Genomic DNA, 54,447 nt, shown 5'->3' on the forward strand with positions numbered 1-54,447 from the left:
AGCTGGACGAACTGGGACGACAGATGCTGGAGGAGCCAGCAGCCGTGTATAATCGGGTGGTGGATGCTGCCGATGAAACGGAGGTGCTGGTGCGCAGTGCGGTGTTTGGTCGGGAGGTGTTGCGGGCGTATGAGTCGACTTGCGCGGTGTCGGGGCTGCAGCTGCTGAGCACCACTGGGGCGGCGCCGCTGCTGGATGCCTGCCACATTGTGCCCTGGTCGGTGAGCCACGATGACACGATTGGGAATGGGTTGTCGCTGTGCCCGAACCTGCACCGTGCTTTCGACCGGCATCTGTTCTGGGTTGATGACGACTACAGGGTGCGGGTTGCGGAGGGCTTTGGTGAGCTAGGCGGGCACGACTACGGGGTGCAACGGTTCAATGGTAAGCAGCTGCGGCTGCCGAAGGTGCGGACGTGGTGGCCCAAGGTGGAGAACCTAGCGGCGCAACGCAAAACAAGTTAAAAAGAAGAGGCCCGGCCACTGATGAAACAGCGGCCGGGCCTCTTTATTGTGGGGAATGAAAGCTTTAAGCAGCTTCCAGCACGCGGTAGCTATCTAGGTAATCTTTCATGCGGGTAGCATGAGAAGGTAGGAAGCTAACCAGCTTGATGCTGTGACGCACCGCAGCAATGCCGTAGTGGTCGATGAGTTCGCCGAAGGAGGAATTCAGAAAAGAAGTGGCCATGGGGGTAGCCCCGTGCAACGATAGGCGCACTACTTGACCGCTGGCAATGGCGGGTGCCAGAGCAGTGTACAGTTTAGCGCCTTCGTCGTTGGTGGAGGTGCCGCCGACAAGGGCCATCAGGTCAAAGGTGGGGGCGTTGATATGCATGGTAGGGAGGTTAAAAACTGAATTCTTCGTCTTCTAGTTCCGCTTCTACGTCGGGCAAGGTGGTTGTGTTAAGCGTGACGACAACCAGCGAACCCGGAAATGGATGAGCGAGGGTTTGCGTGTGGCATTCCCCGGCAGCGTTTTGTTTAAGGGACGCGAAGTTAGACAAAAAGAACAAATGGCCACCTAAACTCCGCACGATAGTGGACAGATTATCAAGACCAAAGCCGCGGTTGCGAGGGGTAGATTGGGTGGTGACTCTTCGGCGCAAGGCCACGCGCAGGGCATTTTCATCGGTGAACCGCTCTTTGCCTTTGGCCGCCCAAAAATTGTTGATGGAGGTGGGAATGCCAATACCGAAATCGCAAACGGCAGTAACGAGCTGGTGCTTGTTGGGGTAGTACTGCGTGAGGCAGTAGCCGCGTACCGGAGATTGAGAGTGGTCGCAGATGTTGTTGAACAGCTCGGCCAGGCTAACGCTGAGGGAATCGAGGTTGCGCCCGGGCAGGTAGTTTTGGGCAAAGTAGCTGCTCGCATGATTGGCGTAATTGTCAATCATGGGGTGAGCAACTTGCCACAGACAAAGTGCGGTGGAAATGAGCGTGGGGGTGTAACTGCTCCGGTCGAAGCCGGGCTGCCAGTAGTCGTAAAGTCGGATGTTGCGCAGGTACTGGTCGACCATAGACTGCGCTGGATGCAGGTAGACGGGCAAGTGTCGCTGATGAAATTCCTCTACCAAACAAGCCAGCGTGACAATGTAGCCAGGTTCGAGAAAGCGACAGGGGCGCAAGTCAACAATAAGGCCAGTTGGAGGCTCCAGAAGACTTAAGGCCTGCCGTGCGTCTTGGATGGCCCGCGCGAAGGTTACGTAATGGCTGGTGAGAACCGGGGTAACGGTTAGAATATGTTCGGTAGGCATCAAGGCGGGAAAGGAGGGCTACAAAGCTACCGTCAGCGTGACTAAAGTCAGATTGGTACGGGGTCATGTTCACGAAGCGTGCAACAATGACACGATTGGCCTAGAAATATCTGAAGCATCGAGCAGTCTAATTACGGACAGCTACTTAGTTAACACAGGCTGGATTCCTACCGGTGAGCTATTCTGCCGATATTGCGACCCCCAAGTTGCTGAAACATTGAATTGCTATATAAAGCGCTTGTGGGTACATGCTCAGCTAAGTGCTTTAGGGATAAAACGTCAACATTTCGCTCCGGCAAATTGCACATCTCTACCATGGTCAACGAACAAAAAATAGAACGAGACTTAATCGAGGAGCTCACCGAACTCAAGTATATCCACCGTCCCGATATCCGCGATAAGGAGGCTCTGGAGCGCAACTTTCGTGAGAAGTTTCAAGAGCTGAACCGCGTGAAGCTTACGGATGCGGAGTTTAGCCGGCTGCGCGATGAAATCGTGAATCCGGACGTATTTGTGGCGTCAAAAATGCTGCGGGAGCGAAACGCCTTTACCCGCGAAGACGGCACACCGCTGTTCTACACCTTGGTCGACATCAAAGAATGGTGTAAGAACGACTTTGAGGTAGTGAACCAACTGCGCATGAGCACGGCCAGCAGTCACCACCGCTACGATGTCATCCTGCTCATCAATGGCTTGCCGATGGTGCAGCTGGAATTGAAGACGCTGGAAGTGACGCCGCGCCGCGCCATGCAGCAAATCATGGACTATAAGGCCGACCCCGGTAACGGTTATACCAACTCGCTGATGTGCTTCATTCAGCTGTTCATTGTCTCTAACCGGGCCGAAGTTCTTTACTTCTCCAACAACCGCGCTCAGCATTTCAACTTCTCAGCGGACGAGCAGTTTCTACCCGTTTATCAGTACGCAGACATTAACAATAAGAAGCCGAAAGGCTTGCACGATTTTGCCATTCAGTTTCTGAGTAAATGCACGCTGGCCCAAACCATCAGCAAGTATATGGTGCTGGTGGAAAGTGAGCAGCGCCTGCTGGTAATGCGCCCCTATCAGGTTTACGCGGTGAAGGCCATTGATGAATGCATTCGGGACAATCGGGGCAACGGCTACATCTGGCACACCACTGGCAGCGGCAAAACGCTCACTTCGTTCAAGGCCTCGACCCTGCTCAAGGACAACCGTGACATCGAGAAATGCCTGTTTGTGGTGGACCGCAAGGACCTAGACCGCCAGACGCGAGAGGAGTTCAACCGGTTTCAGGAGGGATGCGTGGAGGAAAACACCAACACCGGGGCGCTGGTGCGCCGGCTGTTATCCACTGACTACGCCGACAAGGTCATCGTAACGACCATTCAGAAGCTGGGCATTGCCCTCGACCCGACTCATAAAAAGGACTATAAGGGGCAACTGCAACCGCTCAGCGGCAAGCGGGTGGTGTTCATCTTCGACGAGTGCCACCGCTCACAGTTCGGCGAAAACCACCAGGCTATAAAGGAGTTTTTCCCGAAGGCTCAACTTTTCGGCTTCACCGGCACGCCCATTTTTGAAGAAAATGCCAGTTACACGCAGGTGGATGGGCAGGAAGGGTCATACAGGACCACCGAAGACATTTTTGAGAAGCGCCTGCACGCTTACACCATCACCCACGCCATTGAGGACAGGAACGTACTGCGTTTTCACGTCGACTATTTTAAGCCCGACGGTGAGGCAAAGGGCAAGCCCACCGGCCCCACACGCGGGGCTGTGGTGGAAGCAATTCTGAACAAGCATGATGCCGCCACGCATCAACGCCGCTTCAACGCGGTGCTGGCTACTCAGAGCATCAACGATGCCATTGCCTATTATGACCTGTTCAAGAAGGCGCAGAAGACTAAGGAAGCAGCAGACCCCGACTATCTGCGCCTGAATGTGGCTTGTGTGTTTTCGCCGCCCGCCGAGGGCAACAAGGACGTGCAGCAGCTGCAGGAAGACCTACTTCAGGAAAAGCAGGATAACCAGCAGGAACCAGAAGTCAAGAAAGAAGCCCTCAAAGCCATTATTGCCGACTACAACGAGCAATATGGTACCAACCACAGCATCGGCGAGTTCGACCAGTACTACCAGGACGTACAGCAGCGCATTAAGGCTCAGAAGTGGCCGGTGGCGGATTACCGACGCGAGGAGCGTATCGATATTGCCATCGTGGTGGACATGCTGCTTACCGGCTTCGACTCGAAGTACCTTAACACGCTGTACGTCGATAAGAACCTCAAGGCTCACGGCCTTATCCAAGCGTTTTCGCGCACTAACCGGGTGCTTAACGACACAAAACCTTACGGCAACGTGCTCGACTTCCGGCAGCAGCAGCCGGCCGTGGATGCAGCCATTGCTCTGTTTTCGGGGGTGGACAAGGATAAAGACCCCCGGAAAATCTGGCTGGTGGAGCCCGCGAATGTGGTGCTGAAGAACTACGAGGCCGCCGTGCAGAAGCTTACCGGCTTTATGGAGGGCCAGGGCCTGAGTGCCGCCCCCGAGGATGTGGCCAACCTGAAGGGCGACGCTGCTCGAGGGCAGTTTGTGGAGAAGTTTAAGGAGGTGCAGCGGCTCCGCACGCAACTCGAGCAATATACCGACCTGAGCGAGCCCGAACAGCAGCAGCTCGAAGCGCTGCTACCTGAAGACAATTTACGGGCCTATCGGGGCCAGTACCTGGAAACTGCTAAGCGGTTGCGCAAGCTGCAGGGCAAGGGCGGCACCGATGACCAGGGCGTGGAGCAGCTCGATTTTGAGTTCGTGCTCTTTGCCTCGGCCATTATTGACTATGACTATATCATGGGCCTAATGGCCGCCAGTACTACTGCGACGCCTAAGAAGCAGAAGATGACCCGCGAGCAGATTATTGCGCTGGTGGGTTCCAGCTCCAACCTCATGGACGAGGCCGATGACCTGGCGGACTACTTTGGTAACCTGCCCACCGACCGCGGCTTCACCGAGGAGGAAATACACAAGGGCTTCCAGGTGTTCAAGCAGCAGAAAGTAGCTGCTGAGCAAGCTGCCATTGCCGAAGCCCACGGGCTGCCGGCGACGGCCCTCACGGCCTTCGTGGATGGTACCCTACGGCGAATGATTTTCGACAGCGAAGCCCTGGGCGACCTTTTAGCTCCGCTGGACCTGGGCTGGAAGGCCCGCACTGTCAAAGAAACAGGGCTGCTAGCAGACCTCATTCCCCTATTGAAGAAATTGGCCCACGGCCGCGATATATCCGGCCTGAAAGCCTACGAGACGCATGAGTAACGAGACAATAAAAACGGCGGTCCCGAAACTGCGTTTTCCGGAGTTCCGAGATAAACCGGAATGGTCTATGCCAACATTGGGTGAAATAAGTGAACAAGTTGTCAAAAAAATTGGCGACTTATCACTACCTACCGTGAGTATAACTGCGGGAACCGGCTTTGTTCTTCAGTCGGAGAAATTTGGCCGAGACATATCTGGTGAACAATACAAAAGGTATACCCTTCTAAAAAAAGGCGAGTTTGCATATAATAAGGGGAATTCTAAAAGATTTCCGGAAGGGTGCATTTACCAATTGAAAGAATTTGAGCAGGCTGCCACCCCAAATGTCTTTTTTAGCTTTCGTTTTAAAAGGCACTTTTTCGCAGATTTTTATCAAGGGTATTTTGACAACAACTTTCACGGAAAGCAATTAAAAAAGCATATTACGAGTGGTGCTAGGAGTAATGGTCTGTTGAATATTAGTTCCAAGTCCTTTTTTAGCATTGTATTACCAACACCAAATGACATTGCTGAACAACGAAAAATAGCTGACTGTCTCTCGCTGCTAAATGACCTTGTGACCGCGCTAAGCGCCAAGTTGTTGGCCCTTCAAAAACATAAGCAGGGCCTAATGCAGGGGCTCTTTCCTGCTGAAGGAGAAACGGTGCCGAAACTGCGCTTTCCGGAATTTTATGAGGCGGGGGATTGGGATGTAAAACCGCTAGGCAAAGTGGCGAAGAACTTAGATAATAAAAGGGTGCCGATTACAGGGAGCGAAAGAACAAAAGGCAGTATTCCTTATTATGGCGCTTCGGGCATTATCGACTATGTGCAGGATTTCATTTTTGATGAAGAGCTGCTTTGCATTTCGGAAGATGGAGCCAATCTAATTGCAAGAACCTACCCGATTGCGTTTTCAATCACAGGCAAAACTTGGGTAAATAACCATGCCCATGTCATTCGTTTTGAAAAGCGCTTTACCCAAATCATTGTTGAAAACTACTTAAACGCCATCAGTCTTGAAGACTTTTTGACGGGAATGGCACAGCCAAAATTAAACAGGGCTAAACTGGACGTCATCCCGATTCCACTACCAAAAGATGAAGAAGAACAGAAAAAAATAGCCGACTGTCTTTCCTCTCTCAATGACCACATCACTGCGCAAAGCAAACAAATAGAAGCCCTCAAACTCCACAAAAAAGGGCTGATGCAAGTATTGTTTCCTACCTCTACCGAATCTAATTAATGAACACACCAGCAGGAGTGAGGCATTACCAAAGCCTTCGCAACGTAGCCATCAGGCTTCGCGACGACCTATCTAATGACGAAAAACAGATTTTATTGCTGTATGCCTACAATGGGACGGGTAAAACCCGCCTCTCGATGGAGTTTAAGCAGCGTGGTAAACGGGCGAATACTGACAAGCGTGACACGCTTTACTTTAATGCATTCACCGAGGACCTTTTCAGCTGGGATAATGACCTGCAGAATGATGCGGAAAGAGTTCTAAAAATAAATTCAGATTCCAACTTCTTTGCTGGGTTCAGCGAGTTGGCGTTAGAAGAAAAGATTTTCGGTTTTCTAGGCCGATATGCGGATTTCGACTTCAAGATTGACTACGAAAAGTGGACGATAAGCTTTAAAAAAGGCGAACAAGACAACATTAAAGTCTCGCGCGGAGAAGAAAACATCTTTATCTGGTGCATCTTTTTGGCTGTGTGCGAACTCTGCATTGATGGCGCAGAATCTTACAACTGGGTTAAGTACTTCTACATAGACGACCCTATCTCCTCATTAGATGAGAACAACGCAATTGCAGTGGCAAGTGACCTAGTTCAGCTTTTAAAAAGGGCAAAAGGAAGGATTAAGGCAGTTGTTTCATCACACCATACCCTCTTTTTTAATGTGATGTGCAACGAACTCCGAAGCATCGGGCACAAGCGTTACTTCCTGCACAAAAACGGTGAACTGGGATACACCCTACGCGGAACAGATGACACACCGCACTACCACCATGTTGCTTCGTTGAGCGAGCTAAAAGCCGCTATGGAATCGGGTGACATCAAGACTCACCACTTCAATACCTTACGCAGTATTTTGGAGAAGACTTCTTCCTTTTTCGGTTTCAATGAATTTGGCCAGTGTATTCACGGAATCGAAGATGAGGTGCTTTTCGAGCGAGCGTTGAATCTATTGAGCCACGGAAAACACTCGGTTTATCAGCCTGCCGCTATGGGTGATGACACAAAGGAGCTGTTCATAAGAATATTGACAGGGTTTTTGGAGAAATACAAGTTTGAACTACCTGAAATTCTGATTAAACGGGCTGCCGCACCACGGGCAGTCGTACCAGCACAAGTACAAGTATGAGTACCCAACAACAAAGCCAACAACTAGGTAGAATCCTCTGGGCTGTGGCCGACCAGCTGCGCGGCATGATGGACGCCGACGACTTCCGCGACTACATGCTGTCGCTCCTGTTCCTGCGCTACCTCTCCGCCAACTACGAGTCGGCCGCCCGCAAGGAGCTGGGTTCTGACTACCCCGACACGCCGGCCGATGTCATGCAAAAGCTGGGAGTGTTCACTCCCCTGGAAATCTGGTACGAAGAGAATGAACCTGATGTGTCGGCGTTTGAACAGCTCATGCGTCGCCGGGTGCATTACATTATTAAGCCTACGTACCTCTGGAATCACATTGCCGAGCTGGCTCGCACTCAGAACGAGGGTCTACTGCACATGCTCGATGACAGCTTCAAGTTCATCGAAAATGAATCCTTCGACAGCACCTTTCAGGGCCTCTTTTCCGAAATCAACCTTAACTCTGAAAAGCTAGGTCGCAGCTACGCCGAACGCAACGCCAAGCTCTGCACCATCATCCAGAAAATCTCCGACGGCATCATCGGTTTTTCGACCGACGCCGACACCCTGGGTGATGCTTATGAGTACCTTATCGGCCAGTTTGCGGCGGGCTCCGGCAAGAAGGCCGGGGAATTCTACACTCCTCAACCCATCTCCACCATCCTGTCCGACATTGTGGTGCTCGACGGTCAGAACCCGGCCGCCGGAAAGCGTAGTCGGTTGGAGAAGGTATTGGACATTTCCTGCGGCTCGGGCTCGCTGCTGCTCAACGTGCGCAAGCACATGGGCCCGAACGGCATTGGTAAGATTTACGGCCAGGAGCTGAACATTACCACCTACAACCTAGCGCGCATGAACATGCTGCTGCATGGGGTGAAGGATACTGAGTTTGACATTCATCACGGCGACTCCCTTAAAAACGACTGGGACATCCTCAATGAGATGAATCCGGCCAAAAAGATGGAGTTCGATGCCATCGTGGCCAATCCTCCCTTTTCGTACCGCTGGGAGCCCGGCGAGGCCATGGGCGAAGATTTTCGCTTCAAGAGCTACGGTCTTGCTCCTAAGTCCGCCGCCGACTTTGCCTTTCTGCTCCACGCCTTTCACTTCCTAAGCCCGGAGGGTACGATGGCCATTATTCTGCCCTACGGCGTGCTGTTCCGTGGCGGGTCGGAGGAGCGTATCCGTACCAAGCTTCTCCAGGACGGCAACATCGATACTGTTATCGGGCTGCCATCCAACTTATTCTACTCCACTGGTATTCCGGTCTGCATACTAGTACTGAAGAAATGCAAGAAGCCTGACGATGTACTGTTCATTAATGCTAGCGAGTTCTTTCAACCAGGCAAGCGGCAGAACTTCCTTCGTCAGAGCGATATTGACAAAATTGTAGACACCTACCGCGAGCGTCCTCAAGAACCAGTAACCCGTTATGCCCGGCGCGTGCCGATGGCCGAAATTGCGCACAACGGTTACAACTTGAATATCTCGCGCTATGTGAGCACGGCTACCTCGGAAGAGGAAATTGACCTGCAGGAAGTCCACGATAATCTGGCAGAAATTGGAAAGACGGCGGCCGATGCTGCTGCTCGGCACAATGCATTTCTGCAGGAGCTGGGGTTGCCACTGATTTAAGCGGACGGAAAACGCAGTCAGTGTCCAGGTTCGTTCTGTTGAAACGCATCACCGCTTCTCCTATTTGGAGAGACAGAGGCCAATGACAGCAATCTGTACGCTGACTGCGAAACCGCTTTAAGCTTTGAATCGAGTAGTTGATAACGGAACAAAAGGGCCTGAGGAATTGGCAATTGATAGGAGGTCACTGAAAACGCCGCGCCTCATAGAGCAAGCGGCTATTACTTCATCAGTGGCCCCATTGCGGTGCTTGGCTACATCAAATAGAACGGTGTCTGCTGTGGGAGTGCCGTCTTCGTACTCGGCAATGTTGTAGTATTCGCCGCGCCAGAGGAAAACGATGCAGTCGGCGTCCTGCTCGAGGCTGCCGGACTCGCGGAGGTCGCTGAGGAACGGGCGCTTCTCGCCGCCGCGCTTCTCCACGTCGCGGGAGAGTTGGGAGAGGGCGATGACGGGAGCGTTGAGCTCCTTGGCCAGTTCCTTGAGGCCGCGGCTGATGCTGCCTACTTCCTGCTCGCGGTTGCCTTTGGTGTCGCCGCGCATGAGCTGGATGTAGTCGACCAGGACCAGGCTGAGGGGGTGCTGGGCGTGGAGGCGGGCGCACTTGGCGCGCAGCTGCTGGATGCTCAGGCCTGGGGTATCGTCGATGTGCAGCTGGTGGCCGTGGGTTTGGAGGCGCTGGGCTTGATGGCGGATATGGGCGACTTGCTCGAGGCCGCCGGGGAGGTTGCCGCGGCGTAGGTCGGAATTGGAGTAGCCGGGGACTTCGCTGGTCACCATGCGCTGCATGAGTTGCAGGGTGGGCATTTCGAGGCTGAATATGGCAGTGTGGTGGTTGTGGTCGAGGGCGGCGGTGCGGGCGAAGTGAAGCAGGGCGGCGGTTTTGCCCATGGAGGGGCGGGCGGCGAGGATGATGAGGTCGCCGGGCTGCCAGCCACCGGTGAGGCCGTCGAGTTGGGCGAGGCCGGTGGGAATGCCGGTGAGGCCGTGTTGGCCAACGGCTTTGCTGAGCAGGTCGAATGTGGGCTCAAAGGCTGCGGCGGCGGTTTGGCCGGGCTTGGTTTCGAGGGTGCGGTGGAGGGTGGTGAGGTGAGTTTGGGCGGTGGCTAGTAGCTCCAGTGGGTCGCGGCTGTCATCGTAGGCGTAAGTGGCCAACTCGGTGCCGGCGCGGATAATGACGCGGCGGGCGTGCTGCTCCTGCAGGAGGCGGCAATGGGTTTCGAAGTGGGCGGCCGAGTTGATTTTGGAGGTGAGCTGGGCCACGAAGGCGGGACCGCCGATGCGCTGAAGGGTGCCGCGGTGGCGCAGCTGCTGCACGACGGTGAGCAGGTCGGCATGGTCGCCGAGCTGCACCAAGTCGCGGATGGCCAGGTAAACTTGCTGGTGGGCGGTCAGGTAGAATACTTCCTCGGTGGGCAGGGTGGCCAGCAAGGTGCGCTGGGCATCGGCTTCGAGCAGGGCGGCGCCGAGTACAGCGGCTTCCAGCTCCAGGGCCTGCGGCGGCAAGTGGCTGGACTTAGTTGGCGCGGTGGCGGGGAAGCGTTGTAATTGAGAGGACATGAGGGCTTAGCTCCAGCGGGTGGGGTCGGCGGGTTTGGGGGCAGTGCGGGCGCGGGCTGGGGTGGCTGAGTTGGTGCCAGCGATTTGGAATTGGGGACGGCGGCGCATCCAGCTGCGGAAAGCGGCTTGCCAGTCGGCCATGGGCGTTTTGCCGCTGACGCGCCAGCCGTTGCTTTGAAAGTGGTCGAAGAAGGCGGCGGCTTCGGTTTGGGCGTCGGCGCTGGCGGGGTGCTGCTCGGCGGCATAGGCCTGGACTTTGGCGAGAGTGGGCGGGGCATTGGGCCCTTTCTTCCGGGCATCAGCCGGTTTTTTAGTGGACTTCTCCTTTACAACTTTTTCAATGAGAGGAGCGGGTGCGGTGGCGTCAGCCACCTCTCTCTCTTTTATTGAAGTTGTAATTGAAGATGAAAATGAAGGGGTTGGAATTTGCTTATCCCCGGTGGTTGGCATTTGGTTGGGAGTTTGGTTAAGCAAACGTGGATTTCCGCCCTTTTTGCCGGCTGTGGTACGTACTTGACGTAGGTTTTCATCTTTCACCATGCGGCGGCAAAACAGCGCGCCGTCGGTGTTGCGGCGGCTGGCCACGCCGTAGGTTAGCAGGGTGGTTAGAATTTGGTTGGCCGTTTGGTTATCCAAACCGAGGCGGCGGGCAATGACGGCATCGGGCATGGGCTGGCCGTTGACGAGGAGCACGCCGCGCTCGTCGCTGTCGTGCATCATCAACAGCAGCTCGAACCAAGCGCCGCGTTGGGCGAGGTCGAGGGCCTGGACGCCCTGGTCCTTGTGCCAGTCGCCGGGGTAGAATTGGATGGCGGGGAGTTTCATGCCAGCGGCGGCGTGGGCACAAATGGGAGGATGGTGGTCGTGGTGGGCTGCTCGAAGAGGTCGAGTTGGCGGTAGTCGGTGCACTTGCCACGGAGGGCGGCTTCGACTTCGGTTAAGGCGGTGGCCAGGGTGGCTTCGAGGAGGCCAGTGTAGGGGTAGGTGGCCAGCTCGTCGTCGAAGGATTGGTAGGGCGTAGTGAGGTTGAGCACGCGGCCGCCGGTGAGCTCACGCTGGCCGATAAGTGTGACGCCGCTTTGGTGTCGGCCCATGGAGAAACCGGTGACGGTGAAGGACTCGAAGATGGCGGGGAGTTCCTCGGCTTCGTCGGGCCAGTAGTCGGACGTTTCGGTTAGCTGCTCGGTGAGCAGGCAGAGATGCGGGACCAAGCGGCTTAGGGCGTGGGTGAGGTCGGGGTGGACCTGCTCGGCGCAGGTGAGGGCGAAGGCGCGGGGTGGGGCGTCGTCGGTGCGCTGCTCGGTGAACTCGCAGGATAGGTGCTGGTCTTTGAGCTTGGCCCGCTGGATGGTGATGATGGAAGTGGTGGCTTCTGGGCTATTGGGGCCGACGATGGTCAACTGATTCATGGTGCAGGAGGATTAGGCCGGCTTGATGGTCGGCAGTGGCAGGAGGGTGGGCATGGGCTTAGCGGCCCTGGCGGTGGTACCGGCGGGGAAACTGCTCAATGACGGAGCGGTAGAACCCCCATTCCTTTTCGTTGCGACGGATGCCTTTGAGGCGACCCTCGCGGCGGGCGCGGCGCACGGCTTCGGGGGTGAGGCCAAGGGCAGCGGCGGCCTGAGGCACGGTCAGAATGTCGTCGGGCAGCGCAGCTGGGGTGGCAGCTTTGATTCTTTCGGCTTCCTGCTTGAGCTGTTCAACGTCGGCTACCAGGGCGCGCCATTCGGCTTCGGGGATGATGAGGGCAACTTGCATGGGAAAAGAATTAGAGGGTGAAACCATGCGGTGAATACATCCTCTATGCGGCCTGAGTGCCGTATTTTGGGCACTGGCCTACTGGCTGCGGGGAATGCGGCCCCGGATGCGCGGGGCAGGCACGGCAGCGGGCGGGGGCGCAGCGTCGGTGCGGTTGCGGCGCTGCCAGTCGTGGAGTTGCGAGAGTAGGATGCGGTCGCCGCGGCTGGACTCGCCGGCGACGTAGTGCATGCGGCGCGGGTGCGTGGTAGGGAGGCGCATGTAGTCGCGCAGGGTCTCGGGGTGCAGGTCGAGGTGGTCAGCGGCCCGGGGCACCGAGTAAGCCGGGTCGGGCGTGGGGGCGTGCTCGATTTGGCGGCGGGCTTCGGCAGCGCAGGCCTTCTCCAGGGACTCACGCACCCATGCGTGGTTGTCGGGCATGCGGACGGTGATGTGCAGGCCGTCGGGGGTGGTAGTGGTTAGCTCGGTCATGGTTGCGGGGGCATGTAGCGCTCGGGGAAGAAGCAGCTGCCCTTGTAGGGCACCGGGGCTACGCCGGATGCTTTGCGGTGGGCAATGATGTGCTGCAGCTGCGTGAGTACCTGGGCGGCAGTGTCGGTGTCGAGTTCGTAACGCCACAGCTCTATCCAGACGAACTCGCGGTGGGTCAGGTAGGGACTCTGGAGGACGATGCCCAATTCGTAGCGCTGGGTGGGCGTCGGACGGGGGTAGTCGGCGGTGAAGTCGTTTTGGGGGCAGGCCCGGATGGCGGCTTCCAAGGCCGCAGTAGCCGCGCGGGGCGCTTCGAGCAGGTAGGGAGCCGGTGGTAAGGGGCGATGGGGGTAGTCCTGACTAGCTTTAATGAGGAGCATCATAATCAAAGGGGGCGTAAGGTGAGGGGGCTACTGATTGAGGAGGTTGAGGTCGTGCTGCACAGCTTGGCTACCGGCCTCTTTGATGAGTCGCACGGCCTGGGCGACGGCGGGATGGGCGGGCTTGGCCTTCTGCAAGGCCTTAGAAACGGCCGCATGGGACATTTTCAGCGAGCGGGCGATGCTGGAAATTGCGCCGTGGGGAAGCAACGTTCGCAGGTCGGCCGGCGTAGGAATGGTTTCAAGTGGTTGCATTTTAGTTTTGTTCTGTTACCTTTGGGTACGGTGTCAATACTCAAATGTAGGTAATAGTTACCAAATGTTACAAAATGACTACACTGGAACGCAAAAAAATAAGCTCAGTTAGTCCTTTGCCGGAACTGAGCATGGCGGAACGGCTGAAGGTCGTGCGCCAGGCGCGGGGGCTGACGCAGCAGCAAATGGCTGATTTGCTGAACGTAGCAAGGCCTACTGTAGCTCAGTTGGAGGGCGGGCGGCACCAGCCAAGTAACGAGGTGCTGGAAACCATCGTGACAGAATTAAACATCAGCCGCAACTGGCTCTGGTTTAGCAGCGGCCCGATGGAGGACGAAGGTGCCCCCGGTGGGAATGTCATCCTGCTGGGCAAGCTTGCGCATGCCGAGTACATCGACTGCCCCTTTATTCCGGTGCCGGTTCGAGCGGGTTTTGTAGAGCTGATTGCTGCCGAAGGCGACTACGGCCAGTTTGAAACCATGCGGATTTACAAACCGAGCGCCGAGCTGCGCAAAGCCGGTACGCTGGTGTTCGAGATTGATGGGGATTCGATGGAGCCGCAGCTTCGCGCCGGCATGCTGGTGGCGGTGACGCCGATTCCCTTTGAGGATATTAAGTACACGGTGAGTGGGGTGTATGTGGCCACGTTTGGGCACCAACTCACGGTGAAGCGAATCAAAGACAACGACCTTATGACCAAGCGGCAGCTCGTGCTGCATTCTGACAACCCCAAAGCCGGCATGCTAACCGTGGCGGGGGAGGATATTCGCGGGTTGTGGAAGGTGGTGGATATTATTCGGGGTCGAGTAGAATAATTTCAGAGACCGGGGAGACCGGGGAGACCGGGACACAGACCGGGACACTATTCTTTGAATATGCGTTATTGGGCCATTTATGGCGATTTACGCGGTCTCAGGAGGGAGCGCCAAGCTTTAGAAAGTCCGCCCTTCAAGGCGGACTTTCTTCGTTTTACGGCCATTTGGGGCACATCGACTAGTTTGCATAAGCCGGCATAAGCCGGCATATCCGGCTAACTCAGGCATAGCAGGAAAGGAGTAGCTAGTGGAATGGATGGCTAGCGCGTGTTGGTCTGGGCGAATTTCACTATTGGGGTCTGGGGCAGTCTGCATGGGGCATTTCCGTATGGTTATTTTCCGGCCGTTTTACTATCTTCCGCTCTTTACCACCTTTCCTCCTTTTGCCCGCATGGCAACTCCTCCCCACCCCGCCCTGCCCAACGACGAATCCGCCCGGCTCCGGGCCCTGCGTTCCTTCGAGGTACTCGCCGCGCTGGCCGAGCCGGTATTCGAGGAATTTGTCGCGTTGGCCGCGCGCCTGTTTCAGGTGCCCATTTCGCTGCTCTCGGTAGTGGAGGAGACCGAGGTGCATTACCCGACCAATGTGGGCATGCCCGGCCATCGCCAGCAGCCGCGAGTGGAGGCGCTGTGCTCCACCGCCATTTCACTGGGTCATGCCGTGATTTATCACGATGTGATGCTGGAACATTACCCGGCTATTCCGGCCGAGGCGTTGCAAGCGGCTCAGAGAAACCATGTGCGCTTCTACGCCGGAGCGTTGCTGCTGCTGCCCGACCAGCGTCCGCTCGGTACGCTGTGCCTCATCAACCGTGAGCCCCGCCCCTTTACGCCCGATGAGCAGCGCATTCTGGAGCTACTCGCGGGTCTGGTTAGCAGCACTCTGGCCGTGCGCCACCTCTACCGCACCCGCCCCGATGGAGACCGAGGCCACTGGGCACATCTGAGCGGTGAACTGCAGGAAGAAATCGGCTCCCTCAATGCGCTCGTGCGCTACCTAAATGCCCGCAATGGCAGCGCAGTACCCGTGCCGGTGGCCTTTTTGGCCCAAGTGGAAGGCCGCATGCACGACCTGCAGCTGATGCTGGACACCCACCGACGCTGATACCGGACTAGGTGCGGCATCTGACGGCGCAGTTTACGACGCAAAAAAAATTCGCCTTTAAGCACCCTACTGCAACAAACAACGAACCACTGCCCCGGTTTGTGTTACCTCTCAACCAACGCCTGAAACGCCCCCTAAGCCCGGCGGCCAGACAGCTAGTTGCCTACCGACACGTCGGGCTTTATCCTGGATTATGATGAACGCAACCATCCGCAACGAGCAGAACCCGATGGCGGCAGAAATAGCCGAGTTTACCGCCCTGCTGCACCAGCAGGGGGTGCACGAGGCCCTTGGCTACCTGAACCGCCGTACACCCCACCGCTACACCGGTATCTACCGCTTCGATGAGGACATGCTGCGCAGCGAGGTGCTATTTGACCGGAAGATGGCCGACGTGCGGCAGGGCAACGACGCGCCGATGGCCGCCACGTACTGCTCCCTGGTGGGCCGTACTGAGGCACCGATAGAGATTCTGGACGCCACCCTGGACTTGCAGGCACTAGGTATCGAAACGCCGGTTATTTCTTACTGCGGTACGCTTATGCGCGACGGGCAGGGCCGACCCTTCGGAACGCTCTGCCACTATGATTTGCAGCGCTGCCAGGAGCGCACCAGCGACCAGCCCCTACTTGCCGCCGCCGCCCAGTTGCTATATGAGCGTATGTACCCGGAAACTGCGCAGTAGGTCTGGGCGCGCCCGGCGGGGTGGCCGTACCCGCTTACTAGTTAACAAGGTCGATCCTTTAGAAGAGACGTAGCCCAGCCACTCCCCTCGCACTATTTGAATTCGTTTGCGGCCACGGATGTAGTTACCCTTCCAGCGTCCGTTTACCTTTGCCTATGCCTGACTCCACTTCGGCTTCGGTCACGCCGATACCCGCGCCGGGTTTGCTGGCCGGCAGCGGCCAGATGGCCGCGCTGGTGACTGCCAAAGACTGGTCGGCCACTCCGCTGGGGCCCATTGAGCAGTGGCCGCAGAGTTTGCGCACCACAGTGAGCCTGTGCCTGGCCTCGAACTTTCCCATCAGCATTGCCTGGGGCCCCGGGCGGGTACAGATTTACAACGACGGCTACTGGCCCCTGTGCGGCGACAAGCACCCCACTTCCCTGGGCCAGGACTACAAGGAGTGCTGGGCCTCGGCCTGGGAGGGGCTGGGCGAAGCCTTCGAGCAAGCCTCGGCCGGGCAAACGCGCTTTCTGGAAAACCAACGCATGTTTCTTGACCGCTTCGGCTACCTGGAAGAAACGTTTTTCACTTTCTCCTTCAGCCCAATTCTCGACGAATCGGGCGGGGTGGGCGGTTTGTTTCACCCCGTCACGGAGCTCACCCAGCAAACCCTGGCCGAGCGGCGCCTCAACATTCTACGCACGGTGGCCGAGCGTACGGCGGGAGGAGACACCGAGCACGAAACGGCCATTCGGCTGCTGGAAACCTTTCGCGAATCTGCGGCAGATTTACCGTTCGTGGCGCTCTATTCGGCGGCGCCCGGGGGCGAACAGGCATTGCTGGAAGGTCAGGTGGGCCTGGACCAAGCCCCGGCGCTGATGCCCGCCGCCATTGACCTGGCCGCCGGTGCGCGCGCCTCTTGGCCCCTGGCCGAGGCTGCGCGCGTCGGCATCGTGCAGCGGGTAGAACAATTAGCTACCGACTTCGGCACCTTTACCAGCGGCCCCTACCCGGAGGCCCCGCACACGGCCCTGGTGTACCCGGTACAGCTGGGTGGGGCAGCGCAGCCGGCTTATTTTCTGGTGCTGGGCGTGAGTGCCCGCCGGGCACTGGATGCCGAATATGCGCTCTTTTTCGACCTGCTGGTGGGCGCCACTACCACGGCCCTGGCTAAGGCCCGCACCCTGGCTGAGGAGCGCCAGCGTGCCGAAGCGCTGGCTGCGCTAGACCGCGCCAGAACAGTTTTCTTCAGCAACATCAGCCACGAGTTTCGTACCCCGCTGACCCTGATGCTCGGCCCGCTGGAAGACGCCCTGACCGATGACGCTCACCCGCTACCCGCCTTCCAGCACGAGCGCCTGACGCTGGTGCAGCGCAACACCCTGCGCCTGCAGCGGCTGGTGAACAACCTGCTGGATTTCTCGCGCCTTGAGGCCGGCCGCCTGCAGGCCGATTTCGCGCCCCTCAACCTGGCGGCCTACACGGCCGAGCTGGCCGGCGTGTTTCGGGCGGCCCTGGAAAAAGCCGGTCTGACCCTGACGGTGGATTGCCCCCGGCTGAGCGCGCCCGTCTATGTGGACGCGGGCATGTGGGAAAAGGTCGTGTTCAACCTGCTGTCCAATGCCCTGAAGTTCACCTTTACGGGGGGCATCCGGGTGGGTGTAAGCGAGGAGGATGGGCAGGCCGTGCTGCGGGTGACGGACACCGGCGAGGGTATTTCGGCCACCGAGCTGCCCAAGCTGTTCACCCGCTTCTACCGGACCGAGGGCATGAAGTCCCGCTCCCACGAGGGGTCCGGCATCGGGTTAGCCTTCGTGCAGGAGCTGGTGCAGCTACACGGCGGGGAAATTACGGCCGAAAGCCAGGCAGGGCAGGGTAGCACGTTTACCGTGCGCCTACCGCTGGGCCAGGCCCACCTGCCGGCCGAGCGGGTGCGCACCGGCCGGCCGGAAGCCCCGCAACCGGGGCCCGGAACGGCGTTTGTGGCGGAGGCACAACTGTGGCTGGCCGAAACGCCCAAATTGCCGGCCGCCCCCGGCACCACGCCGGCGGCGGAACCGGCCGATGAGGCCGCGGCGACCATCCTGGTGGTCGACGACAACGCCGACATGCGCAGCTACGTGCAGCGCATTCTGGCCCGGCAGCCGCAGTGGACCGTGCACACGGCGGCCGACGGACTGCAGGCCCTGGACTCCGTGGCCCGGCAACGGCCCGATTTGGTTATTTCCGACGTGATGATGCCCCACCTCGACGGCTTCGGCCTGCTGCAGGCGCTGAAACAAAACCCCGACACAGCCCGGATTCCGGTGGTGTTGCTCTCGGCCCGGGCCGGCGAGGAGGCTACCGTAGAGGGCCTGGACCAGGGCGCCGACGACTACCTGGTAAAGCCCTTCGCGGCGCGGGAGCTGCTGGCCCGCGTGCGCACCCAGCTCGACATTACCCGCACCCGCCAGGACAACACCCGGTTGCAGGCCGCCGAGGAAGAGCTGCGCAAGTTTAAGGTGCTTAGCGACCACGCGTTCGATGCCTTTATCCTGATGCGCGCCGACGGCTCGTTTGCTTACCTCAACGAACTGGCCCGCCAGCGCTGGGGCTACACCGCCGCCGAAACCGCGCAGCTGCGGGTGCCCGACGTGGACCCCATCTACCAGGAAGAAAAGTACCGGCAGGCCTTTGCGCAGGCGCAGCTCGGGCCACTGCCAACCTTCGAAACCCTGCACCGCCGCAAAGATGGCAGCACCTACCCCGTAGAAATCAGCATGGGGGGCCTTACCCTCGATGGGCAGCCGCACATGTTCGCGGTAGCCCGCGACATCACGGCGCAAAAGGCCAGCACCCAGGCCCTGCACGAAAGCGAACAGCGTTTCCGGATTTTGGCCGATGTAGCTCCCAACATAGTGTGGGCAGTGAACCCGGACTCCAGCATCCGCTACATCAACCAAGCCTTCGTCGACTTTGTGGGCGTGACGCCAGCCCAGTACGAGGCCACCGGCTGGGGGCCTTACATGCACCCCGACGAGCTGGAAACGGCCCAACGCACCCTCACCGAGGCCATTGACTCGCGCACCCGCTACACGCTGGAGCACCGCATGCGTCGCCACGATGGGCAGTACCGCTGGCTGCTGGCCCAAGGCGCACCCAGCTACTTCCCCAACGGAGAGTTGTATGGCTACGTGGGCTCGGCCATCGACATTACGGAGCTGAAAGAAACCAACGAGCAGTTGGTGCGCACCAACCGCGACCTCGACAACTTTGTGTACACTGCTTCGCACGACCTCAAAGCCCCCATCAGTAACATTGAGGGGCTACTGCGGCTGCTCGAAGACCTGCTGCCCGCCGAGCTGCGCACCAACGATATACTGCTGCCCGTGCTGGCGCGCATGCAGGATGCGGTGGAGCGCTTCACCCGCACCATTGCCCACCTCACCGACGTGAGCAAGCTGCAACTCGAATTTGCCCACCCGGCGGCGCCCACGGAATTGCTCCCCCTCATCGAGGATGTGCGCCTGGATCTGCTGCCGCTGCTGGCCCAAAGCGGCGGCCGGTTGGAGGTAGACGTAGCGGAGTGCCCCACGCTGTTGCTGGCGGCCAAGAACCTGCGCAGCATGCTCTACAACCTGGTGAGCAACGGCCTCAAATACCACCACCCCGACCGACTGCCGGTAGTGCGCCTCAGTTGCCGCCGCGAAGGCGACTTTTGCGTGCTGCGGGTGCAGGACAATGGCCTGGGGCTGAGCGAGGGGCAGCAGGCCAAGCTGTTTGGGTTGTTTGAGCGTCTGCATACCCACGTGGAGGGCACGGGCGTCGGGCTATACATGGTCAAGAAGATGGTTGAAAACGCGGGCGGCACCATCTCGGTGCAGAGCCGGGAGGGCGAAGGCTCCACGTTCGCCATGTGGTTTCCGGTGCAGGGAATGTAACCACCGGCCTGCCGGACCGTACCATTATCTGGCCAGTTTCTCACGGCGGCCACCTTCCTGCCATGCCTCAACTCTCCAGCGTTTTGCTGGTGGACGACGACACGACCACCAACTTTCTGAACCAGATGCTCATCAAACGCCTGGGCGTGGTGGAGCACCTGCACATTGCCGAAAATGGCGCCGAAGCTCTGCAGACCCTGCAGCAGGCCTGCGAACCAGTAAGCGCCACCTGCCCCGACCTGATCTTGTTGGACATGAAGATGCCCGTTATGAACGGCATTGAGTTTCTGGAGGCTTACGCCCGGCTGCCCCGGCCCTGGCAGCAAGGCATCGTCATCGTGATGCTCACTACTTCCCTGCTGCCAAGCGACCTGGAACGGGTGCAACAACTGCCTGTGGCGGGAATCCTGAACAAACCCCTGACCAAAGAGAAGCTCCAGGCCCTGGTAGACGAGCATTTCGGAGCGACGCCGCTGGGCTAACCGGCCACCGCCGCCGTGCGGTATCGCCGTCACTGGCGGCGGCCGATCAACACTTGTAGTGGCCCACAGTTGTTTTAGGCGCGACTCCATCAACCTTTTGGCGGCCGAAACAGTACATCAGTCCAGTCCCGAATAGTCGGGCATCTCCCGTTTACCTCACCCCCCCGCTATGAGTTTCTTCCGTTTACCCTTCCTGGCAGCGCTGCTGGTGCTGCTCACCTTCTCGCTTAGCAGCTGCGACGCCATTGGCACTATCTTCAAAGCCGGCGCCTGGACGGCGCTGATTGGCATTTTTCTGCTGATATTGCTGTTTTGGTTTATCGTGCGCAAGATGCGCGGGTAGCCGACTGGTTTACTTCTGAACTCCTGCAACAGCAAAGGGCGGCCCCTCCAATTCTGAGGGGCGCCCTTTATCTTTTAGAAACGAAGCAGGCTACTTATTTGCCTTTGCGGTCGGGCATGGTACCCACCACATGGTCCCAAAGGGTGGTGCTCACGCCGAAGGCTACTTCCTCCTGGCGGTAGTGGTGCATGGCGTGGTGGTGCCACCAGAACTTAAGAAAGTTCTTGGGTGGAGCATACACATGGATGGCGTAGTGCACGAACAGGTAGAGCGCGTAGCCGAATACGAAACCGGCCAGCACCCCAAACCCTGCGTTGCCGAACGTGAAGCGGAAGATGAAGAACAGCAGCGAGGCCACGAACACCGTCAGGATTGGCGGCATGGCTAGGCGGGTTTTATCCTTGGGAAACTCGTGGTGCACCCCGTGCATGGTGTACTGGAACTTGGCCCGGGCGGGCGTATTGGCATCGAGATGGTACACGTAGCGGTGCATCAGGTACTCGGCCAGCGTGAAGAGCAGCCAGCCGCCCAGAAACAGCCCGAACGCCGATAGTCCGTTCAGTAGGCCCCGGCTCAGGCTATAATAGAGGCTTATGGCCGCTACCGAGAAGAAAATGGTGAGCGGGCCGGCAATGTGGGTGTGGGTGAGCCGCTCCAGCGTGGCATTCTCGAACAGCCGGGCCGAACCTTTATGCTTGGGCTTCACGGCGTCGGGGGTCTTAACCGGGGTTACCCGGGGGGCCGCGACTTCCGGAGCATCAGAAGTAGTATTCATACCAATACGGGATTGATGAAAGCGCAAAAATACATATCCCTGCGCAAATGGCAGGGTCGCCTTCTCAGGCGGTGGTGGAATAGCGCGCCACCAGTTGCCGGACCATGGCGGCCGAACAGACCGGAGCGGCACAGCACAGCGGAGCGCGGTCGTAGAACTGTTGGCGTACGGCTAAGGTTTCATGCAACCGCGTTTCCAGGGTTTGGGCGTCGGGCAAAGCGGCCAGCAAGGGGCGGGTGGCGGCCGACTTCAGCAGGCGGCGCACCAACTCGGGCACCGGCACCGAAAGGTAGAGCGTGAGGCCGGTTTCGAGCAGCACCTTTAGGTTGTGATGAAAGCAGGGCGTGCCGCCGCCGGTTGCCAGCACCAGCGCGGGGTACCGGGCCACCACATCGCGCAGCACGTCGGCCTCGCACTGGCGGAAATACTCCTCGCCTTCACGGGCAAACAGCTCGGATATGCTGCGCTGCTCCCGGCGCACTATTTCCTCATCCAGGTCCACGAACGGCACCTCGTACGCCAGGGCTAACGCCCGGCCCAGCGTGCTTTTGCCCGCGCCAGGCATGCCAATCAGGTATAGCTTCATAGCAAGGAAGGTGAAAGGGACGGAGGATACGCGAAAAGCGGTTGCGGTTGGGAAACGGAGGACGTGCTGGGTGCTGATTCTCAGGCGGCTTCGTCCGACCAACTTACCGAATCAGTTGGCATTACTCGCCTCAAGCTCCATCACCGCCTACCCCAGCTTCACCCGCGGGTCGAGCAAGGCGTAGAAAATATCGACCACGATGTTGACTAGCACAAACAGCGCGGCAATGAAAATGGTGGCACCCATCACGACCGGAAAATCGAGGTTCTCAACGGCCCGGAGCGTAACCGTGCCCAGGCCCTTCCAGTTGAAGATGTACTCGATAAAGAACGCGCCCGCCATGAGCGAGGCCAGCCAGCCCGAAACAGCCGTCACGACCGGGTTCAGGGCGTTTTTGAGGGCGTGTCCCACCACCACGCGGTAGCCCGAGAGGCCCTTAGCCCGGGCCGTGCGGATGTAGTCCTGGCTGAGCACGTCGAGCATGGAGGAGCGGGTGAGTTGCACGATGATGGCCAGCGGCCGCACGCCCAGGGCCAGAGCCGGCAGCAGCAGGTTTTTGAGCACCAGGTGGCGGCCCGTAAATGGGTCGGTTTCGTAGAGCTGGCCCGTGAGGTTAAGGCCGGTGTAGCGACTCCAGTAGAAGCCGAACGTAATGGCCACCAAAATGCCGGCCACGAACGAAGGCACCGAGATACCCAGAATCGACGTTGAAACCAGCGTGCGGTCGAGCCAGGTGTGAGCCTTTAATGCGGCCACAATGCCCAGCCCAATGCCCACCACCGTGGCTAGCAGCATGGCCGCCAGGGCCAGCCAGAGCGTGCCCGTAAAGTGGTCGAGCAGGATGCTGAGCACCTCTTTGTTGCTCTGGAACGAGCGGCGCAGGTAAGGCGCTTTGAGCACCACGGCTCGCCCGCCGCCTACCGGCAGCAACGCGAGGCCGCCGTAGCGGGCCAGGCCGGCCGAGTCGCGCGGGTGCAGGCCCAGCGGCGACACGTCATTCAGGTAGCCCAGCAGCTGGCCCGGCAGGGGCTGGTCGAGGCCCAGGTCAGCGGCAATGGCGGCGCGGGTGGCGGCATCGGAGCGCTGGCCAGCCAGCAGGGCCACCGGGTCGCCGGGCAGCACCTGAAACAGGAAAAACACCGTGCAGGCCACCCCCACCAGTACCAATGCCCCCTGCCACAACCGGCTGATGATGAATTGAAGCATTGAGTTTTAGTGGGTGTTTTTTGGCTAGATGAACGTGTCATGCTGAGCGCAGCCGGAGGCGAAGTCGAAGCATGATACGTTCTGTTTTCCTGACAGCTACATTACAGTTCTTCTTCCAGCTTGCTGAGGGCGGGGATGTCGTGGTAGTGGAATTTAGCTTTCACGACGCCATTCTGGAGCAGCACCAGGCCGGGGTTCGAGCGGATCATGGACTTGAGCACGGTGGCGTCGGCGAAGTAGTAGGGGCCAGCCAGGTTTACATCGTGGCGGAAAGCGTCGAACTCCTGGGGGCTGCTGCTGGTAATGATCAGGGGCTGAATCTGCTTGCGCGACTTGGCCGTGGCCGTCAGCAGCTCGTTGATTTCGCGGAACCGGTCGCGGTCAGTCACATTCACGTTCTGCACAATCAGCAGCAGCTTGTTGCCACTGAGCACCTCCTGGGTATGATCCTGGCCTTCGGCATCGAAAACAGCGAAGTCGGTGATGACGGGACGGCTGGTTTCGGGGTTGAGCACTTCCATGCTCTTGTACTTCCAGGTCGAGTCGGTGGGGTAGTCGGCGAAGATTTTGGTTTCGCCGTTGCGCTCCATTACGTACTGGTAGCGCGCCTGCTCGCGGGGCTTCATGAGCTGGCCGATGTCGTTGCCAACCTTGTAGGGCAGAAAATCGAAGTAGGGCAGATGCCCCAGCGCCCGCACCCCGATGCCAATGGCCACAGCCGAGGCAAACGTGATATACATCACGCCCACCGTGCCGCGGGCGAACACCCGGCGCAGGTAACGCTGGTTGAAGAACACCACGGCCCACAAGCCCAGCAGCACCATATCCTTGGCAAACGAAGTCCAGGGCGTGAGCTTGATGAAGTCGCCGAAGCACCCGCAGTCGGTTACCTTGTTGAAGGCGGCCGAGTAGAAGGTGAGAAACCCGAAGAACACGAGCAGCCCGAGCAGCACCCACAGCACCTGGCGTAGCATCCAGCGCAGTAACACGGCCACGCCCAACACCACTTCCAGGGAGCTCAGGAAAATACTCAGCGTGCGGGTGTGGGGCAGGAAAATGGTGAAGAACGAGCCGAAGTCGCGCGAGAAAACCTCGAAATATTCCTCCAGCTTGAGGGCCGTACCAATCGGGTCGTTGAGCTTCACGAGGCCCGAGAAGATGAACACCACGCCCAGCAGGAGCCAGCAGATTCGGGTGAATTGTTTCATGATGGGTTGTTGGGAGACTGAGTTACGATTCGGCACCTTCTACGCAAAGATGCGGCTTAGATCCGGCTTTACGTAGGGACGGGGCTCAGCTTCGCCGTTCAACTTCGCAGTTCCCCAAAATTCATCTTGATCAGCACAAATACGGCATAGTTGAGCATGTCGCGGTAGTTGGCCTCCACCCCCTCCGATACCTTGGTTAGGCCGCCGAGGTCCTCGATTTGCTTGGTGCGGTGGAGCTTCATGAGGATGATGTCGGTGATGCTTTCGATGCGCATCTGCCGCCAGGCTTCGCCATAGTCATGGTTTTTGGCGAACAGCAGCTGGCGGTTTTCCTCCACCTGCCCGTCGTAGGCGCGGGCCACGGCGGCGGGCTCCAGATCGAGGGGCGCCTCGGCGGGCAGGCGCAGCTGCATGAGGGCAATAACGCAGTAGTTGACGATGGCCACGAACTCCTCCTCCACCCCATCGGCCACGAGTTGGGTGCCCTTCTCCTGGATGCTGCGGATGCGCTGGGCCTTGATGTAGAGCTGGTCGGTGATGCTGGGCAGGCGCAGGATGCGCCAGGCCGTACCGTAGTCGTGGGTTTTGGCCAGAAACAGCGTCCGGCACCGGTCAATTACCCGGTCGTATTCATGCTGGGTTTGATTCTCCAAGTTTTTGCGGCTATTTTGTTGGAAACCGGGCGTTCTATCAGCGCAGTGTCATGCTTAGCGAAGTCGAAGCATGACACTGTTCTGGATGCCCTATTAACCCAATACCCATGCAAGATACGTGCTTTTCCCCGACGCAAACCTTGCGCTGCCCCGGCGGGCGGGTGCTCGATTTGCGCCGTCCGCGGGTGATGGGCATCCTCAACCTAACGCCCGACTCGTTCTATGCCGGCAGCCGCGTGGGCTCCGAAACCGAGCTACTGCGCCGGGCCGAAGTCATGCTCGAAGCCGGGGCCGCCGTGCTCGATCTGGGCGGCTACTCGTCGCGTCCCGGAGCCGAGGATATTTCCGTGGACGAGGAAAAACACCGCTTACTGCCCGCCCTCGAAGCCGTGCGCCGTGCATTTCCCGAAGCTTTTCTGTCGGTCGACACCTTCCGGGCCGAGGTAGCGGAACTGGCCGTGGCCGCCGGGGCCGACATCCTCAACGACATCAGCGGGGGCACGCTCGATACGGAAATGCTGCCCACCGCCGGCCGTCTGGGCGTGCCCTACGTACTCATGCACCTGCGCGGCACGCCCCAGACCATGACCCAGCACACCGACTACGAAGGCGACATCGTGCTGGAGCTGGTGCGCTACTTCCGCGACAAGCTGGCCGAGCTACGCCGCCACGGCGTCACCGACGTACTCCTCGACCCTGGTTTCGGGTTTGCCAAAACGCCGGCTCAGAGCCACGAGTTGCTGCGGCGGCTGCCCGAGCTGCACCTGCTGGGCTTACCAATTCTGGCCGGGCTTTCGCGCAAGAGCATGGTCTATAAGCCGCTGGGGCTACAGCCCGAGGCGGCGCTGGCCGGCACCATCACCCTCAATACCCTGGCCGTACTCGGCGGGGCCCGGCTGCTACGCGTACACGACGTGGCCGAAGCCGTACAAACTATCCAACTCGTATCGAACACTTACTCTCCGATTTCTCCGTGATTGGCTCCTTCTCCATCGGCTTCCTGCGCATTGGCTGGATCGACGTCGTGGACGTGCTGCTGGTCACGGCCCTGTTCTACCAGCTCTACAAGCTGCTGACGGGCAGCGTGGCGCTCAAGGTTTTTCTGGGCTTCATGTCGCTCTACCTGTTCTATCTGGTGGTGAAGGCCGCTGGCATGGAGCTGCTGACCAGCATTCTGGGCCAGTTTATGAGCGTGGGCGTGCTGGCCGGCATCATTCTGTTTCAGCAGGAAATCCGGCGGTTTCTACTCAATGTGGGCAAGGCCACCAGCTTCGGCAGCCGCCTGCGGGTATTCCCGTGGCGGCGCGAATCCGGGGCCGATCGTATGAACGTGACGCCCTTCATCGAGGCAGCCAAAAGCCTGGCCGGCAAGCAAACCGGGGCCCTGATTGCCTTCAGCCTGGCTTCCGACCTCAAGTTTTTCGCCGACTCGGGCGACCTGATTGATGCCGCCGTAAGCAAGCGCCTGCTCATGAGCATCTTCAACAAAACCAGCCCTTTGCACGACGGCGCCGTGATTATCGCCAATGGCCGCATCAAGGCCGCCCGTTGCATTCTGCCGGTGAGCGAAAACCCCGACGTGCCTGCCTCCATGGGCCTGCGCCACCGCGCCGCCATCGGCCTGACGGAGGTAACCGACGCCGTGGTGCTGGTAGTAAGCGAGGAAACGGGCCAGATTTCGGTGGTGCGCGGCGGCGAGGTATTTCGCAACCTAGCCCCCGCCGACCTGCGCACCCGCCTCAATGAACTGCTTTTCGATGGGGAAAGTAAGCCCACGGCTCCGGCGGCGGCCTCCTCGGCAGAAGTGGCCGCTTAGGGTGTAGGAAGTTGGCAGTTACCCTGCGGAGGTGCTTGCTGCAGCCAACGGTAAGCGGCTTCGGGGTCCGAAAAGGTATCCACCATGGGGCAATCCAGCGGGGCCAGCATCCGATGCACATCTGTACGCGCCTGCAGGTTATCGGGCAGTACCCAAGCCATGGCCACAATTCCGACATCGGCCAGATTATGCAGAAAATCCCGGTTCATCCAGCGGGTGAGTTCCGTCCAACCGTCTTCGTCCTGGGTGGCATCGTTGAGAATGCGGCTCACCTGAGTCAGGCAGACTTGGTCCAGAATTCTGAGGAAACATGCCTGAGATTCCTCTTCCGAATGCATCCCACGCCAAATCAGATGCAGCCAGCCGTTCTCGGCATCGTGGGCCATCGTCAAGCCGGGAGTTGTGAGAAGCGTTTTCATAGAGCAGAACAAGTAAGCCTATAATGACGGCACTACGGCGGAAATAATGAAGCTGTTTTTAGAAACTCGTTTCAAACGCACGAGAGCTTCGTGCTTCATCTGGCGGCCGCTTGATTTCCTGAACAGCTTAAATCATGAAAAAAGCTTGCCGGGAATTATCCGGCAAGCTTTCCTTTTAGCAGAAACTGAGCAATAGAGGCACTTACTTGATAACCTCCAGCTCCCGGCCTACCTCGATAAAGGCGGCAATGGCCTGGTCGAGTTGGTCGCGGGTGTGGGCCGCGCTCAACTGCACCCGGATGCGGGCCTGGCCTTTGGGCACGACGGGGAAATAGAAGCCAACTACATAAATGCCCTTTTCCAGCATTTTAGCAGCGAATTCCTGGCTCAGTTTGGCATCGTGGAGCATAACGGGCACAATCGGGTGCTCGCCGGGCTTGATGTCGAAGCCGGCCGCCGTCATCTGCTGGCGGAAATACTTGGTGTTTTCTTCGAGCTGGTCGCGCAGTTGGGTGCTTTCGGTGAGCAGCTCCAATACCCGCAGGCTGGCCCCCACAATGGCGGGCGCCAGCGTATTGCTGAACAGGTAAGGCCGGCTGCGCTGGCGCAGCATATCGATAATCTCCTGGCGGCCGGTGGTAAAGCCGCCCATGGCCCCGCCCAGGGCCTTGCCCAGCGTGCCGGTAATGATATCGACCCGACCCATTACGCCCCGCATTTCGTGGGTGCCACGGCCGGTTTTGCCCAAAAAGCCGGTGCTGTGGCACTCGTCCACCATCACCAGAGCCTCATATTTGTCGGCTAGGTCGCAGATTTTGTCGAGCTGGGCAATGGTGCCGTCCATCGAGAACGAGCCGTCCGTCACGATGATGCGGTGGCGGCTGCCCTTGGCCTGGGCATCCTGGAGCTGCTTTTCCAGGTCGGCCATGTCGTTATGGATGTAGCGGTAGCGCTGGGCCTTACACAAGCGCACGCCATCAATAATAGAAGCGTGGTTGAGCGAGTCGGAAATGATGGCATCCTGCTCGTTGAACAGGGGCTCGAATACGCCGCCGTTGGCGTCGAAGGCCGCCGCGTACAAAATCGTGTCTTCGGTACCCAGGAATTCGGCCAGCTTCTTTTCCAGCTCCTTGTGAATATCCTGAGTGCCGCAGATAAAGCGCACCGACGACAGGCCGTAGCCGTGCGAGTCGATGGCCTGCTTGGCGGCCTCAATCACGGCCGGGTGCGAGCTAAGGCCTAGGTAGTTGTTGGCGCAGAAGTTGAGCACGTCGCCGGCCTCGCGGGTCTCGATTTCGGCGCCCTGGGGCGAGGTGATCACGCGCTCCTGCTTGTAAAGGCCGGCGTCCTTTATTTCCTGGAGTTGCTGCTGAAGATCGGGCTGAAGGGTGGTGTACATAGAGTGGCTGCTTGAGTATGTGAATAAGTGAGCGGGAACGGCACAAAGGTACGGAAGGTGAATCGGGCAGGTGGCAGGAGGCGGCTCGCCATTCCTCACCGCGCCAAAAACGCCCGCACGCCCTCCCGGCCGCTGTCCAGGAGCTGCTGTTTCTGGGCTTCGGGTACGCGGCGTACTTTGGGCTGAAACCCGAGCGTGTTAATGCTGATAGTGCGGGCCCAATCGGTGGGGCGGGCGGGGTTAAGATTTTCGAGGGCCACCGTGTAAAGGGCTCCGATGTAGGAGCCGAAATCCTGAATGACGTAGGGTGCCAACTGCTGCCGGCCGCCGGGTTGGGCATCAAGGTCAATCTGCTCGGCCCGGTCGAGGCGAATGCCCAGCGTTTCGGGGTTGATAAAAGGGGCCGTGGCTGGCCGAGCTCCCGGGTACGGCGGCGGCGTGGTCAGGTAGCGTGGGTGGTCGAACAAATCGAGCGGGTAGTTGGCCAGCAAGCCCCCATCGACGAGCACTTCCACGGCCTGCTCTTTGGCCGGCTGGCGCACTACCTGGCCCGTGGTGGCATCGAGCAGCACGGCCCGGAAGTAAAGCGGAATACTCATGCTGATGCGCACGGCATCGGCCACGCGCAGGTTGGGGTGGGTTTCGTAGCTGAACACCTGGGCGCACTGCCGGGTGAGGTTGGTGCCGGTGGTGTACAGGTCGCGGTAGCGGGCGGGCTGCTGCTGAGCCAGCGCGTGCAACTGGCCCAGCGTCAGATCGGGCTGCTGGGTCTGGCGGCCCACCAGCTCGGCCAACAGGTTCGTGAAGGCGTCGCCCCGGTACCAGCCGTATTGTTTCAGCAGGCGGGTGCTGCCCCCAAAAAAAATAAGCCGGCCGTCGTTGAGGCGCTGAATGGGCAGCTCGTTGACGATGCAGATGATGTCGGCGGGGGCGTAGCCCACGGCCAGCAGCGCCGCCTGAATGGCCCCGGCCGAGGTGCCGCCCACCCGCCGCAGGTCGGCCAGCAGCCCCTGGCGCTCCAGTTCGGCCAAGGCCCCGCCGTAGGCAATGCCCCGGATGCCGCCGCCCTCCATCACGAGGTTGCAGTACCGGACGGGGGGTGCAATTGGCTGAGCCCGCGCGGTTACGGCCAGCCCAAGACTCAGCCCCATCAACACCAAGCGTACTTTTTGCCGCATTGCCCGTCGTTTAAAAATGCCCCATAAAACCGCCGCCAGCGCCGACACTAACAAGGTGCAAAATAGGGCATCTCCGCGTAGCGGATTCACGACCAACAGGCCGGAGATACAAAGACGCGAATTCGCAGCTGGCCCTCGGGCAAAACCGCACGAACGGCACGGACGATTAAACGCGGATATGCGTTTCTACAGTGGATTGAGGCTCTTGGCCATGAACCCGTTGAAACGTGCTGATAATCTGAAAGCTCGCCTCTCAGCCATCTACCAGCTGGCCTTGGGCAAAGCTGCGCAGCAGCTCCCAAAGCTCGGCGGGCGGGTGGGCGGCAAAGCCGGGAGTGGCAGCCAGGGACAGAAACCCGGTAGCTTGCTCCAGTGCCGCGGCCTCGACGGGCAGGTAGCCCATACGCCAGTCGGGGAAGGCGCGGGTCGTCAAGGGTTCGTAGGCCAGGGTGCGGACTTCGCAGTGGCGAGGGTCGGCCTCAATCAGGCTGTAGAGGCGGTCGAGTGCCGGGCCAGGACCTTCGATTACCTGCAGAAACCGGCCCTCACTATAGAGCAGCAGCCCACTGATCCGGTGCTGGGCGTTGCGCGAACGAGCTCGGCGCAGCAGCATATCGAGGGCCTCAGGCGTGAATGATTCGACGGCCTGACTGTGGTACACTAACCGGAATAAAGGACTTGGAAACGGCATAGAGAAGGTAAAGCACTTTTTTTTAACTGATAATTCCAGGTATTGGTTCGTACGGTCGAGCTTAGCACACCTTGCTTCGGGCCAGCCGGCAGCGCCTAAGGCCAGCCGCCGCCAAAGCGGTTATCTTTGTCCTCCTGCCAAGCCCAACCCACCCAATTCCCCACCCCTTTTTCTTCTTCCTATGAGCACAAACGTCTCCCCCAGCGGCGAAACCATCCTCGTTATTGGGGCCGGCGGCCAGTTGGGCCTCGAACTCACCCACGAGCTGCGCCGCCTCTACGGAGCCTCCAATGTAGTAGCCGCCGATGTGCGCATGCCCCAGGACGCCGAGCTCACCCAGGCCGGCCCCTTCGAGTTGCTCGACGTACTCGACAGCAGCCGCCTGACCGACGTAATGCGCCGCTACAAGCCCACCCAGGTGTACCACCTGGCGGCCCTGCTTTCGGCCACGGCCGAGCAGCAGCCCAAGTTTGGCTGGCGCCTGAACATGGACGGCCTGTTCAACGTGCTCGACGCCTCGGTCGATCTGGGCGTACAGCGCGTGTACTGGCCCAGCTCGATTGCCGTATTCGGCCCCGACACCCCTCGCCAGCATACGCCCCAGCTCACCACCATGAACCCCAATACGGTGTACGGCATCAGTAAGCTGGCCGGCGAGCAGTGGTGCGAGTGGTACTTCCGCAAGCACAGCCTCGACGTACGCAGCCTGCGCTACCCCGGCCTGATTGGCTACAAGAGCCTGCCCGGCGGCGGCACCACCGACTACGCCGTCGACATTTACCACAAAGCCGTGGCCGGCGAAGCCTACGAGTGCTTCCTGAAGCAGGACACCTACCTGCCCATGATGTACATGCCCGATGCGCTCAAGGCTACCCTCGACCTGATGCACGCGCCCGCCGAGCGCCTGCAGGTACATAACTCCTATAACCTGGGGGCCATGAGCTTCAGCCCGGCCGAAATTACGGCCAGCATCCAGCGCCACTACCCCGACTTCGCGGTAACCTACCAGCCCGATTCGCGCCAGCAGATTGCCGATTCCTGGCCCGCCAGCATCGACGATACCCAGGCCCGCCTCGACTGGAACTGGCAGCCCGAGTTCACGCTCGACAAGATGACCGACGATATGCTGCTTCACCTCAAAGAAGCACTAGTGCTCAAGTAAGCCTACATGCTGCTGAGCTTAGGAAGTACTTTACTGTCAGTTGGCTGGTTTGTCGTGCAAATCAGCCTGACTTTCCTGTTTTTTCGATTTATATTTCGGATAGCGGTACGCCGGGGTCTGTTGCGCTTTCCTAATCCGTTTCAGCCGGGCTGGAAGCAGCTGCACCAGCAGTACGGAACATCACAGTTGGTTCGCCCTACTGAATGGATGTCGGGCACTATAGGGGCAGCAAAGTTTGAAAACGGACTGAGATTCAGATTCGAAACCCAGTATTGGGTACTTCAAAACATGGATGTATCAGGTTTACTGATTCGAATTCCATATGCCGATATAGAAATCCTGCAAACGCCCGCCCCCTTCCAGGCTACCCACTTAAGCGACACGGAATATACACCCGGCATATTTCGGGTTGGGGACGTTAAAATAGAGCTGCCAGCTTACTGGGCGGTTCAGTTGCTTAGATACTTAGCCGCTACCGATGCTTCAGCTACTGCCTGATGTTTGGTTGGTATAAACAACTACACGCCTCACCTTACCCGGTGGGGCGTCTTTGTTTTGGCGCCGAAAACCTCTCACTTCCCGACGCGTTCCTGCTACGCAGCCAAGCTGCCCGAGCAAGAGCACGAGGCACCGGCTTCGCACTATCATTTAGCCCCCGCCGTCCAAATCTCCAACACCCTCCCTCATGATTGTCAACTACGTGCCTACCGGCTGGCAGATTATTTACCAGCAGGCCCACGCGCTGCTGGCGGCCCAGCTGCTGCACCAGTGGCCCACTGGCCTGCTGCCCCCCGACCAATGGGTGGGTCTGCTGGCCGCCGCCGCCCAGCACGACGACGAGCAGCCCCACTGGACCGGCCACTACGGCCTGACGCCAGCCGGGGCCCCGGCCAACTTTACGATGCAACCGTTTTCGCTGGAGCAGGCCACCGGTGTGCTGCGGGCCGCCCGCTTCCAGGGCCGCTGGCGCAGCTTGCTCACCAGTATGCACCTGAGTACGCTCTACGAAAGTATGCGGGGCCAGCAGCCAGAAATCGATGCGTTTCTGGATGAGCAGAAAGCCAGTCAGCAGCAGTGGCGGCGGGAGCTCAAAATCAAAAAAGCCGAGGCCAGCCGCGCCTACGCCTTGCTGCACTGGTGCGACCGGCTCAGCCTAATACTCTGTCGCCACGAAATCCCGGAAATGGGCCGGGCCCTGGAAATTTATCGGGGCCCCAACGGGCAGACCCACGAGGTGCTTCGGCCCCAGCCCGAGGGCCCACTCGCGGTGCGTCCCTGGCCCTTTAGTCAGCAGCAGTTTAGCGTGAGCGTGGAGGCCAGTGAGCTGCACCAACTGCAATTCAAAAACGATACTGAGCTGACAGCAGCCCTGCATGCGGCCCCCATCACGACCCTGCGCTGGGAGCTGGCGAAGGAACAAGCCGAGTAGCAAAGCACAGCAGCCCCCGCTGCTGAGTGGCCGCCAGGGGCTCCTTCAACAACGGGGGCTGCTGTGCTTTGCTACTCGGCTTACAGTGGCGTAACCGGCTGCGGGTTCTGCATGATGCCGGCGGGCACGGTGGCCGCGGCCGAAACGTGGCCCAGGCCGCGGCCGTCCTTGCCGTCGGAGCGGTCGGTGGCCAGCATGATGCCGTTGTACTTCTGGTAGCCCGTCCAATGGCGGCGGAAGGCCGGCTGGGCGTCGGTGGCCTTAGGGAAGTAGGCCCACTCCTCCACCAGCTTGGTTTGGGGGTTGATGAGTACTTCGTACTTGTTGTCGGGCGTGACGCCCACGTTCTTAAAGGTCATGTTCAGGACCTCGGCAGCCGTGCCGTCCATCAGCTTGCCCGGGCCCTGGTAGGTGAGCGTAACGCCCGAGTCCTTGAGCTTGTAGGGCATGAGCAGCCACCAGGAGTTGTTGACCCAGATGGGGTACATCTTGCCCAACAGCTTCTCGCCCTCGGGCGTGGCCGAAATATCTTGGCCGGCGCGGTAGGCGTGGCCCTGCTTGGTGGTCAGGTTGTATACGGCCACCAAATCGTCCTTCTGCCAGCGGAAGTCGCCGGTTTGCTTGTCCCAGAGCTGGTAAGAGCCGTCGAGGAAGTCCCAGCCCAGCAGGCGGGTCTGTTGCCAGGCGGGGTAGCCGCCCATCTGCGCCATTACCTGGTCGGCCAGCGCAATGGCGCGGGCGTCGGAGCCGGCAGCATCGAAACCAGCCGCGGCGGGGTAGGAGCCGGGGGCCATGGCGGCAGGCTGCGGCGAGCCAGTGCTGGCCGCTGTTGTGGTACTGGGGGTAGACTGGCAGGCCGCCACTGAGCCCAGGGCCAGTAGCAGCGAAAAATGGATTACGCGCATCAGTTTTAGAAAAAAGTACAATTCCCCGGCCACCACGTTGCCGCTCCCGGCCGGTCGGGTTCTTACGCAAAGCAAGCGTATTTAGTCCATCTCAATCAAACGTCCGGCCCAAGTAACGCGTAGTAGCAACAGCTCCATTTTCTCTTTGAACCCCTGCATGGCTCATCACTATCGTTTTTCTGACGTCGTTGGCATCTTTAAATCATCGGCTAGCGCATTTCTGGCAAACAATTCCTTCCGCCACGCGGCGGCGCTATCTTATTACACCATCTTCTCGTTGCCGCCGCTGCTGCTCATCGTTATCACGGTAGCTAGCGCCGTGTACGGGGGCGATGCCGTAACGGGGCAGGTGTACGGGCAGCTGAGCGGCTTCATTGGAGCCGACTCCGCCGAATTTTTGCAAAACAGCATTGCCGAGTTCACCGTTAAGCAGCAGGGTCCTATTTCAACCGTCATCGGTTTGGGTACGCTCCTCTTCGCCTCCACCACCTTTTTCGTGACACTTCAGGAGAGCATTAACGATATCTGGAACCTGAAAGTGAAGCCCCAAGGCGTGGGCATCTGGCAGTTTCTTAAGCAGCGTTTCCTCTCGTTTGGCCTTATTCTGAGCGTAGCCCTGCTGCTGCTCATTTCGTTTGTTATCAGCGCCGTGCTAAGCGTGTTCACGGGGCAGTTGCAACAGTGGTTTCCCGAAATCGGGGTGCTGGCCATCAAGCTGGTCGATTTGCTACTGTCGATTGGCGTCACGACGCTGCTGTTCGCCCTCATTTACCGCTTCCTGCCCGATGCTATTATTCGCTGGCAGGACGTGGGCGTAGGCGCTTTCATCACGGCCCTGCTTTTCGTGCTGGGCAAGTTTCTGATTGCCTTCTACATCTCTAAAGCCAGCCCCGGCTCGGCCTTCGGGGCAGCCGGCTCGGCCATCGTGTTGCTGGTCTGGATCAACTACTCCTCCCTCATCGTGTTCTTCGGGGCCGAGTTCACCCAGGAATTCGCTGATGCCTTCGGCCAGCGGGTGCAGCCCAAAGCCCACGCCGTTCGCACCGAAACCCGCGAAATCCCGCCCGAGGAGGACGAAGCTGCCATTGCCACCGGCCGGCCTCATTCGCAGGGTAGCTGGCGCAAGTAGCTGTTAGCTGTTAGCTGTTAGCTGTTAGCTGTTAGCTGTTAGCTGTTAGCTGAAAAAACGTCATTGAGCGCAAAGTGAAAAATCCCGCGTGCGAATAGTTGAAATAATCCTCAACTATTCGCACGCGGGATTTTTCGCTTTGCGCTCAATGACGTTTTTTGACTGAATGAAGGCCTGTTACTAGCTGCTAACGGCCTCTTCCGGCTTCTGCTTCACGGCCAGCTGCCCGCAGGCAGCGTCAATGTCTTTACCGCGGCTGCGGCGCAGGTTGGTTTGCACGCCCCGGTCGGCCAAGTACTTGTGGAAGGCCATCAGCTTGGCCTCGCCGGTATTCTTGTAATCGGCGTTTTCGATGGGGTTGTACTCGATCAGGTTCACCTTACAGGGCAGCCACTTCGAAATCTGGAACAGCTCCTCGGCATCCTGAAGCGTGTCGTTGAAGCTCTCGAACACGATGTATTCGTAGGTGACCTTGCGGCCGGTGGCCTGGTGGTAGTACTTCAGGGCCTCTTCCAACGCCGCCAGTGAGTTGGCTTCGTTGATGGGCATGATTTCGTTGCGCTTGGTGTCGTTGGGCGCATGCAGGCTCAGGGCCAGATTGGCCTTCACGCCATCGTCGGCCAGCTTTTTAATCATTTTGGCGATGCCGGCCGTGCTGATGGTGATGCGGCGCGGCGCCATGTTCAGACCATCGGGGGCCGTGATGCGCTCAATGCTCTTGACCACGTTGGCGTAGTTGAGCAACGGTTCGCCCATGCCCATATACACGATGTTGGTAAGCGGCGTGCCGTACTGGCTCTCGCACTGCTCCCGGATACGCACTACCTGATCGTAGATTTCGGCCGCGTCGAGGTTGCGCTTGCGGTCCATGTAGCCCGTCGCGCAGAACTTACACGTGAGCGAGCAGCCCACCTGCGACGAGATGCAGGCCGTCATGCGGGTATCGTGCGGAATAAGTACGCCTTCCACCACATTGCCATCGTAGAGCCGAAACGCCGATTTAATGGTGCCGTCGGTGCTGAGTTGCTGGTCCTGTACCTGCACGCCATTGATGACGAAATAACGGGCCAGTAGCTCGCGGGTGGCCAGGCTGATGTTATTCATTTCCTCGAACGTGCCCGCCGTATTCTTCCACAGCCACTCGCTCACCTGCTTGGCGCGGAAGGGCTTCTCGCCGTGCTCCACCATAAAGGTCTTGAGCTCGTCGGGGCTGAGTTTGCGAATATCGCGCTTGGAAATTACGGGCAAGTCAATCATCATAGCGCAAAGATACAACGCGCGAGGCAGTTGGGTTCCTTAGCGGCAGCTGCTTTAGCCTGAACTGGCTGGTTGCCCTATACCTGCCCACCAGCTCAGGTCACGGCTCAGGCGCCCGTTTACTCTACGGCCGGTTGGGGCGAAGCCCGTACCTTGGGCTCGCAAACTCCTCCCGCATGCTGCTCGTTCTCGCCGGCTGGCTGTTACTGGCCCTCACTACCACTACCATCGGCTGGACGGCCTGGCGGGGGCTGACGGCCCGCTACCCAACGGCCCCGGCGCTGCCCTTTGAGCTACTTAGCCTGAGCGGAATAGCCCTGTTGCTGGCGGTGCTGGCGCCGCTTTCGCTGGTGCTGCCCATCGGGCCGGCGGTGCAGGCAGCCCTTGGATTTGGCGTAGCGGCGCTGCTACTGGGCCAGCGCCGGGCCCTGGTGGCAGCGGCGGGCCACTGGAAAACGACCGTAACCTGGGCCAGCGCTGCCTGGTGGGCGGGCGCGGCACTGCTGGGGCTGCTGGGGCTCAACCTGCTGCTCCGCGACCAGGCCGGCAGCCGCAACCCCGATGCCCAGCTCTACTACCTGCAAACCCTACAATGGATTACCGACTACCCGGCGGTGCCCGGCCTGGGCAATCTGCACGGGCGGCTGGCTTTCAACAGCCACTTGTTTCTGGTTACGGCCCTCTTTCGCCTGCCCACGCCTACGGGCAACTACTACCCGCTGCCGCCCTACCTGGCCACGCTGCTGGCGGTGGCCGCCGTGCGGGGGCTGGTGCGGGGCCTAACCGGCCCAGCCCGGAGCCGCACCGGTTGGGCGCTGGCTGGTCTGGTGCTGTTTTTCGTCTTCCTCTACCTGTTTCAAACGTGGCTGGCCAGCCCTGCCCCCGACTACGTGCTGGTGGTTTGGCTTTGCTTGCTGCTGCTGTTTTACAGCCGCTTTTTCGGCCCCTATCCGATACGCGGGCGGGCTGACCGGCCGGTGCTGCTGCTATTAGTGTTGCTGAGCTGCGTCGCTGTTACCATCAAGCTTTCGGCCCTGCCGATACTGCTGCTACCGGTGCACGCGCTTTGGGTGGCGGGGCGGCGAGGCGACACCGGGAGCCTTCGCCGGTGGGTTGGCCCGGCGGCGCTGGCCGGACTGCTGCTCTTGCCCTGGGTGGGGCGCAACCTGGTGCTGTCGGGCTACCCGGTGTACCCGCTTGTGGGCTTGCCGGGCCTGCCCGTTGATTGGAAGATGCCGGCGGCGCTGGTGCAAACCGAGCAGCGGCTCATCATCAATATGGCCCGCCAAATGGCCCCGGCCGACTGGTACGGGCCGGTAGCAGCCCACTGGCAGCAGTGGCTGCCCGCGTGGTGGCAGCAGCAGATCAGCCAGCCGGCCGTGGCGTTGCCGCTGCTACTGGCCGCCATTGCCCCGCTGGTAGTTGGCTGGCGAATCTGGCGGCGGCCAGCTCTTGGCCAAACTGCTGCCAGCCCTGGCTGGCTGAGTGCCTGGCTGGTGGCGGTGGCAGGCAGCGCATTCTGGCTATTGCTGGCCCCCGACTACCGCTTCGGGCTGGGGTTTTTGCTGCTGATGGCGGGCGGGCCCTGGTTTTCACTACCTGCTAGTCGCCGGGTTATCTGGCTGATGCTGGTGCTGGGCGCGGCCGGGGCACTGCACCTGTTGCGCGAGCCGGTGTACGGGCTACGCCACCCAATTCCGGGCGCGGTGTCGGCGGTAGTCTGGCCCGTATTGCCACCCTTGCCGCCCACCGTTATTCAGCGGCTGCCCGATGGGCAATTGGTACATGTGGCGCAGGCGCAGGGGGCCTGTGGCGAAACGGCACTGCCCTGCACGCACGCCATCGAGCCGGGCCTGGAGCGCCGGGGTGAGTCGCTGGGCCAGGGCTTCCGCATCCGGCCGACGGCCCAGCCAAGCCACTAAGCCAACTCTTACGGTTGAGGCGTGAGCAGTAGTGGCAGCTCGAAGTTGACGGTACTTATGCGGTTTCGCCGCGCAGGCGGGCGGCGTAGGCCTCGGGCAGCAGGCGCAGTTTGCGGGTGTTGTAATCGAAGCAGAGCATACCGGTTTTGGCCCGGGCGATTTCGCGGCCGTCCTGGTTATGCACCCAATACACTAGGTCGAAGCCGTACTTGTTGAGGTCGGTGGCGCCTATCTGAATCTGGAGTACGTCGCCGTAAAAGCCTTCGCCCTTGTACTCAATGGCCACGTCGGCCATGATGTGGCCCAGGCCGGTGGCGGGGTCGAACTCGGGCTGGCCGAGGTGGCGCAGCAGCTGCACCCGGGCCTCGTGGAGCAGGGACAGCAGGGCATCGTTGCCGAGGTGGGCCCCGTAGTTGAGGTCGGTGATGCGGATGGGCAGCGCTACGGTGAGCAGGTAGCGTTCGGGCAGGTCGATTCGGATACGGGCCATAGGCCGGCAAGATACGCACCACTCCCCATTCCAAACCGCCCCAAACCAGCCCGAACCATCGCGGGTTTACCGGCACAAACCCCTACCTTGGACTACCACGACCGTTTCGCCTCCCGTTCCCGGCCGGCGTTTCGGGCTTTCTTTCCTTATGACTACCCCCCACGTAGAAGTGCGCGCGACGGCCGACGGCTCCAGCACGCTCTTCGTTCCCGAGCTCAACGAGCATTACCACAGCACCCACGGGGCTTTGCAGGAAGCCCGCCACGTGTATCTGGGCGCCGGCCTCGAACCGGCTTTAGCGGCCGCTACCGGTCCGGTTGGGGTGCTGGAAATCGGGTTCGGCACGGGCCTCAACGCCCTACTCACCCTGGAGCGCAGCCTCTCGGCGGCCCACCCCATATTCTACGATACCATCGAGAAGTTCCCCCTGCCGTGGTCGGTGGTAGCGCAACTCAACACCGAAGTCTACCTGCGCGGGCCCGAGCTACATAGTTACCAGCACCAGTTGCACACCGCCACCTGGGGCCAGCGCGTGCTGCTCACCCCACAGTTTTCTCTGCTTAAGCTAGCAGGGGAGCTGCAAACCACCGACCTTACCAACGACACCTACCAGGTCATCTACTTCGACGCCTTCGCCCCCGACAAGCAGCCCGATATGTGGACCGATGCCGTATTCGCGCAGCTCTACCAGGCCACCGCGCCCGGGGGCTGCTTGGTGAGCTACTGCGCCAAGGGCTCCTTCAAGCGTAGCCTGCTGGCGGCAGGCTGGCAGGTGGAGAAGATACCCGGCCCGCCCGGCAAACGCGAAATGACCCGGGCCTGGAAACGGTAAGCGAAGCTCTCAAAGCGGTTTACCAAGACAGGTCAGGCGGCATAAACGCTCCACCTTTTAAGCCCAGCGTCAGTTTTTGCAGCGCCTGTTCGTTGCTTAGCTCGTCGGTGTGGGGCACGATGAAAGCATACTTTGCCCCAGTGTGTTCACACAAGTCGCGCAAAGTCCTTTTTTCTACCTCACACAAGCCGCCGCCCAGGTCTATCATCTGTTGAATGAGCGCAGTATGAGACCAGGAAAATAATTGTTTGCCACTTCCGAAGCCCCTGATTACACTCCTGAGAAATTCTTCCGCAACATGAAAATCTGCTAGCAGCATTCTATCCGTGGAGAATGCACGGGAGGACTTGGCGCGTGCTGACTGGTTTTTTTGCAAATGGACTACCTCTATTTCGTTGCTGTATATTTTTATGTACAGATGGTGATTCGGGAAAATTTTGAGCATAATTCCTGCTTTAAAAGGTTACTGCTGATTGGCCGCCGTCACCTAAACAAGGTGCGGAGTGGGATAAGCCTAGAAACAGTTTCGCGGTGCTTCCCTGCGCAATATGGCTCCCGCACGCGACTCAGTAAAATCAGTTACACCAGGTTGGCTCCCTGGCAGCCTTGTCGGTAAGCTCGCCAACGATACAATACCCCCGTAGCAGCAGCCAAATCCTGCTCGTTCCGGCCTTTTCCGGCATCCTGCGTAAGTTGCTGCCCTTATGAGTCGAAAGTTACTGGAAACCGACGGGCCGGACTGGGTGCAGCAGGGCGTGATTACGGAGGCGCAACGGGCGCAGCTGCTGGCTCTCTACCCCATCGATGCTGCGGCCATCGGGCTGCTGCCGCTGCTGGGGAGTCTGCTGGTGGGCCTGAGCGCGCTGAGCGTGGTGGCCGCCAACTGGCAAGGCCTCCCCGAGCTGGTGCGCCTGGGGCTGCTGCTGGGCTCGTTGGTGGCCGCCTACGCGGGTGGCGAGTACTTCCGGCGGCGCGGCAATGGCAGTCTGGGCATGGGCCTGATTGCCCTGGGCCTGATCCTGTTTGGGGCCAGCATCGTGCTCACCAGCCAGCTCTACCAACTCATCGGCTACGACCTTACCGGCTTGCTGGCCTGGGCCGTGGCGGGCATGGGCCTGACATGGCTCTACCGCAGCAGCCTGCTGTTCCTGCTCACGGCCGTTATCAGCGGCATCGTGCAGGGCTATAATACCGGGCAGTTGGGCGCGTTCAGCTACCTCACGGCCATTGGCACGGCCATCGGGCTGGGCTACTACTGGTGGCGGCGGCCCGATGCCCTGTTGGGCGGGGTGCTGGCCGGCGGGCTGCTCTGGCAGGCGGGGCTGCTCATCAACCACCTGCACGTCAAAATCACTTGGTTCTTCATTCCGGCCATGCTGGTATATGCCCTCGGCGACTGGCAGGACGACCGGCCCGCCGGCCGGGCTTTGCAGGGTCCGCCGCTGGCGGCGGCGTTCCTGTTCACGCTCGGGCTGGCGCTATTTGGCGAGTCTGACTTTTACGCCAATCAGTTGCGGGCGCCGCTGGTGCCGTACTTGGTGGCGCTGGCGGCCGTGCTGGCGGCTTCGCTGGTGGGCAAGCAGCGCCGGGGCCGCCTGGGCAGCGCCACCGACTGGCTGCTGCTGCTGCCGGGCTTCTACTTCACGGGGGGGCTGCCACTGGCCATAGCCACGCTGGTAGTGCTTTATGCCTATTCGGGCAGCGTACTGGTGCGCGCCCACCAGGAACAAAACCCCGACCGCGTGACGCTCGGCACCGTGCTGTTCGTGCTCACGACTGCCGTGGCCTACTTCAAACTCACCTGGGGCTTTCTGGATAAGTCGCTGTTCTTTCTGCTGGGCGGCTTGCTGCTGCTGGGTCTGAGCTGGTGGCTGCGCCGCCGGGCGGCCCACACCCTGGCCGCCGCCGCTTCTTCCGCCCCCCAGCCATGAGCCTTCCTACTCCCGATTCTGCCGCTCCTGCCGCCCCGCTGGCTACTGCTGCTGCGGCGCTATTGCCGGCCAGCCACCGCCACTGGCTGCTGTGGCTGGTGGCGGCCCAGGTGTTGTTCGTATTAGGCGTGGCCGTAGCCGGCTACGCCACGGCCGCCCTGGGCCGCACCGTTACGCTCCAGACTGAGCCCGTCGACCCGCGCGACCTGCTCTACGGCGACTACTTGCGCCTGCGCTACCAAATCAGCGAACTGCCGGGGAGCCTGTGGCGCGGCACCGAGGTACCCCGGCGCAGGCAGGCTGCCTACGTGCTGCTGGAGCCCCGCCCCTCCGGCGACTTCGAAGCTACCGGCATCTACCCCGAAGCCCCCGCTACCAGCGGCCAACAGGCGGTACTCCGGGGCTCGGTGCAGGATGTGTGGCGGCGCGGTCTGCGCCTGCGCTACGGCCTAGAGCGCTACTACGTGCCCGAAACCATGACCCGCCGGATGCGGCAGCGCCGCCGCCTACGCGTAACCATCAGCATTGCCCCTTGGGGTCAGGCCCGCATCACACAGGTAGACACTGTACGGCAATAAACAACGGAAAAAGCCTCTTATTTTCCCGGTTTTCTTCTATCTTGCATCTTCTAATCGTCCTATCTACTGCTTGCCTACCCTATTGCTGGTCGTTTTATCCTTTACTTTTTCTGTAGCATGAAACACAGTCTCGCTTCCCTAGCGCAGGTATTAGCCGCCCAGCGCCGCGCTTTTCAGCCCGCCACCAAACGTAGTAAAGTCGCCGAACGGCGCGCGGCCAGTAGCAGCAGCCTCCAACCCCAACCGCTAGACGGACCAGCGCAGAAGTAGCCGCATCGGTCCATAGAAAACGACCTCCCGCAGCAAGAAGAGCGTTCTTCTTGCTGCGGGAGGTCGTTTTCTATGCGCTAGGCCACTCAACGCTGTCGGCCGCCGTTGTGGGCTTCTACAGCTGCCGGGAAGTCAGTAGTGCTTTGTCGGCCTCACTCAAGTCTACCAGCGCGTATTTCTTTTGGTCGGTGATGTTCATTTCATCCAGCGCATCCACCATATTCTGGTAAGTTGCCTCATCGGTGGGTTTAATGAGCACGACTCCGTCGGGCTGCTGCCGGAACTTGAGCAGCACCTGCCGCAGGCCGTCGGCGGCGAAGGAAGTGGTGTGCAGCCGGGCCGCATTGGAGCCGGGGTTCAGGCCGAAAAAGTAGCGGACCTGCTGGTTCTTATCGAGCAGCAGGGTCAACGACTTGGATTCGTGGACCGGCGTGGCGGGCCCTTTCACCGGCATGGCCACCTGCATCACGGTGGGCTTGTTGAAGGTGGTCGTGAGCATGAAAAAGGTCAGCAACAGAAAGGCCAGATCCACCATCGGGGTCATATCGAGGTGGAAGGCGTGCTTTTTGGCGCGGGGCTTGGTGCCCCGCGCGGCGGGGGCGGCAGTCTGGAGGTTGGCCATGAGGAGCTGGGGTTAGTGGAACATAGCCTTCTAACGATACAGCCGGGCCCGGTATTGCGCGGATGATATTTCCCACTGAGAAGCGCTGAGCTTTTCGCGGAGTTACGCCCATTCTACTCTTCAAACCGCCACACCCGCTCCGGCGTGAGGCAGGCGTGCAGGCGCACGTCGCCGGCCCAGGCATCAGCAATGCGCGGCACCGGCGGCTCCAGGCTTACCCCAATCCGGAGGGCCCCAGGGCGACATTCAGCCAGAAACCGGTCGTAGAACCCTTTGCCGTAACCCACGCGGTGGCCGGTTTCGTCGAAGGTCAGCAGCGGAATCAGCACGGCATCGAACGCCTCGGGCGATACCTCAAGGGCATTGGGGGCGGGCTCCGGGATGTTCCAGCGGTTGGGCGTTAGTGGGGTTTCGGGGCCGAGATGAAAGTGGCGGAGCGTGTGGCCGTCGGGTTGCACCACGGGCACGGCCAGTTGCAGGTTCGGATACTCAGCCCACAACTGGCGGATGAGCGGCCAGGTGTCGGGCTCGTGTTGGCGGATAATCGGCAGAAACAGGTGCAGCCCGCGCCACGCCGTCACCGGGAAGCCGGCCAGCAGCTGCGGCCACAGCGCGGCGCTGCAGCATGCCACTTCCGCTTCGGTCAGTGCCCGGCGGCGGGCCAGGGCTTGGCGGCGGAGGTCAGCTTTAAGCATAAACTACGCTGTTTTTTTTTCTGATTGGATTCGCTCTTTTGGTACCTGGGCACGTCTGTTTCCGACGCATGGCGGTTAGTCCAACGCCGTCACGTAGAAGCCCAGCTTGGGCTGCATGCCGGCCAGCGCTACCCCTGCTGCGACTTTTTCCCAGTCGTCTTGGCTGGTTTTACGAAAATATATGATACCGTTGCCGTAGCCCAGGGCACTGGAGAAAGCCAGATTTTTGCTTACCTGCTGCACGTCGCCGCCGTCAATCCATTCCAGGGTCAGCAGAAAGTCTTCGTCTACTACCAATTGGTCGGCGGCTAGGTTTACGGTTAGCGGGCCCTTGCCGACCATTCGGTTAGCAGTCGTCACGATCAAGTTACGGGTGAGCAGCTTCTCCTCCGACGGCTTGCCGTTGGCTAGCAGCCGGTAGATATTCACCCGAAACCGCAACGTATCGGGCTGGTAGTAGATAACACCAAAGTTGGCCGTCAGCAGCTTCGTGGGGTTGTGTTTGAGCGAAATGATCATTCCTATCTCGGCCCCCAGATGCTCGGCTTTGAGCTTGGAAATTATGGTTTCGGAGTGGCTGGTATAACCCAGCGTGCGGTTACGCTTATACAGGCCAGGCGCTTGTATCCGCACGTCGGCCAGCTCCATGGCCACCGGCTTCAACTGCACACCAGGTTGGTTCACTAAGTCCCGCAGCAGCCGGCGTTGCGGCTCGTAGCCAATGCTCGAAACGCGCACCGTATCGATGAGGTTGGCGGCGGTGTAGGTGAGTTGGTAGGTGCCGTGCTCGTCGGCCACCGTGCCCACGCTTTTGCCGGGAATGGCCAGATTGGCGTAGGGCACTGGCCCGGCGGCGGGGCCCGCCGTGATGGTGCCGGTCAGCGTCTGGGCGTGGGTGGCGGTGAGGGCCAGCAGCAGCAGCGGCAGCAGGGCGGAGTGAAACAGCCGCAGGCAGCGGCTCGGGGAAACGGTAGCATGGAAAAGCATCTGGCAGGAATAAAGGATTTACTCCTGCCAGAGACCAACCAGTCGCCCGTAGTTGCCTCGCCGATACAAAAACCAGCGCCTACGCATTAGATGCTTAGTGGAAAGCTAACAGCTAATAGACTTGTTCCCGAATAAGAAACGGCTGGAATTTTTCATTGCTTTTGGCAATCGGATAACCCTTTTCGCTTGGCTAAGCCAGCATCCGCTGGTTCTTTGAGTCGCCAACGTTTCTGGCCCCAAATACTGCTTGAAAAATCACTGATTTCTTATTGAGGAACAAGTCTAATGGCTAAAACCCAGCTACTCCTCTTCCAGCACCGTGAACTCCAGGGCCAACGGATCGAAGGCGGCGAGGAGCTGGTGGATGAAATCGGGGTTGTTGATGAGGATATTGAGCACGTTGTCGGAGCGCTCCTGGAGGTGGCCGCCGGGTAGGAGCTTGTCGTACAGGTTGCTGAGTTGGGTGTAGGCGGTTTCGTGCTTGGCTTCGGCGGCTTTGCTGAGGCGCTTTTCCAGGTTGCCCAGGATGCCGCTGGCCTTCTGCTGCTCGGCGGCCACAGCCTTCACCAACGTTGGGTCGAGGCGCTGGGCCAGCGCGGCCACAGCCTCGAAGGCGGCGGCCAGTTGCTGCTGCTCGGCGTCCAGGTTTACCTCCTCCTGCCCCAGATACGTGCCCACCTGCTTTTTGAGCTCGGCTAGGTCGCGGAAAACATCGGCAGTTTCCAGGCCCAGCTTACGCATTTTGCCCGCGTTGGCCTTGCTGATGAACTGGGCCGAATTGCGGGGCAGCAGCACCGGAAACGGCACCCCGTTCTGCTCGAACACCCCCTTGAGTTGGAACCAGTAGGCCACCTCGGCCCCGCCCCCGATGTAGCAGAGGTTGGGCAGCAGCAATTCCTGATACAGCGGGCGCAGCACCACATTGGGGCTGAACTGCTCGGGGTGCTGGCGGGCCAGTTCCAGCAGCTCGGACCGCCCGAGCGTTTTGGCCGCGCCATTCACGGTCAGCGTGACCGAGTCGGCGGCCGCGTCGTATTCCAGCCGCTCGCGCTGGCCCTCGGCCGTTATAAAGAACAGGTTGAACGGCCGGACGTACACCTGGGGCTTATAGCCAGCTGCTTCCAACTGCTCATCGGCGGCCTGTACGGCTTGGTAAGAGGCCTGGTCGCGCAGCTCGCTTTCCAGCACCGGAACCAGCGCCTGCTTCAGCGCCGGCACATCGGCATCCAGATTCACCAACCCGTACTCTCCGAACAGCCCTTGGGTGAGCCGGTGGGTGGCCTCGGCCAGCGTGGCCGACTGCGCGTAGGCCTCCCGGAATAGGGCCGGCACATCGGCGGGCAACTGGCCGAGTAATTGTTCCTGGATACCATCCAGCTTCAGCCGGCCCACAGGCCCACCCAAACCGGCGGCATTCCACTCGTATTTCTTGCCAAACAGGCTGAAATGATTGATTTCGGCGAAGTCGTGATCCTCGGTGGCCAGCCAGTACACCGGCACGAAATCGTACTGCGGGTACACTTCTTTAAGCTGTTGGGCCAGCTTAATCGCCGTCACGATTTTATAGATGAAGTACAGCGGCCCCGTGAACAGATTGAGCTGGTGGCCGGTGGTCACGGTGAACGTGGTTTCCTTTTCTAGCAGCGAAATGTTGGCCTGCACAGCCGGGTGCGCCTCGGGCAACCCCGCGTACTGTTGCCGGAGCGCCGCTACCAGTCGCTGCCGCGCCTCGGGCGAGTAGCTGGCCTGCTTTTCCGAAATCTGCTGCTCAAAAGCGGCCAGCGTCGGGAAGCGGTGATAGAAAGGCTGGAGTACCTCTTTTTGCGCCAGATAATCAGTAAGCAAAGAGGAAAACGCGCCGGTTTCGGCGTACGAGAGGGTCGTGACGGACATAGGGAATGGGGTAATCCGGCTATAACCGGGCAATGGCTGCAAAGTAACTGGGTATTTTTATGTCAGGTGCTCGTTGTTGGTTGTCAGTTACTGGCAAGGCTGTTAAAAGCCGAAGCTCCCGGCACCATAGGCACCGGGAGCTTCGATAGAAGCCGTCGCAAATTATCCCGTCAACGAAACATCCTGACAACTGACAACCAGCACCTGACAACTAAAAACCTACACCAGCTTGCCGTACAAATCGAAGTCGGAGGCCTCGGTAATTTCCACCTGGGCGAAGTCGCCGAGGCGCACGTAGGTGTCGGCGGTGGCCGGAACCAGCACCTCATTGTCCACTTCGGGCGAGTCGAACTCGGTGCGGCCCACGAAGTAGCCGCTTTCCTTGCGGTCGAAGAGCACCTTATAGGTCTGGCCAATTTTGGCCTCGTTAAGCTCCATCGAAATGCCCTGCTGGAGCTCCATAATCTGGTCGGCCCGGTCCTGCTTCACTTCGGCGGGCACGCTGTCTTCCAGACTGAAGGAGTGGGTATTGTCCTCGTGCGAGTAGTTGAAAATACCCAAGCGGTCGAAGCGGGTTTCCTCCACGAAATCATACAACTCCTCGAAATCCTGCTGGTTTTCGCCGGGGTGGCCGGCAATGAGGGTGGTACGCAGGGCAATGTCGGGCACGCGCTGGCGGATGGTGTCCACGAGCTCGATGGTGCGTCGCTTGCTGATGCCCCGGCGCATAGTCTTGAGCATGTTATCCGAAATATGCTGCAAGGGCATATCCAGGTACTTACAAATGTTGCTGCGCTCGTTCATCACGTCCAGCGCATCGAGCGGGAACTGCGAGGGGTAGGCGTACTGCATCCGGATCCAGTCGATGCCGTTCACATCGGAGAGGTGACGCAGCAGGTCGGCCAGCTTCCGCTCGCCGTAGTGTTGCAGGCCGTAGTAGGTAAGGTCCTGGGCAATGAGGATGAGTTCCTTAGTGCCCTGGCTGGCCAGCCGGTTGGCTTCCTTCACCAGGTCCTCAATGGGGCGGTCCATGTGCTTGCCGCGCATGAGCGGAATGGCGCAGAACGAGCAGGGGCGGTTACAGCCCTCAGCAATCTTGAAGTAGGCGTAGTGCGAAGGCGTGGTCAAGAGCCGCTCCCCCACCAGCTCGTGCTTGTAGTCGGCCTCCAGGGTCTTGAGCAGCTGGGGCAGCTCCAGAGTGCCGAAGTAGGCGTCCACCTGCGGAATTTCGGCCTCCAGATCATCCTTATAGCGCTGGGAGAGGCAGCCCGTCACGTAGAGCTTCTCCAGCTTGCCGGCCACCTTCTCGTCGGCGTAGCGCAGGATGGTATCGATGCTTTCCTGCTTGGCGTTGTCGATAAAACCGCAGGTGTTGATGATGACGATGTTGGCGTCGCTCTGCTCGGCTTCGTGGGTAACGTCGAACTCGTTGGCCCGGAGCTGACCCATGAGCACCTCCGAGTCCACGATGTTCTTGGAGCAACCGAGGGTAATGACGTTGACTTTATTGGCCTGCTGGCTTCTTACTTTCATGCTGGGGATGGTAGGCGGGCGGCCGGGCAATTCTTTCTGAGTGAGAAACTTGCCCGCGTCTGGCCCGCGGCGAAATTCGGACCGCAAAGGTACGCACTGGGCAACGCCTTTTCCTAAGTGGATGGTTTCTTTGTGCGGAAGCAGTACCGACGGGCAGCAACAAAAACGCCTGTCATCCTGAGCGCAGCGAAGGACCTTATTACGTTAGAACGACAATCGAAACAACGACTCGTGCTGACGTGATAAGGTCCTTCGCTGTGCTCAGGATGACAGGCGTTTCTTATAACAACTACTTCTTAAACAGCGAATTAACGAACGTGGTCCGATCGAAGAGCTGCAAGTCGGTCATCTTCTCACCCACCCCGATGTAGCGTACCGGCACCTGAAGCTGGTCGGAGATGCCGATAACCACGCCGCCCTTGGCTGTGCCGTCGAGCTTGGTAATAGCCAGCGCCGATACTTCGGTGGCTTTGGTAAATTCCTTGGCCTGCAAAAAAGCGTTCTGGCCGGTGCTGCCATCGAGCACCAGCAGCACCTCGTGAGGGGCATCGGGAATCACCTTCTGCATCACGCGCTTGATTTTGCTCAACTCGTTCATCAGGTTCACCTTGTTGTGCAGACGGCCGGCGGTGTCGATAATCACCACGTCGGCGCCCATTTCCACGCCTTTCTGCACCGCATCGAAGGCTACGGCGGCCGGGTCGGTGTTCATGCCGTGCGAGATGACGGGTACGCCCACCCGCTCGCCCCAGATGATGAGCTGGTCCACAGCCGCGGCCCGGAACGTGTCGGCCGCGCCCAGCACCACCTTTTTACCCGCGCTATGAAAGCGGTGGGCCAGCTTGCCGATGGTGGTGGTTTTGCCCACCCCATTCACGCCCACCACCATAATCACGAAGGGCGAGCCGGGGCTATCAGGCCGGTCGAGGATGGCGCGCGAGCCGGTAGCACTACTGTTGGCGTCGAGCAAGGCCACGATTTCCTCGCGCAGGATGCGGTCGAGGTCGCCAGTGCTCACGTACTTGTCGCGGGCCACGCGCTTTTCAATGCGCTCAATCACCTTTACCGTCGTATCGATGCCTACATCGGCGTGCACGAGCAGGGTTTCGAGGTCGTCGAGCACAGCTTCGTCCACCGTATTACGGCCGGCCACGGCCTTGCTGAGTTGGTCGAAGAAGCTGGTTTTCGTCTTCTGCAACCCCTCATCGAGGGCCTGCTGCTGCTGCTGGCTTTCCTTGTCCTTCTTGAAAAAATCGAAGAGGCCCATGCGGGGTTGGGGTCTGAGTTGGTGGGGGTCCGGGGGACTGAGTTAACAAAGAACGTCATTCTGAGCGGAGCGAAGGATTTCGCGTGCCACAGTAGCCCTGACGCCAGGGCTACTGTGGCACGCGAAATCCTTCGCTCCGCTCAGAATGACGTTCTGATTTTTCGCGCTGTAACTACAACGCAAAAAAGTCCCACGCTGGCGGGACTTCTTTACTTCAAATCAGGTAGCCACATGGGCGCCGGATTACTTAACGCCGCTGGTAATGTACTCCTGTACTTTATCTACAGGAACCATTTCCTCGCGGAAAGTGTAAGCACCGGTTTTCTCCGAACGGACGGCGCGAATTACCTTCGCCCAGTCTTTGCCGGTAGCGGTCTTCAGGGTTGCTACTACTTTCTTAGCCATGACGCAGGTTACTTAATTTCCTTGTGAACGGTCATCTTACGCAGCACATTGTTGAATTTCTTCAACTCAATACGCTCAGGCGTGTTCTTACGGTTCTTGGTGGTGATGTAGCGCGAGGTGCCCGGCTGCCCCGAGTTCTTATGCTCAGTGCATTCAAGGATTACCTGCACCCGGTTGCCTTTCTTAGCCATCTCGACGGGGTTTTTGGATTAAGGACTGCAAAGGTACAAGGGAATTCGGCAATGCCAAACAGAAATGCAGATTGTTATTAGTTGTTAGTGCCTAAAGACGAGGAAGAATGGTCGTTGCTGGCAATGAAAACAGTCATTCTGGGCACAGGCAGCACTCTGGCTAACGCTCTTCTGGCCAATGGCTCATTTCAGTTCCGGCAGTTTAAACCCCTCCAGAGCGCTAGGCTGGGCCATCAGGGCCTCTATTTCGGCCACGGTGCGGGGGGCTTCCCTGGAAAGATTCTCGTAGCCTTGGCCGGTGATGAGCACATCGTCTTCGATGCGGACGCCGATATTCCACCATTTTTTATCGCAGGGGCTGCCCTGGGGAATGTAGATGCCGGGCTCGACGGTGATGACGTTACCGGCCAGAAGCGGGCCGTAGCCGCCCCGGTCGTGCACATCGAGGCCCAGGTGGTGGCTGGTACCGTGCGGGAAATAGCGGCGCATTTCCTCGTCTTTGGTAATGATGCCGAGCTGGCGCAGGCCGGCGGCAATAACTTTCTGGGCTGCCTGACCGGGGGCCTGAAAATCGGCTCCTGGCCGGCAAGCCGCAAATCCGGCCTCCTGGGCCGCGAGCACCAGTTCATAAATCTGGCGCTGGGCAGGGCTGAACTTGCCACTCGGCGGAATGGTCCGCGTGACGTCGGCGGAGTAGCCCCGGTACTCCGCCCCACAATCCATAAGTACTAAATCGTTGCCGACCTGGGGCTTATTATTGGTTTCGTAGTGCAGGATGCAGCCGTTAGCCCCGGCCCCCACAATGCTGGGGTAGCCCTCGAACTCGGCGCCGTACTTGCGGTACACGAACTCGTGCAGGCCCTGCATTTCCCGCTCGCCCATGCCCGGATGAGCGGCCTTCATCACCTCCTGCTGGCCCACGGCACTAATGCGGACGGCCCGGCGTAGCAATGCCACTTCCTCAGGCGTTTTCACGCCCCGCAGCTGGTCGAGGGCGGCATCGAGGGCCAGGCCCCCATCATAGCGCCCAGCCAACTGCGCCACGGTAGCTTTGCGTTGGGCGGAGGTAGTGGCAGCCAGGTACTGCTGTACCTGGGCATCCTGGGCTACGGCGGGGCTTTGCCGGACGGCGTTGCGCAGGTAGCCGAGTACCTGGTATTCGTTGGTGGCTCCGTACTGTTGCAGCATCTGCCGGGCCTGGGCCAGGGCCGGGGCATCAGGCGGCGGCAGGGCAGCCTGGCGGCGGAAGGTGGCCACCAGGTCGTAGAGGTCGGCCGAATCGCGGGGGGCATCGCGCACGTCGGTAGGCAGGGGCAGGTAGGCCAGCTGGGCGAAGTCGGCCCATCGGATGCCGGCCCGGGCGAAGTCGCGGTTGTCGGCCGTGAACTGCAGTTGCAGCTCCCGTTTCGCACCTTCGGCTCCGAGGCGGCGGCCGGTCCACTGCTCGCGGGCGGGGTCGCGGGGCTGCACGAACAGGGCTTCCGTGACGCCAGACTGGCCACTTATCGTCTGGGGCTCTTTGAAAAGCACCAGCACTGCCTCGGGCTCCTCGTAGCCGGTGAGGTAATAGAAATCGGGATTCTGGTGGTAGATGTAGTCTACGTCGTTGGCGCGGTTGCGCACGGGGGCAGCAAATAGCACGGCCACCGACCGGGCCGGCAGCGCCTGCCGCAATAGCTCGCGCCGCTGCTTATGAAAGGCCGGACTCAGTGCATCAGGGGGCCGGGCGGGGCCGGGAGCTACCGTTTGGGCGGTGGCCGGCAGGCTCAAGGCCAGCAGAATAGCAGCCCCAATCGGCCGCAACGAAAAACGCAGAAACTGAAACATAGCGCAGCAAAGACGGCACCCGGGTCCGCCCCGTTGCGCCCCTAATCAGAAGCAAGGTACGATTGATTCCGACCCGCCAAAGCACTACCCGTGACAACACAAAGCTTCCGCGGCGCAGCTCACCTAAAAAATCAGGTGATGCCGCGGCGCGGAAGCTTCGCGAAGAAAAATCGAATTGGTTTCTCTTGGGAGAAGAGAAATCTAGTAAACGATGAAGCCCTGCTCCTTCGCCTTCTTGAGGACGGCCATGATGCCGTTCTTGTTGATGGTGCGGATGGTGCTGGTGGCTACTTTGAGGGTAACCCAAGCATCCTGCTCGGGGATGTAGAAGCGCTTCTTCTGCAGGTTCGGGTAGAACTTGCGCTTGGTTTTGTTGTTGGCGTGCGAAACGTTGTTGCCTACGCGGGTACGCTTGCCGGTCAGATCACAAACTCGGGCCATGATATCAGGAACTTAGTGGTTTCAATTCGGAAAAACAGGGCCGCAAAGATCGGAATAATCCGGCAGGAACAAAACCCATTGGTTGAAAAATAGCGGGTTAGCGCTTAAAATCACCCTTCGAACCCGGTTTCTGGCTCTTTCCCGCCTGCCAGGGGCAGTGCCGACAGCCATTGCCGCAGCAAAAACCCCGACGCTGGTGGTACTGCTCGGTGAACACCATATAGCCCTCGGGCGTGAGGTAATAGTCGCCGGATTGCAGGGGTCGGGCCAGAAAAGCCGCCAGGCGGGCCGCGCTCATCGGGCGGCGGGCATCACCGCTACGCACTCAATTTCAACCAGCGCGTCCAGCGGCAGCCGCGACACCTCCACGGTGCTGCGAGCCGGGCGGTGCTCCCCGAACTGAGCAGCGTACACGGCATTCATGCGGGAGAAATCAGCGAAATTTTTCAGAAAAACGGTGGTCTTCACGATGTCGGCTAAGCTCAGGCTGCGGGCCGAAAGTACCGTACGAAGGTTATCGAGCACTTGGCGGGTCTGGTCTTCAATGGTCAGTGCCTCCACCTGGCCCGAGGCCGGCACGATGGGCGTTTGGCCCGAGCAGAACACGAAACCGTTGGCCTCGATGGCCTGGGCGTAAGGCCCCACCGCTGCGGGAGCCGCCGGATGATGAATGATTTGCATAGGCTAAAGGTACGGTCGGCCGCCGTATTCTGCCTGGGCTGGGCAGCGCCGCCTGGTTTCGCCCTAACCCGGTCAGTTTGGTTTTACGGTCAGGGGCCAGGTGCCCGGCGAAAAGCGGCCAGGCGCGCGGTAAAGGCCGCAAACCTAAATCCGCCCCGGCTTGTATCTTAGCAATGGCGGTTCAGGACCCCGAACCGCCATTGCTTCTGCTGGTACTATGCGTAATTTCTGGTCTGTACTTCTGTTGGTTTTGCTGCCGCTGGCCACCCGTGCCCAGGCCACCGAAGGCCCGGAGTTGGCGCGCTTGGTGCGGCAAGTGCATCTGGCGGCCGGGCAGGAACTGCCGGCCCCGCTGCTACGCGAGGCCCACCGCAGCCTGGGCACTGCCCGCCGGGCCTTTAACCAAGCGCCGGGCAGCGTTTATCTGCTGGCCCGGGTGCTCAACGATTCGGCTACGCCCGAGCTGGTGGTAGTGGCCGTGGAAGCCTGGCAGGGCCCAACCTTGCGGGGCCGCATTGTGCGCACCGAAGCCGGCCGCACCGCCGCCACGGCCCCGGTCGAATTCGCCGAGGCCGCCGTGCAGGACTGGCTGCTGCTATACCCCGATGGCCGCGAGGAGGGCAACCGTCTGGGCCGGTTCTGGGATCTGGAAGAACGGCTAGCCAACCGCGGCGAGTAAGCGGCCCCACGCCACCGGAGTTGCAGATTTGCCACAACCGCCCGAATGCGTAAGTTGGGCCACTATTTCTCCCTTTCTCCTATCTTCTCCATGTCTTCCTCGCTTCACCTTCGGGCGCTGGCTGCCACGCTGCTGCTCAGCGCCGCTGGCCTTGCTGCCCACGCCCAAACGCCCCGCAACGAGGCGCCCGTTTCGGCGGCCGCCCCCACCGATCAACCGCTGGCCTTGGCCAGCACCGAAGCAGGCGCATCGTTACGCGAGTTCGACCGGCTGATTGCTCCCGCCGTAAAGCAGGCGCGCAAAACGCTGCCCCATGCTAAAAAACGGTTTCTGGCGGGCCTGCCAGCCGGGCAGGCGTTCTTCCTCACCACCCGTATTTTTGACTCCAACGGCAACTACGAGCAGGTGTTTATTCGGGTAAAGGACTGGTCGGGCACTACCGTTCAGGGGCTCATCAGCAGCGAACTGAATCTGGTGCAGCAGTACCAGGCTGGGCAGCTCATCCGCTTCCCTGAAAAGGCCATCCTCGACTGGACCATCGCGACGCCCGACGGAGGTGAGGAAGGCAACTTTGTGGGCAAGTTTATCGATTCGCTGCAGCACTGACACTGACCGGCCG

57 protein-coding genes (1 of these 57 only partly in view) are annotated in these 54,447 nt (G+C 59.9%); 23 read left to right on the top strand and 34 right to left on the bottom strand.

Going from position 1 to position 54,447, the window contains the following annotated elements; genetic code table 11:
* Positions 1-464 carry the 3' end of an HNH endonuclease gene (locus CDA63_RS01545; protein ID WP_126546683.1) on the top strand. It extends 499 nt beyond the left edge of the window, so the window shows 464 of its 963 coding nt (coding positions 500-963); its start codon lies off the left edge, out of view; the stop codon is at positions 462-464.
* 64 nt (positions 465-528) lie between these two features.
* Here CDA63_RS01545 and CDA63_RS01550 read toward each other — a convergent pair whose 3' ends face one another.
* Together CDA63_RS01550 and CDA63_RS01555 are read right to left on the bottom strand one after the other, a co-directional pair.
* Positions 529-834, bottom strand: coding sequence for an STAS-like domain-containing protein (locus CDA63_RS01550; RefSeq protein WP_088462677.1), 306 nt, complete (start codon positions 832-834; stop codon positions 529-531).
* Between the two features lie 10 nt (positions 835-844).
* Positions 845-1,753 (bottom strand): hypothetical protein, encoded by a 909-nt coding sequence (locus tag CDA63_RS01555; RefSeq protein WP_126546684.1) that lies wholly within the window; start codon positions 1,751-1,753, stop codon positions 845-847.
* A gap of 315 nt (positions 1,754-2,068) precedes the next feature.
* Here CDA63_RS01555 and CDA63_RS01560 point away from each other — a divergent pair, with 315 nt between their 5' ends.
* From CDA63_RS01560 to CDA63_RS01575, 4 genes are read left to right on the top strand one after another with little or no spacing between them, the layout of a single operon-like run.
* Positions 2,069-5,041: a type I restriction endonuclease subunit R gene (locus CDA63_RS01560; RefSeq protein ID WP_088462679.1), complete on the top strand. Its 2,973-nt coding sequence runs from the start codon at positions 2,069-2,071 to the stop codon at positions 5,039-5,041.
* Positions 5,034-6,266, top strand: a complete 1,233-nt coding sequence (locus CDA63_RS01565; RefSeq protein ID WP_088462680.1) for a restriction endonuclease subunit S — start codon at positions 5,034-5,036, stop codon at positions 6,264-6,266. Before CDA63_RS01560 ends, CDA63_RS01565 begins: the two co-directional genes overlap by 8 nt.
* Complete coding sequence (locus CDA63_RS01570) at positions 6,266-7,390, top strand: AAA family ATPase (RefSeq protein ID WP_088462681.1); 1,125 nt, start codon at positions 6,266-6,268, stop codon at positions 7,388-7,390. The genes CDA63_RS01565 and CDA63_RS01570 overlap by 1 nt, the downstream gene beginning before the upstream one ends.
* Positions 7,387-9,015 (top strand): type I restriction-modification system subunit M, encoded by a 1,629-nt coding sequence (locus CDA63_RS01575; protein WP_088462682.1) that lies wholly within the window; start codon positions 7,387-7,389, stop codon positions 9,013-9,015. Before CDA63_RS01570 ends, CDA63_RS01575 begins: the two co-directional genes overlap by 4 nt.
* A 117-nt stretch (positions 9,016-9,132) precedes the next feature.
* On the opposite strand, the gene dnaB is transcribed toward CDA63_RS01575, so the two are convergent.
* From dnaB to CDA63_RS01610, 7 genes are all read right to left on the bottom strand, one after another.
* Complete coding sequence (dnaB, locus tag CDA63_RS01580) at positions 9,133-10,575, bottom strand: replicative DNA helicase (protein ID WP_088462683.1); 1,443 nt, start codon at positions 10,573-10,575, stop codon at positions 9,133-9,135.
* Positions 10,576-10,581: 6 nt separating this feature from the next.
* The gene (locus CDA63_RS01585; protein ID WP_088462684.1) at positions 10,582-11,400 is read right to left on the bottom strand and encodes a hypothetical protein; all 819 of its coding nucleotides are present in this window, start codon (positions 11,398-11,400) and stop codon (positions 10,582-10,584) included.
* Positions 11,397-11,984, bottom strand: coding sequence for a hypothetical protein (locus CDA63_RS01590; protein WP_088462685.1), 588 nt, complete (start codon positions 11,982-11,984; stop codon positions 11,397-11,399). Before CDA63_RS01590 ends, CDA63_RS01585 begins: the two co-directional genes overlap by 4 nt.
* Before the next feature lie 58 nt (positions 11,985-12,042).
* Positions 12,043-12,333, bottom strand: a complete 291-nt coding sequence (locus CDA63_RS01595) for a type IV toxin-antitoxin system AbiEi family antitoxin domain-containing protein (protein ID WP_088462686.1) — start codon at positions 12,331-12,333, stop codon at positions 12,043-12,045.
* 78 nt (positions 12,334-12,411) lie between these two features.
* Complete coding sequence (locus CDA63_RS01600; RefSeq protein WP_088462687.1) at positions 12,412-12,804, bottom strand: hypothetical protein; 393 nt, start codon at positions 12,802-12,804, stop codon at positions 12,412-12,414.
* Entirely contained in the window at positions 12,801-13,187 is a 387-nt protein-coding gene (locus CDA63_RS01605; protein ID WP_088462688.1) for a hypothetical protein, read from the bottom strand. The genes CDA63_RS01600 and CDA63_RS01605 overlap by 4 nt, the downstream gene beginning before the upstream one ends.
* 27 nt (positions 13,188-13,214) lie before the next feature.
* Positions 13,215-13,439, bottom strand: a complete 225-nt coding sequence (locus CDA63_RS01610) for a hypothetical protein (protein WP_088462689.1) — start codon at positions 13,437-13,439, stop codon at positions 13,215-13,217.
* Positions 13,440-13,570: 131 nt separating this feature from the next.
* Here CDA63_RS01610 and CDA63_RS01615 point away from each other — a divergent pair, with 131 nt between their 5' ends.
* The 6 genes from CDA63_RS01615 (at position 13,571) to CDA63_RS20725 (ending at position 20,771) form a co-directional block, all read left to right on the top strand.
* Entirely contained in the window at positions 13,571-14,254 is a 684-nt protein-coding gene (locus tag CDA63_RS01615; RefSeq protein ID WP_165768147.1) for a LexA family transcriptional regulator, read from the top strand.
* A 391-nt stretch (positions 14,255-14,645) separates the two neighbouring features.
* A complete protein-coding gene (locus CDA63_RS01620) occupies positions 14,646-15,359 on the top strand; it encodes a GAF domain-containing protein (RefSeq protein WP_165768148.1) in 714 nt (237 codons plus the stop codon).
* A gap of 193 nt (positions 15,360-15,552) precedes the next feature.
* Positions 15,553-16,044, top strand: a complete 492-nt coding sequence (locus CDA63_RS01625) for a hypothetical protein (protein ID WP_126546685.1) — start codon at positions 15,553-15,555, stop codon at positions 16,042-16,044.
* 155 nt (positions 16,045-16,199) lie between these two features.
* Positions 16,200-19,946: an ATP-binding protein gene (locus CDA63_RS01630; RefSeq protein WP_088462693.1), complete on the top strand. Its 3,747-nt coding sequence runs from the start codon at positions 16,200-16,202 to the stop codon at positions 19,944-19,946.
* A gap of 62 nt (positions 19,947-20,008) precedes the next feature.
* On the top strand, positions 20,009-20,428 hold the full coding sequence (locus CDA63_RS01635; protein ID WP_088462694.1) for a response regulator: 420 nt from the start codon (positions 20,009-20,011) through the stop codon (positions 20,426-20,428).
* Between the two features lie 169 nt (positions 20,429-20,597).
* Positions 20,598-20,771: a hypothetical protein gene (locus CDA63_RS20725; protein WP_165768149.1), complete on the top strand. Its 174-nt coding sequence runs from the start codon at positions 20,598-20,600 to the stop codon at positions 20,769-20,771.
* Between the two features lie 94 nt (positions 20,772-20,865).
* Here CDA63_RS20725 and CDA63_RS01640 read toward each other — a convergent pair whose 3' ends face one another.
* The 5 genes from CDA63_RS01640 to CDA63_RS01660 form a co-directional block, all read right to left on the bottom strand.
* The gene (locus CDA63_RS01640; protein WP_088462695.1) at positions 20,866-21,546 is read right to left on the bottom strand and encodes a sterol desaturase family protein; all 681 of its coding nucleotides are present in this window, start codon (positions 21,544-21,546) and stop codon (positions 20,866-20,868) included.
* Between the two features lie 64 nt (positions 21,547-21,610).
* Positions 21,611-22,132 (bottom strand): shikimate kinase, encoded by a 522-nt coding sequence (locus CDA63_RS01645; RefSeq protein ID WP_088462696.1) that lies wholly within the window; start codon positions 22,130-22,132, stop codon positions 21,611-21,613.
* A gap of 147 nt (positions 22,133-22,279) precedes the next feature.
* The gene (locus CDA63_RS01650) at positions 22,280-23,338 is read right to left on the bottom strand and encodes an ABC transporter permease (RefSeq protein ID WP_165768150.1); all 1,059 of its coding nucleotides are present in this window, start codon (positions 23,336-23,338) and stop codon (positions 22,280-22,282) included.
* Between the two features lie 101 nt (positions 23,339-23,439).
* On the bottom strand, positions 23,440-24,546 hold the full coding sequence (locus CDA63_RS01655; RefSeq protein ID WP_088462697.1) for a BT_3928 family protein: 1,107 nt from the start codon (positions 24,544-24,546) through the stop codon (positions 23,440-23,442).
* A 98-nt stretch (positions 24,547-24,644) separates the two neighbouring features.
* Positions 24,645-25,199, bottom strand: coding sequence for a DUF1599 domain-containing protein (locus tag CDA63_RS01660; protein ID WP_088462698.1), 555 nt, complete (start codon positions 25,197-25,199; stop codon positions 24,645-24,647).
* A 107-nt stretch (positions 25,200-25,306) separates the two neighbouring features.
* Here CDA63_RS01660 and folP point away from each other — a divergent pair, with 107 nt between their 5' ends.
* Entirely contained in the window at positions 25,307-26,176 is an 870-nt protein-coding gene (gene folP, locus CDA63_RS01665) for a dihydropteroate synthase (protein WP_088462699.1), read from the top strand.
* Complete coding sequence (gene cdaA, locus CDA63_RS01670; RefSeq protein ID WP_088462700.1) at positions 26,173-27,015, top strand: diadenylate cyclase CdaA; 843 nt, start codon at positions 26,173-26,175, stop codon at positions 27,013-27,015. The genes folP and cdaA overlap by 4 nt, the downstream gene beginning before the upstream one ends.
* Here cdaA and CDA63_RS01675 read toward each other — a convergent pair.
* The 4 genes from CDA63_RS01675 to CDA63_RS01690 all read right to left on the bottom strand — a co-directional run bounded on the left by CDA63_RS01675 (position 27,012) and on the right by CDA63_RS01690 (position 30,702).
* Entirely contained in the window at positions 27,012-27,434 is a 423-nt protein-coding gene (locus tag CDA63_RS01675; protein ID WP_088462701.1) for a hypothetical protein, read from the bottom strand. The genes cdaA and CDA63_RS01675 overlap by 4 nt on opposite strands.
* Positions 27,435-27,636: 202 nt before the next feature.
* A complete protein-coding gene (kbl, locus tag CDA63_RS01680) occupies positions 27,637-28,833 on the bottom strand; it encodes a glycine C-acetyltransferase (RefSeq protein WP_088462702.1) in 1,197 nt (398 codons plus the stop codon).
* 95 nt (positions 28,834-28,928) lie between these two features.
* Positions 28,929-30,011, bottom strand: a complete 1,083-nt coding sequence (locus CDA63_RS01685) for a patatin-like phospholipase family protein (protein ID WP_088462703.1) — start codon at positions 30,009-30,011, stop codon at positions 28,929-28,931.
* Between the two features lie 253 nt (positions 30,012-30,264).
* Positions 30,265-30,702, bottom strand: a complete 438-nt coding sequence (locus tag CDA63_RS01690; protein ID WP_088462704.1) for a BLUF domain-containing protein — start codon at positions 30,700-30,702, stop codon at positions 30,265-30,267.
* A 181-nt stretch (positions 30,703-30,883) separates the two neighbouring features.
* On the opposite strand from CDA63_RS01690, the gene CDA63_RS01695 reads away from it, so the two are divergent.
* The 3 genes from CDA63_RS01695 to CDA63_RS01705 all read left to right on the top strand — a co-directional run bounded on the left by CDA63_RS01695 (position 30,884) and on the right by CDA63_RS01705 (position 33,293).
* Positions 30,884-31,864 (top strand): NAD-dependent epimerase/dehydratase family protein, encoded by a 981-nt coding sequence (locus CDA63_RS01695; protein WP_088462705.1) that lies wholly within the window; start codon positions 30,884-30,886, stop codon positions 31,862-31,864.
* A 6-nt stretch (positions 31,865-31,870) separates the two neighbouring features.
* The gene (locus tag CDA63_RS01700) at positions 31,871-32,362 is read left to right on the top strand and encodes a hypothetical protein (protein WP_126546686.1); all 492 of its coding nucleotides are present in this window, start codon (positions 31,871-31,873) and stop codon (positions 32,360-32,362) included.
* A 187-nt stretch (positions 32,363-32,549) separates the two neighbouring features.
* The gene (locus tag CDA63_RS01705) at positions 32,550-33,293 is read left to right on the top strand and encodes a DUF3891 family protein (protein WP_088462707.1); all 744 of its coding nucleotides are present in this window, start codon (positions 32,550-32,552) and stop codon (positions 33,291-33,293) included.
* An 80-nt stretch (positions 33,294-33,373) separates the two neighbouring features.
* Here CDA63_RS01705 and CDA63_RS01710 read toward each other — a convergent pair whose 3' ends face one another.
* Entirely contained in the window at positions 33,374-34,198 is an 825-nt protein-coding gene (locus CDA63_RS01710; RefSeq protein WP_088462708.1) for a hypothetical protein, read from the bottom strand.
* A 157-nt stretch (positions 34,199-34,355) separates the two neighbouring features.
* On the opposite strand from CDA63_RS01710, the gene CDA63_RS01715 reads away from it, so the two are divergent.
* Entirely contained in the window at positions 34,356-35,327 is a 972-nt protein-coding gene (locus tag CDA63_RS01715) for a YihY/virulence factor BrkB family protein (protein ID WP_088462709.1), read from the top strand.
* 180 nt (positions 35,328-35,507) lie between these two features.
* Here CDA63_RS01715 and rlmN read toward each other — a convergent pair whose 3' ends face one another.
* Positions 35,508-36,584 carry a 23S rRNA (adenine(2503)-C(2))-methyltransferase RlmN gene (gene rlmN / locus CDA63_RS01720; protein ID WP_165768159.1) on the bottom strand — a complete coding sequence of 359 codons (1,077 nt, stop codon included), beginning with the start codon at positions 36,582-36,584 and terminating at the stop codon, positions 35,508-35,510.
* Positions 36,585-36,760: 176 nt separating this feature from the next.
* Between rlmN and CDA63_RS01725 the strand changes: the two genes are divergently transcribed.
* Complete coding sequence (locus CDA63_RS01725; RefSeq protein ID WP_088462711.1) at positions 36,761-38,506, top strand: LIC_10190 family membrane protein; 1,746 nt, start codon at positions 36,761-36,763, stop codon at positions 38,504-38,506.
* 55 nt (positions 38,507-38,561) lie between these two features.
* On the opposite strand, the gene CDA63_RS01730 is transcribed toward CDA63_RS01725, so the two are convergent.
* Positions 38,562-38,996: a thioesterase family protein gene (locus CDA63_RS01730; RefSeq protein ID WP_088462712.1), complete on the bottom strand. Its 435-nt coding sequence runs from the start codon at positions 38,994-38,996 to the stop codon at positions 38,562-38,564.
* A 148-nt stretch (positions 38,997-39,144) separates the two neighbouring features.
* Here CDA63_RS01730 and mnmD point away from each other — a divergent pair, with 148 nt between their 5' ends.
* Positions 39,145-39,828: a tRNA (5-methylaminomethyl-2-thiouridine)(34)-methyltransferase MnmD gene (mnmD, locus tag CDA63_RS01735; protein ID WP_088462713.1), complete on the top strand. Its 684-nt coding sequence runs from the start codon at positions 39,145-39,147 to the stop codon at positions 39,826-39,828.
* Between the two features lie 19 nt (positions 39,829-39,847).
* On the opposite strand, the gene CDA63_RS01740 is transcribed toward mnmD, so the two are convergent.
* On the bottom strand, positions 39,848-40,273 hold the full coding sequence (locus CDA63_RS01740; protein ID WP_088462714.1) for a hypothetical protein: 426 nt from the start codon (positions 40,271-40,273) through the stop codon (positions 39,848-39,850).
* Between the two features lie 259 nt (positions 40,274-40,532).
* Here CDA63_RS01740 and CDA63_RS01745 point away from each other — a divergent pair, with 259 nt between their 5' ends.
* Together CDA63_RS01745 and CDA63_RS01750 are read left to right on the top strand one after the other, a co-directional pair.
* Positions 40,533-41,759: a DUF2157 domain-containing protein gene (locus CDA63_RS01745; RefSeq protein WP_088462715.1), complete on the top strand. Its 1,227-nt coding sequence runs from the start codon at positions 40,533-40,535 to the stop codon at positions 41,757-41,759.
* Positions 41,756-42,337 carry a GDYXXLXY domain-containing protein gene (locus CDA63_RS01750; protein ID WP_088462716.1) on the top strand — a complete coding sequence of 194 codons (582 nt, stop codon included), beginning with the start codon at positions 41,756-41,758 and terminating at the stop codon, positions 42,335-42,337. The genes CDA63_RS01745 and CDA63_RS01750 overlap by 4 nt, the downstream gene beginning before the upstream one ends.
* Positions 42,338-42,722: 385 nt before the next feature.
* On the opposite strand, the gene CDA63_RS01755 is transcribed toward CDA63_RS01750, so the two are convergent.
* The 12 genes from CDA63_RS01755 to CDA63_RS01810 all read right to left on the bottom strand — a co-directional run bounded on the left by CDA63_RS01755 (position 42,723) and on the right by CDA63_RS01810 (position 53,149).
* The gene (locus CDA63_RS01755) at positions 42,723-43,229 is read right to left on the bottom strand and encodes an ExbD/TolR family protein (protein WP_088462717.1); all 507 of its coding nucleotides are present in this window, start codon (positions 43,227-43,229) and stop codon (positions 42,723-42,725) included.
* Between the two features lie 113 nt (positions 43,230-43,342).
* Positions 43,343-43,924 carry a 5-formyltetrahydrofolate cyclo-ligase gene (locus CDA63_RS01760; protein ID WP_088462718.1) on the bottom strand — a complete coding sequence of 194 codons (582 nt, stop codon included), beginning with the start codon at positions 43,922-43,924 and terminating at the stop codon, positions 43,343-43,345.
* A gap of 75 nt (positions 43,925-43,999) precedes the next feature.
* Complete coding sequence (locus CDA63_RS01765) at positions 44,000-44,911, bottom strand: carboxypeptidase-like regulatory domain-containing protein (RefSeq protein ID WP_088462719.1); 912 nt, start codon at positions 44,909-44,911, stop codon at positions 44,000-44,002.
* 300 nt (positions 44,912-45,211) lie between these two features.
* Complete coding sequence (gene bshC / locus CDA63_RS01770) at positions 45,212-46,804, bottom strand: bacillithiol biosynthesis cysteine-adding enzyme BshC (RefSeq protein WP_088462720.1); 1,593 nt, start codon at positions 46,802-46,804, stop codon at positions 45,212-45,214.
* Between the two features lie 219 nt (positions 46,805-47,023).
* Positions 47,024-48,337 (bottom strand): 30S ribosomal protein S12 methylthiotransferase RimO, encoded by a 1,314-nt coding sequence (gene rimO, locus CDA63_RS01775; protein WP_088462791.1) that lies wholly within the window; start codon positions 48,335-48,337, stop codon positions 47,024-47,026.
* 289 nt (positions 48,338-48,626) lie between these two features.
* Positions 48,627-49,604: a signal recognition particle-docking protein FtsY gene (gene ftsY / locus CDA63_RS01780; protein ID WP_088462721.1), complete on the bottom strand. Its 978-nt coding sequence runs from the start codon at positions 49,602-49,604 to the stop codon at positions 48,627-48,629.
* A 243-nt stretch (positions 49,605-49,847) separates the two neighbouring features.
* Positions 49,848-50,009, bottom strand: a complete 162-nt coding sequence (locus tag CDA63_RS01785; RefSeq protein ID WP_088462722.1) for a DUF4295 domain-containing protein — start codon at positions 50,007-50,009, stop codon at positions 49,848-49,850.
* An 8-nt stretch (positions 50,010-50,017) separates the two neighbouring features.
* Complete coding sequence (gene rpmG, locus CDA63_RS01790; RefSeq protein WP_019946888.1) at positions 50,018-50,200, bottom strand: 50S ribosomal protein L33; 183 nt, start codon at positions 50,198-50,200, stop codon at positions 50,018-50,020.
* A gap of 183 nt (positions 50,201-50,383) precedes the next feature.
* Positions 50,384-52,027, bottom strand: a complete 1,644-nt coding sequence (locus CDA63_RS01795) for an aminopeptidase P family protein (RefSeq protein WP_242434512.1) — start codon at positions 52,025-52,027, stop codon at positions 50,384-50,386.
* 201 nt (positions 52,028-52,228) lie between these two features.
* Positions 52,229-52,468 (bottom strand): 50S ribosomal protein L28, encoded by a 240-nt coding sequence (gene rpmB, locus CDA63_RS01800; RefSeq protein ID WP_088462723.1) that lies wholly within the window; start codon positions 52,466-52,468, stop codon positions 52,229-52,231.
* Between the two features lie 97 nt (positions 52,469-52,565).
* Positions 52,566-52,766, bottom strand: coding sequence for a DUF5522 domain-containing protein (locus CDA63_RS01805; RefSeq protein ID WP_088462724.1), 201 nt, complete (start codon positions 52,764-52,766; stop codon positions 52,566-52,568).
* Complete coding sequence (locus CDA63_RS01810; protein WP_088462725.1) at positions 52,763-53,149, bottom strand: Rid family detoxifying hydrolase; 387 nt, start codon at positions 53,147-53,149, stop codon at positions 52,763-52,765. Before CDA63_RS01810 ends, CDA63_RS01805 begins: the two co-directional genes overlap by 4 nt.
* Before the next feature lie 217 nt (positions 53,150-53,366).
* Here CDA63_RS01810 and CDA63_RS01815 point away from each other — a divergent pair, with 217 nt between their 5' ends.
* Positions 53,367-53,828, top strand: a complete 462-nt coding sequence (locus CDA63_RS01815) for a hypothetical protein (RefSeq protein ID WP_126546687.1) — start codon at positions 53,367-53,369, stop codon at positions 53,826-53,828.
* A 90-nt stretch (positions 53,829-53,918) separates the two neighbouring features.
* The gene (locus tag CDA63_RS01820) at positions 53,919-54,434 is read left to right on the top strand and encodes a DUF2314 domain-containing protein (RefSeq protein WP_165768151.1); all 516 of its coding nucleotides are present in this window, start codon (positions 53,919-53,921) and stop codon (positions 54,432-54,434) included.
* Positions 54,435-54,447 lie beyond the last annotated feature (13 nt).

Source organism: Hymenobacter amundsenii, from assembly GCF_002204745.1.
In the GTDB taxonomy this organism is placed as follows: domain Bacteria; phylum Bacteroidota; class Bacteroidia; order Cytophagales; family Hymenobacteraceae; genus Hymenobacter; species Hymenobacter amundsenii.

What these genes read in the sequence shown, in the direction of transcription:
- CDA63_RS01550 (WP_088462677.1), bottom strand. Translation starts at nt 834, where the DNA reads ATGCATATCAACGCCCCCACCTTTGACCTGATGGCCCTTGTCGGCGGC.
- CDA63_RS01555 (WP_126546684.1), bottom strand. Translation starts at nt 1,753, where the DNA reads ATGCCTACCGAACATATTCTAACCGTTACCCCGGTTCTCACCAGCCAT.
- CDA63_RS01560 (WP_088462679.1), top strand. Translation starts at nt 2,069, where the DNA reads ATGGTCAACGAACAAAAAATAGAACGAGACTTAATCGAGGAGCTCACC.
- CDA63_RS01565 (WP_088462680.1), top strand. Translation starts at nt 5,034, where the DNA reads ATGAGTAACGAGACAATAAAAACGGCGGTCCCGAAACTGCGTTTTCCG.
- CDA63_RS01570 (WP_088462681.1), top strand. Translation starts at nt 6,266, where the DNA reads ATGAACACACCAGCAGGAGTGAGGCATTACCAAAGCCTTCGCAACGTA.
- CDA63_RS01575 (WP_088462682.1), top strand. Translation starts at nt 7,387, where the DNA reads ATGAGTACCCAACAACAAAGCCAACAACTAGGTAGAATCCTCTGGGCT.
- dnaB (WP_088462683.1), bottom strand. Translation starts at nt 10,575, where the DNA reads ATGTCCTCTCAATTACAACGCTTCCCCGCCACCGCGCCAACTAAGTCC.
- CDA63_RS01585 (WP_088462684.1), bottom strand. Translation starts at nt 11,400, where the DNA reads ATGAAACTCCCCGCCATCCAATTCTACCCCGGCGACTGGCACAAGGAC.
- CDA63_RS01590 (WP_088462685.1), bottom strand. Translation starts at nt 11,984, where the DNA reads ATGAATCAGTTGACCATCGTCGGCCCCAATAGCCCAGAAGCCACCACT.
- CDA63_RS01595 (WP_088462686.1), bottom strand. Translation starts at nt 12,333, where the DNA reads ATGCAAGTTGCCCTCATCATCCCCGAAGCCGAATGGCGCGCCCTGGTA.
- CDA63_RS01600 (WP_088462687.1), bottom strand. Translation starts at nt 12,804, where the DNA reads ATGACCGAGCTAACCACTACCACCCCCGACGGCCTGCACATCACCGTC.
- CDA63_RS01605 (WP_088462688.1), bottom strand. Translation starts at nt 13,187, where the DNA reads ATGATGCTCCTCATTAAAGCTAGTCAGGACTACCCCCATCGCCCCTTA.
- CDA63_RS01610 (WP_088462689.1), bottom strand. Translation starts at nt 13,439, where the DNA reads ATGCAACCACTTGAAACCATTCCTACGCCGGCCGACCTGCGAACGTTG.
- CDA63_RS01615 (WP_165768147.1), top strand. Translation starts at nt 13,571, where the DNA reads ATGGCGGAACGGCTGAAGGTCGTGCGCCAGGCGCGGGGGCTGACGCAG.
- CDA63_RS01620 (WP_165768148.1), top strand. Translation starts at nt 14,646, where the DNA reads ATGGCAACTCCTCCCCACCCCGCCCTGCCCAACGACGAATCCGCCCGG.
- CDA63_RS01625 (WP_126546685.1), top strand. Translation starts at nt 15,553, where the DNA reads ATGATGAACGCAACCATCCGCAACGAGCAGAACCCGATGGCGGCAGAA.
- CDA63_RS01630 (WP_088462693.1), top strand. Translation starts at nt 16,200, where the DNA reads ATGCCTGACTCCACTTCGGCTTCGGTCACGCCGATACCCGCGCCGGGT.
- CDA63_RS01635 (WP_088462694.1), top strand. Translation starts at nt 20,009, where the DNA reads ATGCCTCAACTCTCCAGCGTTTTGCTGGTGGACGACGACACGACCACC.
- CDA63_RS20725 (WP_165768149.1), top strand. Translation starts at nt 20,598, where the DNA reads ATGAGTTTCTTCCGTTTACCCTTCCTGGCAGCGCTGCTGGTGCTGCTC.
- CDA63_RS01640 (WP_088462695.1), bottom strand. Translation starts at nt 21,546, where the DNA reads ATGAATACTACTTCTGATGCTCCGGAAGTCGCGGCCCCCCGGGTAACC.
- CDA63_RS01645 (WP_088462696.1), bottom strand. Translation starts at nt 22,132, where the DNA reads ATGAAGCTATACCTGATTGGCATGCCTGGCGCGGGCAAAAGCACGCTG.
- CDA63_RS01650 (WP_165768150.1), bottom strand. Translation starts at nt 23,338, where the DNA reads ATGCTTCAATTCATCATCAGCCGGTTGTGGCAGGGGGCATTGGTACTG.
- CDA63_RS01655 (WP_088462697.1), bottom strand. Translation starts at nt 24,546, where the DNA reads ATGAAACAATTCACCCGAATCTGCTGGCTCCTGCTGGGCGTGGTGTTC.
- folP (WP_088462699.1), top strand. Translation starts at nt 25,307, where the DNA reads ATGCAAGATACGTGCTTTTCCCCGACGCAAACCTTGCGCTGCCCCGGC.
- CDA63_RS01675 (WP_088462701.1), bottom strand. Translation starts at nt 27,434, where the DNA reads ATGAAAACGCTTCTCACAACTCCCGGCTTGACGATGGCCCACGATGCC.
- kbl (WP_088462702.1), bottom strand. Translation starts at nt 28,833, where the DNA reads ATGTACACCACCCTTCAGCCCGATCTTCAGCAGCAACTCCAGGAAATA.
- CDA63_RS01685 (WP_088462703.1), bottom strand. Translation starts at nt 30,011, where the DNA reads ATGCGGCAAAAAGTACGCTTGGTGTTGATGGGGCTGAGTCTTGGGCTG.
- CDA63_RS01690 (WP_088462704.1), bottom strand. Translation starts at nt 30,702, where the DNA reads ATGCCGTTTCCAAGTCCTTTATTCCGGTTAGTGTACCACAGTCAGGCC.
- CDA63_RS01695 (WP_088462705.1), top strand. Translation starts at nt 30,884, where the DNA reads ATGAGCACAAACGTCTCCCCCAGCGGCGAAACCATCCTCGTTATTGGG.
- CDA63_RS01700 (WP_126546686.1), top strand. Translation starts at nt 31,871, where the DNA reads ATGCTGCTGAGCTTAGGAAGTACTTTACTGTCAGTTGGCTGGTTTGTC.
- CDA63_RS01705 (WP_088462707.1), top strand. Translation starts at nt 32,550, where the DNA reads ATGATTGTCAACTACGTGCCTACCGGCTGGCAGATTATTTACCAGCAG.
- CDA63_RS01710 (WP_088462708.1), bottom strand. Translation starts at nt 34,198, where the DNA reads ATGCGCGTAATCCATTTTTCGCTGCTACTGGCCCTGGGCTCAGTGGCG.
- CDA63_RS01715 (WP_088462709.1), top strand. Translation starts at nt 34,356, where the DNA reads ATGGCTCATCACTATCGTTTTTCTGACGTCGTTGGCATCTTTAAATCA.
- rlmN (WP_165768159.1), bottom strand. Translation starts at nt 36,584, where the DNA reads ATGATTGACTTGCCCGTAATTTCCAAGCGCGATATTCGCAAACTCAGC.
- CDA63_RS01725 (WP_088462711.1), top strand. Translation starts at nt 36,761, where the DNA reads ATGCTGCTCGTTCTCGCCGGCTGGCTGTTACTGGCCCTCACTACCACT.
- CDA63_RS01730 (WP_088462712.1), bottom strand. Translation starts at nt 38,996, where the DNA reads ATGGCCCGTATCCGAATCGACCTGCCCGAACGCTACCTGCTCACCGTA.
- mnmD (WP_088462713.1), top strand. Translation starts at nt 39,145, where the DNA reads ATGACTACCCCCCACGTAGAAGTGCGCGCGACGGCCGACGGCTCCAGC.
- CDA63_RS01740 (WP_088462714.1), bottom strand. Translation starts at nt 40,273, where the DNA reads ATGCTCAAAATTTTCCCGAATCACCATCTGTACATAAAAATATACAGC.
- CDA63_RS01745 (WP_088462715.1), top strand. Translation starts at nt 40,533, where the DNA reads ATGAGTCGAAAGTTACTGGAAACCGACGGGCCGGACTGGGTGCAGCAG.
- CDA63_RS01750 (WP_088462716.1), top strand. Translation starts at nt 41,756, where the DNA reads ATGAGCCTTCCTACTCCCGATTCTGCCGCTCCTGCCGCCCCGCTGGCT.
- CDA63_RS01755 (WP_088462717.1), bottom strand. Translation starts at nt 43,229, where the DNA reads ATGGCCAACCTCCAGACTGCCGCCCCCGCCGCGCGGGGCACCAAGCCC.
- CDA63_RS01760 (WP_088462718.1), bottom strand. Translation starts at nt 43,924, where the DNA reads ATGCTTAAAGCTGACCTCCGCCGCCAAGCCCTGGCCCGCCGCCGGGCA.
- CDA63_RS01765 (WP_088462719.1), bottom strand. Translation starts at nt 44,911, where the DNA reads ATGCTTTTCCATGCTACCGTTTCCCCGAGCCGCTGCCTGCGGCTGTTT.
- bshC (WP_088462720.1), bottom strand. Translation starts at nt 46,804, where the DNA reads ATGTCCGTCACGACCCTCTCGTACGCCGAAACCGGCGCGTTTTCCTCT.
- rimO (WP_088462791.1), bottom strand. Translation starts at nt 48,337, where the DNA reads ATGAAAGTAAGAAGCCAGCAGGCCAATAAAGTCAACGTCATTACCCTC.
- ftsY (WP_088462721.1), bottom strand. Translation starts at nt 49,604, where the DNA reads ATGGGCCTCTTCGATTTTTTCAAGAAGGACAAGGAAAGCCAGCAGCAG.
- CDA63_RS01785 (WP_088462722.1), bottom strand. Translation starts at nt 50,009, where the DNA reads ATGGCTAAGAAAGTAGTAGCAACCCTGAAGACCGCTACCGGCAAAGAC.
- rpmG (WP_019946888.1), bottom strand. Translation starts at nt 50,200, where the DNA reads ATGGCTAAGAAAGGCAACCGGGTGCAGGTAATCCTTGAATGCACTGAG.
- CDA63_RS01795 (WP_242434512.1), bottom strand. Translation starts at nt 52,027, where the DNA reads ATGTTTCAGTTTCTGCGTTTTTCGTTGCGGCCGATTGGGGCTGCTATT.
- rpmB (WP_088462723.1), bottom strand. Translation starts at nt 52,468, where the DNA reads ATGGCCCGAGTTTGTGATCTGACCGGCAAGCGTACCCGCGTAGGCAAC.
- CDA63_RS01805 (WP_088462724.1), bottom strand. Translation starts at nt 52,766, where the DNA reads ATGAGCGCGGCCCGCCTGGCGGCTTTTCTGGCCCGACCCCTGCAATCC.
- CDA63_RS01810 (WP_088462725.1), bottom strand. Translation starts at nt 53,149, where the DNA reads ATGCAAATCATTCATCATCCGGCGGCTCCCGCAGCGGTGGGGCCTTAC.
- CDA63_RS01815 (WP_126546687.1), top strand. Translation starts at nt 53,367, where the DNA reads ATGCGTAATTTCTGGTCTGTACTTCTGTTGGTTTTGCTGCCGCTGGCC.
- CDA63_RS01820 (WP_165768151.1), top strand. Translation starts at nt 53,919, where the DNA reads ATGTCTTCCTCGCTTCACCTTCGGGCGCTGGCTGCCACGCTGCTGCTC.